The organism is Streptomyces sp. NPDC037083, assembly GCF_055606485.1.
In genome coordinates this window covers 227,443-277,057 of sequence record NZ_JBVJSQ010000016.1, presented here as the reverse complement: position 1 = coordinate 277,057, position 49,615 = coordinate 227,443, and the positions used below count along the sequence as shown (strand labels likewise).

Sequence of the window (49,615 nt, the reverse complement as noted above, 5' to 3'; positions counted from 1 at the left end):
GGGGGAAGAACTCGTACCAGGCCCCGTAAAGAGCCCTTTCCCGCTCCACCAGCAGGGGCAGCGGCTCCGAGGCGGTGACCAGGTCCCGCAGCGGATGCCGGTCGAGGACGTCCTCCACCTCCGGCGTCAGCGCGGCGGCCAGCCGGGAGACGGCCGGACGGGTCTCGTCGCGCAGGGCCTCGACCGTGGTCAGCACCACGGTGCGGGCCGGCCCCTCGGGCGCTCCGGCGGCCGCCCGTTCGAACAGGCGTGCGCCTTCTTCGAGGACCGCCTCGGTGTCCATGCCGGCGGGGATCTTGATCCGGGCGTGATGCCGCCAGGTGGCGACCGGATCGCCCCACGCCTCCACGGTGTACGTCCAGCGGCCCGTGGCGTCCGGCGTGACCTCCGCGCCCCAGCGGTCGGTGCCGGGGGCGAGTTCACGCATCGGGGTCCACGGCCCGGGCTTGCCGTCCGGATCCCGCAGGACCACGTTGGCCGCGACGGCGTCGTGCCCCTCGCGGAACACGGTCGCGGAGATCTCGAACGTCTCGCCGACGACCGCCTTGGCGGGCCGGCGTCCCTGCTGGACCAGGGGGCGGACGTCGAGGACGGGTATGCGCCCGACGGCCGTGGCGTGCCCGGCGCGGCCGCCCGGCGTCTCCTCGACGGTCCGGGTCGGGTCGGCGCTCTCGGCGCTCTTGGGCTTCTTGCCGGTCTTGCTGCTCTTGCTGCTCTTGCCGGTCTTTCCCTGCTTGCCGCTGACGGCGTTCCTGCCGTTCTCGGTACGGGGCGTCGGGGGTGATGACGGGTGGTGCCTGGCTGGCATGACCGCTCCTGTCCGCATCAACGGGGGTAGGCGGATGGATGTGGGGAGGTGGGTCCTGCGAGTGAGTACCGGAGGAGCCTTCCACCCTATTCGGGTGAGCAATCCGGCGCTTTGTTAACTACTCGGGTGCATGTCTTCACACAACACCGGCTCCGCCCGGGACGAACGGAGCCGGTTTTCGGACGTCCGTCACGTGAACGGTGGGACTTGCAGGAGCTTGTCCGGCGATCCGGGCCCGCGGCCGGACACCTTGCCGTTCGCCGCCCCCGCGACCAGCGCCTTCGCGACCTGCGCGGGCGTGGCCCGGGGATGGTCGGCGAGATACAGCGCGGCCGCGCCCGCCGCGTGCGGCGCCGCCGTCGACGTACCGGAGAGCGTCGCCCGGCCGGTGTCGCTCGCACGGGAGGCGGACGTGATCGACACTCCCGGCGCGAACAGGTCCAGGGCCGAACCGTAGTCGGAGAAGCCCGCCCTGGCGTCACCGCGGTCGGTGGCGCCGACCGTGACGGCCTCCCGCACGGCGGCCGGGGAGTGCAGGGCGGCGGGCCGTCCCCCGTTGCCCGCGGCGACGGTGTAGGTGACGCCGGACCGGATCGAGGCGCGCACGGCCGCGTCCAGCGCCGCGTTGTAGCCGCCGCCCAGGCTGAGATTGGCGACCGCCGGCCGGTGCGCGTGCCGGGTGACCCAGTCGATGCCCGCGACGGCCTGCGCCGTGGTTCCCGCGCCGGCGTCGTCGAGCACCCGCACGGCGACCACCTTGGCCTTCGGCGCCACGCCCAGGTGCGTGCCCGCCGCGATGCCGGCGATGTGCGTGCCGTGCCCGTTGCCGTCGGCGGCGACCCGGTCACCGCCGACGAAGTCCCATCCGTAGCTCGCCCGGCCGCCGAAGTCGTCGTGCGTGACCCGGACGCCGGTGTCGATCACGTACACCGTGACGCCGGCGCCCGCGGACCCCGGCGCCTCGTAGCCGGCGTCCAGCGGGCGGCTCGGCTGGTCGACCCGGTCCAGGCCCCAGGGCGGCGGAGTCCCGCCGACGGCGTCCAGCGTCACCCGGGTGTCCTGGACGACCGAGGCCACCCGCGGGTCCGCCGCCAGCCGCCGGGCCTGTCTCTCGTCGGCGCGCACCGCGAACCCGTTGAGGACCGTGCCGTAGACGTGGCTGATTCCCGCCCCGTACGCGCCGGCGAGGCGACGTCCGGTCGCCGACGACGCCGGGGTCCCCCGCTTCAGCGTCACGAGATAGCTTCCGCCGACGGAGCCGGGCAGACCGGCGCCGAGGACCTTCCCCTCCGGTACGGCGTGCGCGGGCAGGGTGACGGCCGACAGCACGACGGTCGTCGCGACCGCGGTCAGGCCCCCCGCCCGGCGCCGACGCCGTGGTCGCGTCCGTGCCATGGTTCGAGTTCCCCTCCTCGACTCGGCGCGCTCCGGCCCCGCCGGGCGCGCCACTGCGCAGCCTCTCGCGGTGCGCGAAGCGCCACAAGGTGGCCTCCGGGGGCGAAACAGGGTTTTCGGCCCGTTGTCGGGGGCACGCGGAAAGTCCTTCAGTCCGTCCGGCGCCTGAGGACGAGCCTCGGACGAGGCTCTTTCGGGGACGATGCCGGGGTCCGGGGGCGCGGCCCCCAGCGAGGCCGACGCCGACGCCGGTACCGTCTTCAAAGACGTGGACGCACACCGCCGTGCGTCCATCCAGCGAACGCGCCACGCCGAGGTGGAATGTGAAGGCGATCCGTCGATTCACCGTCCGACCCCTCCTCCCCGAACCTCTCCTGCCACTCAGCGACCTCGCCCGCAATCTGCGCTGGTCGTGGCACGCGGAGACCCGTGACCTCTTCCAGTCCGTCGACCCCGAGCGCTGGGCGCTCTCGGACGGCGACCCGGTGAGACTGCTCGGCGGCGTGCGCCCGGCACGCCTCGCCGAACTCGCCGAGGACCGCAGGTTCCTTCGCCGGCTCGCCGCCGCGGCCGACGACCTGCACGACTACATGACCGGTGCCCGCTGGTACCAGGCGCAGCCCGCCTCCGCCGGGCTGCCCGCCGCCGTGGCCTACTTCTCGCCCGAGTTCGGCGTCACCGCCGCGCTGCCCCAGTACTCGGGCGGCCTCGGCATCCTCGCCGGCGACCATCTGAAGGCGGCCAGCGACCTGGGCGTGCCGCTGGTCGGCGTAGGGCTGCTCTACCGGCACGGCTACTTCCGCCAGTCGCTCTCCCGGGACGGCTGGCAGCAGGAGCACTACCCCGTCCTCGACCCCAACGAGCTGCCGGTGACCCTCCTGAGGGAGGACGACGGCACCCCCGCGCAGATCTCCCTCGCCCTCCCGGCCGGCAAACAGCTGCACGCCCGTGTCTGGCTGGCCCAGGTCGGCCGGGTGCCGCTGCTCATGCTCGACTCGGACGTCGAGGAGAACGACCTCGGCGAGCGCGGGGTGACCGACCGCCTCTACGGCGGCGGCAGCGAACACCGGCTGCTCCAGGAGATGCTCCTCGGCATAGGAGGTGTCCGGGCGGTACGCACGTACTGCCGGCTGACCGGGCACCCGCAACCCGAGGTCTTCCACACCAACGAGGGCCACGCGGGCTTCCTGGGCCTGGAGCGGATCGCCGAACTCGCCGACGAGGGGCTGGACTTCGACGCCGCGCTCGAAGCGGTCCGGGCCGGAACCGTCTTCACCACCCACACCCCCGTCCCGGCCGGCATCGACCGCTTCGACCGTGAGCTGGTCGCCCGCCACTTCGGTCCCGACGCCGAACTCCCGCGCATGGACGTCGACCGCATCCTGCGCCTCGGCATGGAGACGTACCCCGGCGGCGAGCCGAACCTCTTCAACATGGCCGTGATGGGCCTGCGCCTGGCGCAGCGCGCGAACGGCGTGTCGCTGCTGCACGGACATGTCAGCCGCGAGATGTTCTCGGGTCTGTGGCCCGGCTTCGACCCCGACGAAGTGCCGATCACGTCCGTCACCAACGGCGTGCACGCCCCCACCTGGGTGGCGCCGGAGGTGCTGCGCCTCGGCGCCCGCCAGATCGGCGCCGAGCGCACCGAGGACGCGTTGAGCGTCGGCGGATCCGACCGCTGGGACGCCGTCGCCGACATCCCCGACCAGGACATCTGGGAGCTGCGCCGCGATCTGCGCGAGCAGCTGGTGGTGGAGGTCCGCGAGCGCCTGCGGGCGTCGTGGCGCCAACGCGGTGCGGGAACGGCCGAGTTGGGCTGGATCGACGGCGTCCTCGACCCGGACGTCCTCACCATCGGCTTCGCCCGCCGCGTCCCGTCGTACAAGCGTCTGACGCTGATGCTGCGGGACCGGGACCGGCTGATGGACCTGCTCCTGCATGCGGAGCGCCCGATCCAGATCGTCGTCGCGGGCAAGGCGCACCCGGCGGACGACGGCGGCAAGCGCCTGGTCCAGGAGCTGGTCCGGTTCGCCGACGATCCGCGCGTGCGCCACCGCGTCGTCTTCCTCCCCGACTACGGCATGGCGATGGCGCAGAAGCTGTACCCCGGCTGCGACATCTGGCTGAACAACCCGCTGCGCCCGCTGGAGGCCTGCGGCACCTCCGGCATGAAGGCGGCGCTCAACGGCTGTCTGAACCTCTCCGTCCTGGACGGCTGGTGGGACGAGTGGTTCCAGCCCGACTTCGGCTGGGCGATCCCCACCGCGGACGGCGCCGGAACCGACCCCGACCACCGCGACGACGTCGAGGCGGCCGCCCTCTACGACCTCCTGGAACAGCGCATCGCCCCCCGCTTCTACGAACGCGGCCAGGCGGGCCTGCCCGACCGCTGGATCGAGATGGTCCGTCAGACGCTCAGCCTGCTCGGCCCGAAGGTGCTGGCGGGACGCATGGTCCGCGAGTACGTGGAACGGCTCTACACGCCGGCCGCCCACGCCCACCGGACGATGGCCCCCGACACGGCGCGTGAGCTCGCCCGCTGGAAGCAGCGGGTGCGCTCGTCCTGGCACGCCGTGCGGGTGGACCACGTCGAGACGTCGGTGGCGACGACCACCGCCGAACTCGGCACGACCCTCGCGCTGAGGGTGCGCGTCGGCCTCGGCGAACTCGCCCCCGACGACGTCGAGGTACAGGCCGTCTCGGGCCGCGTCGACGAGGAGGACCGCATCACGGACGCGACGGCGGTCCCGCTCAAGCCGACGGGCGGCCCGGACCTGGAAGGCCGCTGGGTCTACGAGGGCCCGCTCGCCCTGGATCGCACGGGCCCCTTCGGGTACACCGTCCGCATCCTCCCGGCCCACCGGCTGCTGGCCTCCGGCGCGGAACTGGGGCTGGTGGAGGTGCCGTCCGAGGAGGCGGTCGAGGGCGCGGGCGTGGTGCTGCGCTAGCGAGGACCCCGGAAGGGGGCGCCGGATCGGGTGACTCGGCGCCCCTGCCCGGGCGTTCCCCGCAGCGGGGATCGTCACCTCAAGCGCCCGAGGACGGTCGCGCGTAATTCGCTGGGCGCACCGACGCGCCCGAGGCTATGCTCCCCGCGATGACCACACCTTCTGTTGACAGATCGGGGGACCCGTCCGCGCAAGGTGAGTGCTGATGGCCACTCACACCGCGAACGAGGATTCCCGGCTTTCCCTCTGGCTGCGCGTGCGCGAGTTCGCCGTGCCGGCCTCCGTGATCGAGACTGCGACCGCCCGCCGCCGTGCCGGGGACTGGGCGGGGGCGTGTGCCGCCGCAGGAATCGACGTCGACTTCGGTCTGCGGGTCTGGGCGCGCAGCCACGGCCGCGAGCTCACCGCCCAAGTCCGCTCGGACCTTCGCCACTTGGCTCCCGACCTGCTGCGCTGGCACCTGCCGAGGATCGCCCCCGACGGGCTGCTGCGGCCGGGACTGACCATCGCCCTGGCCCGGTACGAACGCGCGGGGCGCGACGGCGTGCGTCCGGTCCATCTCGTGCTGCGGACCCCGCCGGCCTGGGCCGACGCCGGACAGCGTGTCAGCCTCGCGCTGTGGGACGCGTCCGAGCCGACGGCGGCCGACCGCCGGCATCCCCATCCGCGCCCCGACCGACGGTTCCGCCTCGACCTGCACCGTCACCTGTGGGACGCGCGCAGGGCCGGTGAGCTGGGGATCAGGTGTGGCGCCGAGCTGCCGCGCCCCGGCCCCGCAGAGGACCCGTCCGGGCAGATCCCGTCCGGGCAGATCCCGTCCGGGCAGTTCCCGTCCGATCCGGGGGACGAGCTGCGCGCCCTCGGCTACGCGGTGGACCGGTGGGCGGCCGAGGCGCGGATCGTGCTGCGGGCCGAGGGGCGCGCCTCCGGTTCGGTCCTCGTCCGGTTGGCGGCCGGGCGACGGCTGCTCCTGGACGTGACCGGGGACGACGCGGGGGCGCTCCTCCTGCGTGCTGCGAAGGGCCGGGTCCCGTCACTGCCGGTGCTGCCCCACGCGGCGACCTGGGCGCCGCCCGACCTGGAGCTGCTCCGCTCCGGCGCGATCGGGGCCGAGCGGTTGCACCCGCTGGTCGCCTCGGCGCTCGTCCCGGAGTACGTCCCGTCCCCGCCTGCACGGGATCCGGACCGGGCGGGACGCGCCCGGCTCGTGGAGTGCCGGGGAGCGACGCACCGGATCGGCCTGGTCGACGGGGTGCTGGCCCCGCTGGACCACGACCCGGCCGAGATCCGGCGCGAGGAACTGCTGGCCGCCCTGACCGGCGTCCCGGTGCCCTGCCTCCAGGCGATCGACCGGGCGCACCGGCGTCCCGACTGCCTCGTCGGCGTGCGTGAACGCCTGGCCCACGGCGACGTCCGGGGCGCGCTGGCCGTCGTGGAGGAACTGCTCGGCCCCGACGCGGTGTTGCGTGACGGCGCGTTGCGGGACGAGCTGGAGGCGGCCGCGCGCCGCCGGGTCGTCTACGGACTGTTCAGGGCCGGCCTCGTCGGTCCCGGACCCGGCCAGGACCGCCGCCGCCCTCCGCGCATGCGCTCGCACCCGAGGCACGGCGCACGGCGCTGACCGCGACTTCGCGGCCACGGTCCCTCTCCCGCGAATCCCCGCACGGCTCGCGCCCGAACGCTCTCCCTGACTCCCATCCTGTCTCCCACCCTGTCTCCCTCCCGGGCCTCCCTCCCGGGCCTCCCTCCCGGGCCTCCCTCCCGGGCCTCCCTCCCGGGCTCTCCCGGACTTCCCCCAGCCGTCTTCGGGCGGCGGACCCAGAAAGGTGATCACTCATGCCCGCAGACACCGCCCTCGCACCTGCCGCCCCCGTCACGCCCGCAACCCCGGTGACGGCACCGGGCCCTTCGCCCACCCCCCAACTCGACGTGGCCGGAGAGCTGTTGGCCCTGCTCCGTGACGTCACCACCGAGCCGCGTCCGGACAGCCAGCTGGAGGCACTGACCCTGGCCGTGGCCGCCGACCTGCCCGTGCTGCTGTGGGGTGAGCCCGGAATCGGCAAGACAGCGGCGCTGACCCAGCTCGCCGCCTCCCTCGACCTTCCGCTGACCACGGTCATCGCCAGCGTGCACGAGCCGTCCGACTTCTCGGGCCTGCCCGTCGTCGGGGACGATCCCGCCGAGCAGGGCGTACCGATGGCCCCGCCGGACTGGGCGGTGCGGCTGGTGCGGGCGGGCCGGGGCCTGCTGTTCCTCGACGAGTTGTCCACCGCGCCGCCGGCCGTGCAGGCCGCGCTGCTCCGCCTGGTGCTGGAGCGACGGATCGGGGCGCTGACGCTGCCGCCCGGCGTGCGGATCGTGGCCGCCGCCAACCCGCGGTCCTCGGCGGCCGACGGCTGGGAGCTGAGCCCGCCGCTGGCCAACCGGTTCGTGCATCTGCAGTGGACCCACGAACACGAGGTCGTCGTACGCGGCCTGGGCGGGACCTGGCCCCGGGCGACGCTGCCCCGGCTTGACCCGGCGAAGCTGCCGGAGGCCGTGGAGTTCGCGCGGCGGGCGGTGTGCGGGCTGCTCGCCGCCCGGCCCAAGCTCGTGCATCAGCTGCCCAGCAGCGAGGCACGCCGGGGCGGAGCCTGGCCCTCCCCCCGGAGCTGGGAGACGACCCTGACCCTGATCGCTTTCGCTACGGCGGCCGGCTCGGCCCGCGACGTGCTGTCCCTGCTGGTCAGGGGCGCCGTCGGCGATGGCCCTGGGCTCGAGCTGCTGGCGAGCCTGGACCGGATGGACCTGCCCGACCCCGAGACGCTGCTGGCCGACCCGGCGGGCGCCGAACTGCCCGACCGGGGCGATCTGCGCCAGGCCGTCCTCGACGGCGTGGTGGCGGCGGTCCGCGCCCGCCCCGAGAGGGCCCGCTGGGACGCCGCATGGGCGCTCCTCGTGCGGGCGTTGGAGACCGGCGCTCCGGATCTGGTGGTGGTCCCCGCGACGACGCTCGCCGCACTGCGCCGGGAGGACTGGGACGTGCCGGAGACCATCGAGAGGCTCGCCGGAGTGGTGACCCTCTCCCGCCGGGCCGACCACGCGGCCGACCGTGCGAAGACCCGGACCGCGGCCGCCGCGAAGGCGGGCCGATGAGCACGGAGCAGCCCGGGGCCGCGGACCCGGCCGAGCCCGGAACCCCAGGCCCCCGGAGAACCTCCGACGGCCCGAGCAACCCCGCTGCCCCGAGAACCCCCGGCCATCCGAGAACCCCCGGCCATCCGAGAACCCCCGGCACCCCGAGAACCCCCGGCACCCCGAGAACCCCCGACGGCCCGAGAACCCCCGATGCCGCGCGGGGCCTCGGTCCCGGTGGGCCGAGGCCCCTGGACGTCGAGAAGCTCTTCGCCGCGCGGCTGCAGGCCGCCCGCGCCCGGCCCTACCTCGCGACGGCGCTGTTCGCCCTGCACCCCGTGGAGTCGCGGCGGGTGCCGACGATGGCCGTGGACCGGCACTGGCGGTGCTACGTCTCACCGGCGTTCGTGGACCGCATGCCCGTGGAGGATCTGGCCGGGGTATGGGTGCACGAGGTGTCGCACCTGCTGCGCGACCATCACGGGCGCAGTGACCGGGTCGCCCGGGAGCGCGGGCTGACCGGCCCCGGCGAACGGCTGCGGATGAACATCGCCGCGGACTGCGAGATCAACGACGACGCCTACGGTGACGGGTTGGCCCAGCCCGAGGACCTCGTCACGCCGCGGGCCCTGGGCCTGCCGGAGGGCGAGCTGATGGAGGAATACCTGGGCCGGTTCCGCCTCGGCCCGCACACGCAGAACCTCGCCTGGCTGGACTGCGGCAGCGGCGCCGACGGACGGGAACGGGAGTGGGATCTGGGCCCGGACGGCGCCCACGGCCTCAGCGAGCAGGAACGGGACGCGGTTCGCTTCCGTGTCGCGCAGGGCATCTCCGGCCGTCGGGGGAGCGCCCCCGCGGGGTGGAAGCGCTGGGCCGAGGAGGCGTTCCACCCGCCGCAGCCGTGGCGGGAGTTGCTGGGCGCGGCGATCCGATCGGCGGCGTCCGGTCCCGGCGTGGGCGAGGACTACTCCTACGGCCGCCCGTCGCGCCGCTCGGCGGGCGTCCCGGGCGCGGTCCTGCCGAGCCTGCGCCGCAGACCGCCCCGGGTGAGCGTGGTCGTCGACACGTCGGGGTCGGTCAGCGACGCCGAACTGGGCAGCGCCCTCCTCGAGGTGGCCGCGATCTCCCGGGCCGTGGGCGGCCGACGCGACATGGTCACCGTGGTGCCCTGCGACGCGGCGGCACACATCGCGCACCCCCTGTGCCGCGGTGAGGGCATCCCTCTCCTGGGCGGCGGGGGCACGGACCTGCGCGCGGGCTTCACCCGGGCCCTGCGCTCCCACCCCCGCCCCGACGTCGTCGTCGCCCTCACCGACGGCCAGACCCCCTGGCCGAGCACCCGTCCGCCGTGCCGCACGGTGGTGGGCCTCTTCCCCCGAAGCCCGACCGCCTACGACGAGGACGATCCCGCCTACATCCCGCAATCCCCGCCCGCCTGGGCCCGGGTGGTGGAGATCGGGTGATCGGGGGCCCGGGGGACGGGCCGTCCCCGGTCGGTCGGGCGCCATGGTCCCGGTCGCGTCCGATTCGGGCTGACATAGGCTGCCGCACGGCAATCGACTCGCAGAGAGGCCGGGGGGCGCGTGTCCGACAGATCGTCCGAAGAGCACAGGTCCGGTGCGGCGAAGGGGGACGGCGGGGGTGGGGCGTCTCCCGAGTCCGGCAGCTCCATATCCGATGCGGAGTGGGCGAAGTTCGTCCAGGACAGCGAAGCAGCCATACGCGCTTCCGCACCCAAGGAGCCGTCCGCGCGGGCCCGTATGGTGACCGAGCGGCTGCGGCAGCAGGAGGCGCGCGGTGAGCTGCCCCAGGGGTGGCGGACCGGTCCGGCCCGGCAGGGGATGCAGGAAAGGGCTGCTCGCAAGCGGCGGCTGTGGGCGGTGCTCGGTGTGCCCGTCGTGATCGCGCTGGCCGTCGTCGCGATGCGGCCGTCGTTGTTGCCCGGCGATCCGTTCGGTACCGGCGAGCCGGAGGCCGCGGCCTCCGCGTCACCGCTCCCCCCGGAGACCGCGGCCCCGACCGGCGCGCCCGAGGCGGTGGATCCCCGAACCCCCACGATCGAGCGGCCGTTCGCCGGGTCCCCCGCACTGCGATGGGCCGACGGCGCGGCCGGCGTCGTCCTGCCGGCGGCCGCTCCGGTCGGGTCGCTGTCCAAGGCCGAGGTGGAGCACGCGCTGCAGCAGGCCAGGCAGCTCCTGATCGACGCCAACCTCGACCCGGCGACCCTGCGGGGCGAACGCCCGGAGGCGGCGCTCTCGTCGATCGAGCCACGGCAGAAGGACCTGCTGAGCCTGTTGAACACCGCCCTGAGCAAGCCGGACGAGAAGCACGACCCGCTGTCGATGTTCAGCCGGTTCGATCCCGGCGAGCTGCGCCTTGCCGGCGATGTGGTCAAGACGCGGGGCCGGATGACGTTCAAGGCCGGTGAGCACGCCTCCGTCGTCGTGCACGCCGACTACACCTTCGTCTACCCGCTGGTGCGCGTCGGCGAGGACGTGCCGACCGAGGTCGCCCGCACCATCGTCCGCCGTGTGCTCGACCTCGAGGTCTCCGATCCGGACAAGTACGTCGTCACGCCGGGGAAGCTGACCGTCCTGCGGTACGACCGTGACATCGGCAACTCCGCCTGCGACGTCCACGACGGCTTTCTGCACCCGCGGTTCTCGACGGCCGAGCCCACGGGCGCGCCGCCGACCGGGCCGACCTCGGACCCGTACGACCGCAGTCGGGACCTCGCCGAGAACCGGGACGAAGGCTGCGGCGTGGTGTCCCGTACCTGATCTCGAGGCGGACGGGCGGGCGGCGGCGGTGCGTGTCGGCCGGGGCCGCCCGCCTCGCTACGAGTCCCCGCCGCCGCACAGCCCCCGCAACACCACCCCGCACCGCCGCGCGTACGCCTGCTGCAGGCCGCGGGTCGCCGGGCCGCCCGCTCTCGCGTACCACTTCGCGGCCCGGCTGAAGGCGGTCACCGTCAGCCACACCGTGCCGTCTCCCGTGCGGTCGACGACGAAGGACTCCTCGCCGCTTTCCGGGTGGCCCGGGAGCGTGCCGTAGGCCCAGCCCGCCCGCCTCGGTTCGTCGAGCGTCCAGACCACACGGCAGGGGGCCTTGATGACGCCGGCCAGGGTGACCGTGACGTCGGCGTCGGGGGCCGCCCGCTCCGCGGAGGCGTCGATGCCGACCCCCAGCGCGCGGTGCATCTCCCACGTCATGACCGCGTCGGCGGCACGGCGGAAGACGTCGTGGCCCTCGCCGAGGCGGGTGCGGACGTGAAGGGGGTGGAAGCCCGGAGGGCAGAAGCCGGGACGGTCGCGGGTCGCGCCGACCTCGTCGTACGTGAAGTCCTTCGAAGACATGGGAGCCAAGAGTAGGGCGGCACCCGGGGATGCCTTCCTCCCGGGTGCCGCCCTCACTCGTCCACCGCAGCGTCAGCTGACGTTGACGGCCGTCCAGGCGGCCGCGACCGCCTTGTACTCGGTGCTGGTGGAGCCGTACAGGGCCGAGGCCGCCGACAGGGTGCCGGTGCGGGCCGCCTTGTAGTTGGTCGTCGACGTGAAGTACGTCGTCAGCGCCTTGTACCAGATCTGCAGCGCCTTGGCGCGGCCGATGCCGGTGACCGCGGCGCCGTTGTAGGTCGGCGAGTTGTAGGTGACGCCGTTGATCGTCTTCGAACCGCTGCCCTCCGACAGGAGGTAGAAGAAGTGGTTCGCGACGCCGGACGAGTAGTGCACGTCCTTGCTGCCGACGCTGGAGGACCAGTAGTCCGACGAGCCGCCGTCCTTGCTGGGCTTGTCCATGTAGCGCAGCGGGCTGCCGTCGCCGTTGATGTCGATCTCCTCGCCGATGAGGTAGTCACCGACGTCGTTGGAGTTGGCCGCGTAGAACTCCACGCCCGTGCCGAAGATGTCCGAGGTGGCCTCGTTGAGGCCGCCGGACTCGCCGCTGTAGTTCAGGCCCGCCGTGTTCGAGGTGACGCCGTGGCTCATCTCGTGGCCGGCCACGTCCAGCGACGTCAGCGGGTGGGTGTTGCCGTCGCCGTCGCCGTAGGTCATGCAGAAGCAGCTGTCGTCCCAGAACGCGTTGACGTACGCGTTGCCGTAGTGGACGCGGGAGTAGGCGGCGACGCCGTTGTTCTTGATGCCGCTGCGGCCGAACGTGGACTTGTAGAAGTCCCAGGTGGTCTGCGCGCCGTAGGCGGCGTCGACGGCGGCGGTCTGGTCCGTGGTGGAGCTGGAGGCCGCGCCGGTGCCCCACACGTCGTCCGCGTCGGTGAACAGGGTGCCCGCGGAGGAGGACGTGCCGTGCGACTTGTTGTACGTCTTGTGGCCGCCGCGCGTGCCGTCCGTCAGGTTGTAGGTCGTGCCCGACTTGGTGGTGCCGAGGGTGACCGTGCCCGAGTAGAGGCTCTTGCCGGTGCCGGTCTCGATGCCCTGGTACTCGTAGAGCTTCTTGCCGGTGGCCGCGTCGGTGATGACGTGCAGCTCGCTGGGGGTGCCGTCGTCCTGGAGGCCGCCGACGACCGTCTCGAAGGCGAGGACCGGGGTGCCGTTGGCGGCCCAGATCACCTTGCGGGGGGCCTGGTCGGCCGAGGTGGACTCGGAGCCCACGGCCTTGGCGGCGGTCAGCGCCTGCTTCTCCGCCTTGGCGGTGGTGACCTTCGGGGTCAGCGTGGCCACCTTGATGGTGGCCGCGTTGGCCTTGGTGACGCCCTTGGACGCACCGGACGCGGACTCGTGGACGACCAGGTCGCCGCCGAGGACCGGCAGACCCGCGTAGGTGCGCTCGTAGCGGGTGTGGACGGTGCCGTCGGCGTCTCTCACGACGTCCTTGACGACGAGCTTCTCCTTCGCACCGAGGCCTATCGCCTGGGCGGTCTCGGGCGCGTCGGCCTGCTGCTGCTTGATGAGCGTCGTGCGGGCGGCGGCCGACAGCTGGACCGGTGCGGCCGGCGAGACCGACTTGCCGCTGGACTCCACCGGGGTCTGGGCGGCAGCGGTACCGGTCGTCAGACCGGTGGTGACCAGGGCTCCGGCCGCGACGGCGGTGGCGATGGCCAGGGTGGTGCGCTTGTGACGCGCGTAGAGGGAGGTCACACAAGCTCCTTGGATGTGGGGGGTCCGGGCGGCGTGGGGCGGCCGACCGAGACGGGTGTGAAGTTGTGCGGCGGGTGAAGGAAGAGTGACATCAAGGCGCGTACATGTCAGGACCCTCAAGTGATGTTGGCCAAAAATCGACTGTCCGGTGAACATTGCTGGAATGTAAACGGAGTTGACCTCGGTAAAGGGCCAACCGGAGGCGGGCAAGAGACAGGCAAAAAGGAGACGCCGCCCCGGAGGAGTCGAACCTCCGGGGCGGCGTCCCGTGCGTCACCTGTCGGGCCGGCGTGGGCGGCCCCTGCGGGGCCCGCGTCCTACGGGAAGGTGAGCTTCCAGCTGTTGATGTAGCCGGTGTCGATGGCCGCGTTGTCCTGGACCCTCAACTGCCACACACCGTTGGCGACTTCGGAGGAGGCGTTCACCGTGTACGTGGTGTTGATGTTGTCCGTGCTCCCGCCGGTGCCATAGGCCTTCAGCGTGTACGCCGTCCCGTCCGGGGCGACGAGCTGCACCTGCAGGTCGCCGATGTAGGTGTGGACGATGTTGACCGCCACCGCGAGGTTCGACGGCGCGTTGCCCGTCCGGCCGGAGACCGTGATGGGCGAGGTGACCGCCGCCCCGTTGTCCGGAATCGACACGTCGGCGGTGTTCTCGAAGGAGGTGCCGCCACCGCCGCCACCGCCGTCGGAGCGGGCGCCGACCGCGACGCCGGCCCAGGCGTCCTGCACCGCCTTGTACTCGGCGGACGTCGTGCCGTACAGCTCACCGGTCGCCGCCAGCGTGCCGGTGCGGGCCGCCGCGTAGTTGGTGGTCGTGGTGAACTTCGTGGTCAGCGCGCGGAACCAGATCTTCTCCGCCTTGTCGCGGCCTATGCCGGTGACCGGAAGACCGTCCGCGGTGGCGGAGTTGTAGGTGACTCCGTTGATGGTCTTGGTGCCGCTGCCCTCCGACAGGAGGTAGAAGAAGTGGTTCGCCGGGCCCGACGAGTAGTGGACGTCCACCGACCCGATCCCCGAGTACCAGCTGTCCTTCGACGAGCCGTCCTTGCTCGGCTTGTCCATGTAGCGCAGCGGGCTGCCGTCGCCGTTGATGTCGATCTCCTCGCCGATGAGGTAGTCACCGACGTCCGAGGAGTTCTGGGCGTAGAACTCGACCGAGGTGCCGAAGATGTCCGAGGTCGCCTCGTTGAGGCCGCCGGACTCGCCCGAGTAGTTCAGTCCGGCCGTGTTCGAGGTGACGCCGTGCGTCATCTCGTGGCCGGCCACGTCGATGGCCGTCAGCGGGTGGGTGTTGCCCGAGCCGTCGCCGTACGTCATGCAGAAGCAGCTGTCCGACCAGAACGCGTTGACGTAGTTGTTGCCGTAGTGGACCCGTGAGTACGCGCCGACGCCGTCGCCCTTGATGCCGCTGCGGCCGTGCACGTTCTTGTAGTAGTCCCAGGTGAGTGCCGCGCCGTAGTGCGCGTCGGCGCCCGCGGTCTCCGCGTTGGACGCGGCGCCGTTGCCCCAGACGTCGTCCGGGCCCGAGAAGAGGGTGCCGGTGCCGGAGGTGCCCCGGTTGAGGTTGTACGTCTTGTGGTTGCCGCGCGCGCCGTCGGTGAGGTTGTACGTCGAGCCCGACTGGGTGGTGCCCAGGGTGACCTGCCCGCTGTACATCGTGTTGCCGGTGCCGGTCTCGATGCCCTGGTACTCGTAGAGCTTCTTGCCGGTCGTCGCGTCGGTGACGACGTGCAGCTCGTTCGGCGTGCCGTCCTCCTGGAGGCCGCCCACGACCGTCTCGTACGCCAGGACCGGCGTGCCGTTCGCCGCCCAGATCACCTTGCGCGGGGCGCGGTCGGTGGCCGCCTTCCCGGCGCCGGCGACGGCGGCGAGTCCCAGCGCCTGCTTCTCCGCCTTGGCCGCGCTGACCGCCGGGGTGAGCGAGGCGACCTTGATGGCGGCCCGGGTGGCCTTGGTGACGCCCTCGGTGGCGCCGGACTTCGCGGTCTCGACGACCAGGTCGCCGCCGAGCACCGGAAGGCCGGCGTAGGTGCGCTCGTAGCGCGTGTGCAGGGTGCCGTCGGCGTCCTTGACGACGTCACGGACGACGAGCGCCTCCTTGGCGCCCAGGCCCAGCTTCTTGGCGGTCGCGGCCTTGCCGGCGTCCGCCTCGCGGATCAGCGCGGCGCGCTGGGCGGGGGTGAGGCGCAGCGACTCGGCGCCCGGGTTGGCCTGGCTCGCCGCCCGCGGCGCCTTCTCCGGGGCGGCGGTCGCCGCGCCGGACTGCACGGCGGCGGCGATGAGCGCGGAGACGCCGACGAGGGCGACGGCCGCGGCGCGACGGGGGGTGGTGTGGGGGGTGCGTCTGCGAGAGGGACTGCTGCTCAACACTGACTCCTTCTGCGCGGCCACGGATCACGCGGCCAGGGGGAGACCCGACGGCGGGTGGGCCGTACGGGCACGACAAAGGCGGTACGCAGAACAAAGGCGGAACGTGGAGCGGGGTGTTGCTGTGGGGTTGCTGTGAAGTAGCAGAGGGAAGAGTGGCAGTGGATTGCGCTGTCTGTCAGGAGCGCGTCAGAAAGTTGGCCAGAAACGGTCCGTTGTCCGGGAGTTCATGTTCGATATGCGGACCATTGGTTTTCCGGGACGGATCTCCCTCCGAGGGTGAACTCCCCAGTGAAAAATGGCCTGTTGACCCGGTCGGCCGGATGGGGTGACGGAGGGTCGTGACAGGGAGCCGCCGCCGCGGCCCGGACGCGGGCACGGCGTGAGCCGGTGTCAGGACAGGGAAGGGCGGGATCCCTCCCGGCCGTCGGACGGCTCGCCGTGCCAGGTCCGCCACAGTGCCGCGTACGGGCCGCCGCCCCTCACCAGGGCCTCGTGCGTGCCCAGTTCGGTGATCCGGCCGTCCTCCATGACCGCGACCCGGTCCGCGTCGTGGGCGGTGTGCAGACGGTGGGCGATCGCGATGACCGTACGGCCCCGCAGGACGGCGGCCAGCGCCCGCTCCGTGTGCCGGGCGGTCGTGGGGTCCAGCAGGGCTGTCGCCTCGTCCAGGATCAGCGTGTGCGGGTCGGCCAGCACCACCCGCGCCAGGGCGAGTTGCTGGGCCTGCGAGCCGTCCGTGCGGCGGCCGTCCCCGCCCAGCTCGGCGTCGAGGCCGCCGGGCAGCTCCCGGACCCAGCCGGCCGCGCCCACCGTCGCCAGCGCGGACCACAACTCCTCGTCGTTCGCCGCCGGTTCGGCGATCAGCAGGTTGTCGCGGACCGTGCCCAGGAAGACATGATGCTCCTGGGTGACCAGGACGACCTGCCGGCGCAGCGTCTCGGGCGCCAGGTCGGCGACCGGCGCCCCGCCCACCGTCACCGTGCCCGTGCTCGGCGCGTCCACCCCCGCGAGCAGCCTGCTCAGCGTGGTCTTGCCCGCGCCCGACGGCCCGACGACCGCGAGCCGCTCTCCGGGCCGCACCGTCAGATCGACCCCGCGCAGCACCTCGCCGCCGCGCTCGTAGGCGTACCGCACGTCCTTCACGTCGATCCGGTCGTCCACCGGAGTGGGCGCCCCGCCGTCCGCCTCGGCGCGCGGCGCCCGCGCCAGGCCCTCCACGCGGGCGAACGAGGCGCCGCTGCTCTGCAGTTGCTCGACGCGCACCAGGATCTGGTCCAGCGGCTCGGTGAACTGGCGCAGATACAGCGCGGCCGCGACCACCGCGCCCAGGCTCATGGCGCCCCGCGCGTGCAGCGCCCCGCCCAGCACCAGGACGCCCGCCACCGGCAGCGAGTACGACACCTCCACCGCCGGGAAGAACACCGTGCGCAGGTAGAGGGTGTGGAAGCGGGCGCGGCGGGAGATCTCCAGGGCGTCCCGACTCGCCGCCGTCCGCCGCTGACGGAGCCGGAACGCCTCGACCGTCCGCGCGCCGGACGCCGTCGCCGCGACGATCTCGGCGACCTCGGAGTCCGCCGCGCCCTGGGCCAGGTAGCCGGCCCGCGCCCGTCGCAGGTACCAGCGCAGCGCGAACCAGATCGGGGTCAGCCCGAGCACCCCGACCGCACCGAGCAGCGGGTCGATCACGAAGACCGCGCCGAGCGTGAACAGCGCCTGGACCGTGCAGACCAGCAACTCGGGCCCGGCGTCCCGCAGGGTCGTGCCCACGGCCGCCACGTCGGCGGTGCCGCGCGTGGTCAGATCGCCCGTGCCGGCCCGCTCCACCGCCGACGCGGGCAGCGCCAGCGCCCGCCCGACGAACTCCTCCCGGACCCGCGCGAGGGTGCGTTCGCCGAAGCGGTGCCCCGCGTACCGGGCCCAGCGGGCCAGCAGCAACTGCGCCACCGCGCAGACCAGGATGGCCGCCGCGAGCCGGTCCACGGCGCCGACGCCGTGCCCGGCCCGCACCTCGTCGATGATCCGGCCCAGCAGCCACGGCCCGGCGAGACCGGCCCCGGCGGCGAGCACGTTCAGCGCCAGCGCGCCCGCGAAGGCCCGGCCGTCGGCCCGCACCAGCCGCACCGCCGCCCGGCGCACGTCGGCCCGCCCGGCGACCGGCAGCCGCCCCGAGTCCCCGCCGCTCGCCGTCGTCACCGTCATCGCAGCGCCCCCTCGGCATCGATGCCGTCCGGCTCGGCGGCACCGCCCGCCCCGTCCGGCCGCGCCCTCACGGTCCCGCGTTCGTCGCCCGTGCCGTCCGGCCGGTCCGCCACGGACCCGGGCGCCTCATCGGCGCCGGCATCGGCATCGGCATCGTCACCGCCGTCGCCGGTGTCGTCGCCGTCGCGTGCCACCAGAGCCCGGTAGCCCGGTTCACGTTCCAGCAGGTCGCGGTGGCGGCCGGTCGCCGCCACCTTGCCGTCGACCAGGTAGTGCACGGTCTCCGCCTGGTCGAGCAGCAGCGGGGACGTGGTGGTCACGACCGTGGTCCGCCCGGCCCGCGCCGCGCGCAGCCGTCGCGCGACCGCCGCCTCCGTGTGCGCGTCGAGCGCCGACGTCGGCTCGACGGCCAGCAGCACCTCGGGATCGGCCAGCAGCGCCCGTACCAGCCGCACCCGCTGGCGCTGGCCCCCGGACAGGCTGCGGCCCTGCGCGGTCACGGGCGAGTCGAGCCCCTCCGGCAGGCCCTGCACGACGTCGTCGGCGGCGGCCGCCCGCACCGCCCGCGCGATGTCCGCCGGGCGGGGCTCCCGCCGTCCGCCGACGACCTCGCGCAGGGTGCCGGCGAACAGGTCGGCCTCGTTGTCGGCGACCAGGATCCCCGCCCTGACCTGGTCCAACGGCATGGCGTCCAGCCGCACCCCGCCCCAGGTGACGTCCGTGGGGCCGTACCGGCCGAGCCGGTCCACGAGGGCGGTCACGTCGGCGTGCCGCGCGCCGGTCAGCGCGGTCAGCCGGCCCGGCGCCACCCGTACGCCCGAGGCGGGATCGTGCAGGACCGACGGCTCCGCGGGCGCGTCGGCGGTCCCGGTGTCCGGTGCGGGCTCCAGCCGCAGCAGCCGTACGACGCGCCGGGCGGCCACCACGCCCCGGCTGAGCTGGTAGCCCATGTCGACGAGGAACGCCACCGGGCCGACCAGGACCGCCACATAGCCGTACACCGACACCAGCTCGCCCACGGTCAGCTCCCCCCGGGCGGCGAGCCGGGCCGCCAGCCAGGTCACCACGGCGAGGAACAGGGTCGGCAGGCCCACCCCGAGCGCCTGCATCCAGCTGGTGACCGAGCCGACCCGGTAGCCCTGCGCCCGCAGCCGCTGCGAGTCGCGGCCGAAGGCGTCCGCGAACAGGCCCTTTCCGCCCAGCCCGTTGAGGACGCGCAGGCCGCCCGCCAGGTCGCCGATCCGCGCGGTGAGCACCCCCTGCCGCTCCCGGTACTCGGCCTCCGTGCCCTGCAGCCGCGCCATCAGCGGCCCCACCAGCACGGCGACCACCGGCATCCCCAGCAGCACGACCGCCGCCAGCATCGGTGACACGGACAGCAGCAGTCCCGCCACGAACACGTACACGACGATCGAGCCCACGCCGGGCCCGATCACCGTCAGCGAGTTCGCGATGGTGTGCACGTCGCCGACGCCGATGGTGACGACCTCCCCGCTCCCCACCCGGCGCGACAGCGTGGCGCCGAGCCGTGCCGCGTGCCCGACGACGACCTTGGTGGTGCGGAAGTAGGCGTCCATCCGCACCCGGGTCATCGTGCGGTGCCGCATGATGCTCACCCACGCGTTGAGCGCGCCCACGACGAGCAGGACCGTCGTCCAGCCGGCCAGCGCCGCCGTGTCGCCGGGCTCCAGCCCGTCGTCCACGGCCTTGGACAGCAGATACGGCGCCATCGCCATCAGCACCATCCAGACGCTGGCCAGCACCGCACCGGCCAGCGCACGCCACGGCTGGCAGCGCACCAGCCAGGCCAGGTAGGCCCAGCCGCCGCGACGGTCGGGCGTGCCGGGATCCTCGTACGCGTCGATCACAGGTTCCCCCCGAGGGTCGGTGAGACGGTCAGGCCAGGCTGTCCCGCCAGGCCCGGTGCAGGTCCGCGAACCGGCCGGTGTCCGCGACGAGGTCGGCCGGACTGCCGTCCTCGACGATCCGGCCGTGCTCCATGACGAGCACCCGGTCCGCGATCTCCACGGTCGACAGCCGGTGCGCGATCACCACGGCCGTACGGCCCTTCAGCACCGTCGCCATCGCCGCCTGCACGGCCCGCTCGCCCGGCACGTCGAGCGAACTGGTCGCCTCGTCGAGGATCAGCACCGCCGGATCGGCGAGCAACGCCCGTGCGAACGCGACCAGTTGGCGCTGCCCGGCGGAGATGCGTCCGCCTCGCTTGCGTACGTCGGTGTCGTAGCCGTCGGGCAGGGAGCTGATGAACTCGTGCGCGCCGATCGCCTTCGCCGCGCGCTCGATCTCCTCCCGGGACGCGTCCGGCCGCCCGATGGCGATGTTCTCGGCGACCGTGCCGGAGAACAGGAACGCCTCCTGCGTCACCATCACCACCCCGCGGCGCAGCTCGGCCCCCGGCAACGCGCGCAGGTCCACCCCGTCCAGCAGCACCCGGCCCGCGGAGGGGTCGTAGAAACGGGCGAGCAGCTTGGCCAGCGTGGACTTGCCCGCGCCGGTGGAGCCCACCACGGCGACCGTCTGCCCGGCGGGAAGGACGAGGTCGAAGCGGGGCAGGACCTCGCCGCCGGTGCGGTAGCCGAAGGCGACGCCGTCGAAGACGACCTCGCGGCCGGGCAGTTCGCCCTGTGTCGCGGGGAGTTCCCTCGGGACCGACGGCTCCGGCACGGACGGCGTCTGCGCGAGCAGTCCCGCGATCTTCTCCAGCGAGGCGGCGGCCGACTGGTAGGAGTTGAGGAACATGCCGAGCCGGTCTATCGGGTCGTACAGCCGCCGCAGGTACAGCACCGCCGCCGCCAGCACGCCCAGTGCCAGCGAGCCGTCCGCGACCCGCGTGGCGCCCCACAGCACGATCAGCGCGACCGCCGTGTTGGCGACCAGCCGCGACCCGACGACATAGCGCGCCATCTCCAGCAGGGCGTCGCCGTTGCGCCGCTCGTGCCGCCGGTTCAGGACCCCGAAACCGGCCTCGTTGACGGCCTCACGACGGAAGGCACGCACCGGCCGGATGCCGTTCATCGTCTCCACGAACTTCACGATCACGGCCGCGATCGCGGTGGACCGGGCCGTGAACACCCGGCCCGCGCGCCGCCGGTAGAGCCGGACCAGGAGGTACAGCGGCACGAAGGACGCGACCGCGACGGCGCCCAGGCCCAGGTCCAGCCAGAGCAGCATCGCGGAGATGAACAGGAAGGACAGCACGACCGACACGAGTTCCTGCAGACCCTCGTTGAGGAGCTCGCGCAGGGCCTCCACGTCGCTGGTGGAGCGGGAGATGAGCCGGCCCGAGGTGTAGCGCTCGTGGAAGTCGAGGCTCAGCGCCTGCGCGTGCCGGAAGATGCGGCCGCGCAGGTCCAGCAGCACGTCCTGGCTGACGCGGGCGGAAGTGATCAGGAACATGTACTGCAGCCCGCCGGAGGCCAGCGCGCACAGCAGGTAGCCGACGCCCACGGCGACCAGGGGTCCGTGGTCGCCGGCCCGCAGCGCCGGCACGGCGCGGTCGATGGCGTACGCCACCAGCAGCGGGCCCGCCTGCACGGCCGCCTGCTGGAGCAGCAGCAGGAGCGTGGTGAGCGCGACGCGTCCTCGCATGGGGGCCAGCAGGGAGCGCAGCAGGGCGCCGGTGGCTCCGGGCGGGGTGGGCAGGACGTCCTTGTCGAAGGGGTCCCCGGCGGCCTCGGGGCGCGGTCGTCCCGGTCGGTCGGTCGTGGGGGAGGAGGTCGTGGGGGCGGTCATCGGTCGTCCTCCTGGCGGCCGGTTCCTGACATGAGGTGGGCGTACTCGGGGTTGTCGCGCAGCAGTTGCTGGTGGGTGCCCACGGCGGTGATCCGGCCGCCGGACAGCAGGGCCACCCGGTCGGCGAGCAGCACGGTGGAGGGGCGGTGGGCCACGATCAGCGCGGTGGTGTCGGCGAGGACCTGCCGCAGCGCGGCCTCCACGGCGGCCTCGGTGTGCACGTCCAGCGCGGAGAGCGGGTCGTCGAGGACGAGGAACCGGGGCCGTCCGACCACGGCTCTGGCCAGCGCGAGCCGTTGCCGCTGGCCGCCGGAGAGACTGAGCCCCTGCTCGCCGACCTGGGTGTCGACGCCCTGCGGCAGCGCGTGCGCGAACGCGGCCTGCGCCACCTCCAGCGCCCGCTCCAGCTCGACGGCGCCCGCACGGTCGTCCGCGCCCATGAGGACGTTCTCGCCGACGCTCGCGGAGAACAGCGTGGGCTCCTCGAAGGCGACGGCGACCCGCGCGCGGAGTTCCTCGCGGGGCATGGCGGTGACGTCCTCGCCGTCGAGGGTGATCCGCCCCGCCGTCACCTCGTGCAGCCGGGGGACGAGGGCCGTCAGGGTGGTCTTGCCGCTGCCGGTCGCCCCGACCAGCGCCATGGACTCGCCGGTGCGGATGTGCAGGTCGACGCCGTCGAGGATGGGACGGGAGGCGGGGTCGGCGTCGGGGTAGCGGAAGACGACGCCGTGGAACCGCAGCCCGTCGTCGGCCGTCGGGTCCGCCCGCACGACGGTGTCCTGCTCGGGTTCCTCGTCCATCACCTCGAAGTACCGTTCGGTCGCCGTCGCCGCCTCCTGGCTCATCGCCAGCAGGAACCCGATCGAGTCCACGGGCCAGCGCAGCGCGAGCGCCGTGGACAGGAAGGCGACCAGGGTGCCCGCGGACAGTTCGCCGTCCGCCACCTGCACCGCGCCCAGGACCAGGGCGGCCCCGATCGCCAGTTCGGGCAGCGTCACGATGACGGCCCAGATCGTGGCCAGCAGCCGTGCCTTGCTCAGTTCGGTGCCGCGCAGGGTCGACGACAGCTCCCGGAAGGCCCGTGCCTGGGTGCGGTGCCGGCCGAAGCCCTTGATGATCCTGATCCCGAGGACGCTCTCCTCGACCACCGTCGTCAGGTCGCCGACCTGGTCCTGCGCGCGCCGCGCCACGACCGCGTACCGGTTCTCGAAGTACACGCACATCAGGACGACGGGTACGGCCGGCCCGAGGATGACCAGCCCGAGCGTCCAGTCCTGCAGCAGCATGATGGCCACGCCGACGACGATCGTCACCGAGTTGACCAGCAGGAACGTCAGGGGAAAGGCGAGGAACATCCGGACCAGTCCCAGATCGGCCGTCGCCCGGGACAGCAGTTGCCCCGACGCCCACCGGTCGTGGAAAGCCACCGGCAGCCGCTGCAGCCGCCCGTACAGCTCCGCCCGCATCTCCGCCTCGACGTGCGCCAGCGGACGCGCCACGAGCCAGCGCCGCAGACCGAACAGGATCGCCTCCGCGAACCCGAGCAGCAGCAGACAGAGCGCGCCCAGCCAGACGCCGGCCGTGTCCCGGCCGGCCACCGGGCCGTCGACCATCCACTTCAGCACGAGCGGGATCACCAGTCCCGTACAGGAGGCGAGCACGGCGACGAAGGCGGCCGTGAACAGCCGCAGTCGCACGGGACGGACGTACGGCCACAGGCGCAGCAGGGAGCGTACGGCGGAGCGGTCGGGGGTGGTTGCACGTGTCTCGGCCATCACCGCGAGCCTACGGACCGGCACTGACGACGCCCACCGAGTTTTGGCCCGACCGGGCTCGGCCGCTGGTCCTACGACCTGTGCGTTCGAGGGGTCGTACCGTCGCATCCCCCGATCGGCTGATGCGCGTCGCCATCCGCGAACCGACCCGCCGCGGGGCACGCGCCAAGATCCTGGTCCCGACCACGTACGGCACGGACTCCGACACCCTCCCGGCGATCGGGGCGGGCTACCTGCTCAAGGTCGCCCCGGGCACCTCTCCGCCCGCGAACACGAGGCCCTGACCCTGGTCGCCGTGCGGAGACCGCCGACCCCCCCCGGCCCGCCCGAAGCCGCCCTCCCCGGCCGGCTTCACGGGTGCTGCCTCCGTGACGCCCTCACCCCACCACCCGCAGCAACAGCACCGCCCGCCCCGGCACCGTCACCGCGACCCCCGCGGGAAGGGGCACCCCCGGCGCGTCCTGCTGCTCCTCGCGCGAGGTGTCGACGACCACCTCGTACCGCTCCGCCCACGGCGGCCCCGGCAGGACGAAGTCGACCGGCCGGTCCCCGGCGTGCAGGACGGCGAGAAAGCTGTCGTCGGTGATCGGCGCGCCCCGCTCGTCCCGGCCGGGGATGTCCCGTCCGGAGAGGTACATCCCGAGGGTCGCCGCGGGCGCGTACCAGTCCCCCTCGGTCATCTCCGTGCCCTGCCGCGTGAACCAGGCCAGGTCCCGCAGTCCGTCCGCCGAGTGGGCCCGGCCGGAGAAGAAGGCGCGACGGCGGAGCACCGGATGGCGGTGGCGCAGGGCGATCAGCCGGGAGGTGAGGTCGAACAGGCCCCGCCATCCCGGGTCGTCCAGCAGCCCCCAGTCCACCCAGCTGATCTCGTTGTCCTGGCAGTAGGCGTTGTTGTTGCCCCGCTGGGTGCGGCCGAGTTCGTCGCCCGCGACCAGCATCGGCACGCCCGTCGACAGCAGCAGCGTCGTCAGCAGGTTGCGCAGCTGGCGTCGCCGCAGCGTCAGCACCCGCTCGTCGGCCGTGTCGCCCTCGGCGCCGCCGTTCCAGGAGCGGTTGTCGTTCGAGCCGTCCCGGTTGCCCTCTCCGTTGGCCTCGTTGTGCTTGCGCTCGTAGGACACCAGGTCACGCAGGGTGAAACCGTCGTGGGCCGTCACGAAGTTCACCGACGCGTAGGGGCGCCGGCCGCCCCAGGCGTACAGGTCGCTCGACCCCGACAGCCGGTAGCCCATCTCCCGCACGTCCGGCAGCGCGTGCCGCCAGAAGTCGCGCACGGTGTCGCGGTAGCGGTCGTTCCACTCCGTCCACAGCGGCGGGAAGGCCCCCACCTGATAGCCGCCCGATCCCACGTCCCAGGGCTCCGCGATCAGCTTCACCCGGCGCAGCACCGGGTCCTGCGCGATCACCGCGAGGAACGGGGACAGCATGTCGACGTCGTGCATGGAGCGGGCCAGCGCCGCCGCCAGGTCGAAGCGGAAACCGTCGACGCCCATCTCCGTCACCCAGTAGCGCAGCGAGTCCGTGATCAGCCGCAGCACGTGCGGCTGGACGACGTGCAGGGTGTTCCCGCAGCCCGTGTAGTCGGCGTAGCGCCGGGCGTCGGACTGCAGGCGGTAGTAGCCGCGGTTGTCGATGCCCTTCAGCGACAGGGTCGGTCCCAGCTCGCCGGCCTCCGCCGTGTGGTTGTAGACGACGTCGAGGATCACCTCGATCCCGGCCGCGTGCAGCGCGCGCACCATCCGCTTGAACTCGCCGACCTGCTGGCCGGTCGTCCCCGAGGCGGCGTACGCGGCGTGCGGGGCGAAGTATCCGATCGAGTTGTAGCCCCAGTAGTTCTTCAGGCCGCGGCGCAGCAGATGGTCCTCGTGCGCGAACTGGTGGACGGGCAGCAGTTCCACCGCCGTCACCCCCAGCCGCACCAGGTGGTCCACGGCCGCCGGGTGCGCCAGCCCGGCGTACGTGCCGCGCAGTTCCTCGGGGATGTCCGGGTGCAGCCGGGTGAAGCCGCGCACATGCAGTTCGTAGATCACCGAGTCCGCCCACGGGGTCTTCGGGCGGCGGTCGTCGGCCCAGTCGTCGTCATCGTGGACGACGACCCCCTTCGGGACGTGGGGCGCGGAGTCCCGTTCGTCGCGCACGGTGTCGGCGACCTGCTGCTGGGGCCAGTCGCGGACGTGTCCGTACACCTCCGGGGGCAGTGCGAAGTCACCGTCGACCGCCCGGGCGTAGGGGTCCAGGAGCAGCTTCGCCGGGTTCCAGCGGCCCCCGGTCCACGGGTCCCAGCGGCCGTGCACCCGGTAGCCGTACCGCTGGCCCGGCATGATCCCGGGCACGAAGCCGTGCCAGATCTCGTGGGTGAGCTCGGTGAGGCGGGCGCGGGTCTCCCGGCCGGCCTCGTCGAACAGGCACAGCTCGACCGCCTCCGCCCCGCCCGCCCACAGCGCGAAGTTGGTGCCCGCGACCCCGTCCGGGCCGACCCTGAACCGGGCGCCCAGCGGTGTGGACGCACCCGGCCACACGGGCGGGCCCGGCACCTTGCGCGGCGCACCGTTCACGACGGCGGCCGGGGTGGCGCGCTCGGCCGCCACCGCCTCCTGCTCGGCTGCGCTGGACACCCTTCAGCCTCCCGCGGCTCGTGGAACGACGTGGGAGAAGAGCGCGCGGTGTCCCGGCCGCGGCTCCCCGTCGCGTCATCCTCACCCCATTCTGCCCAGAGCGGCCCTCGCACTCACGTTTCCCCGGAGCGTGCCCGGTCGTTGGGCACGCCGTGAGGCACGTACATGGGCGCGCACGGCGCGCGGGGGTCGCACTGGCCGCCGTACTGACATGGGCAGGACTACTGGCCGGGGCCGCCGGCTGCACCGGAGGCGACAGCCGGAGCGGACTCGAGCGGATGCTCGGCAAACCGCCGGCTCCCGAGGACGTCATCCGCGTCACCCCGCAGGACGGCGCCAAGGGCGTGCGTCCCGGGGAGGGGCTGCGGGTGCGGGTGCCCGACGGGCGGCTGGAGTCGGTGAAGGTCGTCCGGTCGCAGGACGCCCAGGACACGGAGGTGAAGGGCAGGGTCGCCGCGGACGGCCTGAGCTGGCGGCCGGACGACGACCGGCTCGGGCTCGCCGCCCGTTACACCGTGGACGTCGTGGCCCTGGACGGCGACGGCAACCGCTCGGCCCGCCACACCACGTTCACGACGTACGTCCCCGAGGAGCGCTTCATCGGCTACGTCACCCCCGAGGACCGCTCCACCGTCGGCACCGGCATGATCGTCTCCCTGGAGTTCAACCGGGCGATCGCCGACCGCGCGGCCGTCGAACGGGCCGTCCGCGTCACGGCGCAGCCCGCGGTGGAGATCCGGCCGCACTGGTTCGGCGACGCCCGGCTCGACTTCCGCCCCGAGGAGTACTGGAAGCCCGGCACCAGGGTCACGGTCGCGCTCGGGCTGCGGGACGTCGAGGGGGCCCCCGGGGTGTACGGGCTGCAGGAGAAGTCGTTCTCGTTCACCGTCGGCCGCAGCCAGGTGTCCCTGGTGGACGCGGCGAAGCACACCATGCAGGTGCGGCGGGACGGCGAGCTGCTGGCCACCGTGCCGATCACGGCCGGGTCGCCGAAGAACACCACGTACAACGGCAGGATGGTGGTGACCGAGATGCTGGAGCTGACCCGGATGAACGGCGCCACGGTCGGCTTCAAGAAGGCCAACGGCAAGGGCGAGTACGACATCCCGGACGTGCCGCACGCCATGCGCCTGACCAGCTCCGGCACCTTCCTGCACGGCAACTACTGGGCGGACGACGTCTTCGGCAGGGCCAACGTCAGTCACGGCTGCGTCGGCCTGCGGGACGTCAAGGGCGGCGCCTCGGACACGCCCGCGGGATGGTTCTTCGACCGCAGCCTCGTCGGGGACGTCATCGAGGTCGTCCACAGCAAGGACAAGCAGGTCGCCCCCGACAACGGCCTCGGCGGCTGGAACATGACCTGGGAGGAGTGGACGGCCGTGGAGTGACCCGCGCAGCGGCCCCCGGAACGACCGCGCGAACGGCCCGCGGAGAATCCCGCGCGAATACCTCGCCCACCCGGCACAACCTTCCCCGCGTTCCCATGGTCCAAGTTGGGACTGAACGGTGACATTTTCGGCCCGTCCAGGCCGTTGACCTTGTGGTTAATATGCGGCGAACGCGGGGGACGCGTCGCTGTGCGGGCCCGGGGAGGGCCCGGGGGAGTGGGGAGAACGACTTTGAACGTGCGACCGATACCGGGGGCGTCGGTTGGGGGGCGCTCACGCGGCCGCAACAAGCGGCTGGCGGTGATCCTCGGCGGCGTGCTGCTCGCCGTCACCGCGTGCGGCGGCGGTGACTCGGACTCCGGGGCCGACGCGAAGAACGCCGGCGGCGACGGTGCTTCCGCCACCGCCGAGAGCAAGCAGTCGGAGGCGGTGGTCACCATCGCGCCGAAGACCGGAGCCAAGGACGTCGACACCAGCGGCGCCCTGAAGGTCACCGCGGCCAAGGGCAAGCTGACCGAGGTCACGGTCAAGGACACCAAGGGCAGGAAGATCGAGGGCGCGATCTCGGCCGACGGCGCCGGCTGGACGCCCGCCACCCACCTGGCCGCGTCCACCGCGTACCAGGTGCACGCGGTCGCCAAGGACTCCGCGGGCCGCACGGCCGCCGAGGACTCCTCCTTCACCACGCTGAGCCCGACGAACACCTTCATCGGCAACTTCACGCCCGAGGACGGCTCCACCGTCGGCGTCGGCATGCCGTTCTCGGTCAACTTCACGCGCGGCATCACCAAGCCGGACGACGTCGAGAAGGCCATCAAGATCAAGACCGTGCCGGCCGTCGAGGTCGAGGGCCACTGGTTCGGCAACGACCGCCTCGACTTCCGTCCGGAGAAGTACTGGAAGGCCGGCACCAAGGTGACGGTCGAGATGAACCTGGACGGCGTCGAGGGCCGCAAGGGCGTCTACGGCAAGCAGTCCAAGACCGTCTCCTTCACCATCGGCCGCGACCAGGTGTCCGTCGTGGACGCCAAGAAGCACACGATGAAGGTCACGCAGGAGGGCAAGGTCGTCAAGACCATCCCGGTCACCACCGGCAAGTCCGGCTACGCGACCTGGAACGGCCAGATGGTCATGAGCGAGAAGTTCACCGTGACCAGGATGAACGGCGACACGGTCGGCTACGACGGCGAGTACGACATCAAGGACGTCCCGCACGCCATACGCCTGACCAACTCCGGCACCTTCGTGCACGGCAACTACTGGGGCGGCGACGCCTTCGGCAACTACAACGCCAGCCACGGCTGCATCGGCCTGCGGGACGTGCGCGGCGGCTACGACAGCTCCGTCGCGGCCGCGTGGTTCTTCAACCACTCGATCGTCGGCGACGTGGTGGTCGTGAAGAACTCCACCGACCCGACGGTCGACCCGGCCAACGGCCTCAACGGCTGGAACATCCCCTGGGCGGAGTGGAAGAAGTAGGGCAGGGGGCATCGCAGAGGCGACGCTCTCCCCGGCGGACCCGGTGCTGTGACATACGGCACCGGGTCCGCCGTCGTTAGTGGTGGTTAACCTGCTGGCATGACCGTGAATCTCGAAGTCGCCGAAGGCGTCGGCACGCTCCGCCTCGAGCGTCCGCCCATGAACGCACTGAACGTCGCCACCCAGGACCGTCTCAAGGAGCTCGCCGAGGAGGCCGCCCGGCGGGACGACGTCCGCGCGGTCGTCGTGTACGGCGGCGAGAAGGTGTTCGCGGCCGGCGCGGACATCAAGGAGATGCAGGCGATGGACCACGCCGCGATGGTGCTGCGCGCCCGCGCCCTGCAGGACTCCTTCACCGCGGTGGCCCGTATCCCCAAGCCGGTCGTGGCGGCCGTCACCGGATATGCGCTGGGCGGCGGCTGCGAGCTCGCGCTCTGCGCGGACTTCCGCATCGCCGGGGACGACGCCAAGCTGGGCCAGCCGGAGATCCAGCTCGGGCTGATCCCCGGCGCCGGCGGCACCCAGCGGCTCTCCCGGCTGATCGGCCCCTCCAAGGCGAAGGACCTGATCTTCACGGGTCGCATGGTGAGGGCCGACGAGGCGCTCGCCCTGGGGCTGGTGGACCGCGTCGTCCCGGCCGCCGACGTGTACACCGAGGCGCACGCCTGGGCCGCCAGGCTGGCGCAGGGCCCCGCCATCGCGCTGCGCGCCGCGAAGGAGTCGATCGACACCGGTCTGGAGACGGACATCGAGACGGGCCTGGCGGTCGAACGCAACTGGTTCGCGGGCCTCTTCGCGACGGCCGACCGTGAGATCGGCATGCGCAGCTTCGTCGAGGACGGCCCGGGCAAGGCCAAGTTCCTGTGAGTGAAGTCTCCTTTCAAGTCGCCGATATCACTTGCAATTGACGGAGCGTCTCATCCGGGTCCCTCGATGGGGCGGTTTATGGGAACCTTAAGGCACCCTTAAGCCTGCCTTGTCGAGGGATTCCGTACCTTGCGCACGGAGGGATCGACGCCGCAGGTCGCCAGGGGTGCATCGACTGCTTCACTGCCCCTGGCATATGCCGTGCGCCTCGCCCGGAGCCGTGCCGCCCGGGGGGCGTATTCCGACGGAACGGCCCCCAAGGGGTCGGCGGGCGGCCATGATGGGGGGCATGGCGGGGCTGGAGGGCATCGAACAGCCGCGGGGACAGAGCCGTGCGATTGCGGCGCGCTGGACGCCTGCGGCCGAGGACGAACGGGCGCTCAAGGCGCTGGAGTTGTTCGGAAACCCCACGGAGGGCGAGGTGTCGCTGCCGTCCCGCCCCGAGTCCGCCGCCACGGCCCGCCGGCTGGCCCAGGTCGTCGTCCTGCGCCAGTGGGGGCTGACCCCCAAGATGACGGAGGACACGGTCCTGCTCGTCTCCGAACTCGTCGGCAACGCCGTACGGCACACCGGAGCCCGCGTCTTCGGTCTGCGGATGCGACGGCGGCGCGGCTGGCTCCGCGTCGAGGTCCGCGACCCCTCCCGGGGGCTGCCCTGTCTGATGCCGGTGCAGGAGCTCGACGTCAGCGGCCGGGGCCTGTTCCTCGTCGACAAGCTGTCCGACCGGTGGGGGGTCGACCTGCTGCCGCGAGGGAAGACGACGTGGTTCGAGATGCGGGTCGCCGACCGTTAGACCGTCCACGAGGGGCCGGGTGAGGCACCGGGGCGGCCCGCTGCGTCAATGGCCCGAATTGCGGCATATCACCCTTTAAATGGGGTGGGTGACCACATCCGACCGTCGTACCGCGTTGCGGGCGGGCGCCGGGCTCGTCGCCGGGGGTGCGTTCGCGGCCGCGTGCTCGCCCTCCGGGACCACCTCAGGCGCCGTCGCCGCCCGCCACGCCCCCACCACCGCGGCCGCCACCACCGCGGCTCCCGACTCCGCGCCCCCGGCCTCCGGGGCCGCCGTCCGCCCCCGTGCCGCCCCCGCCCCCCGCGCCTTCCCCCGGCAGCCCGTCCAGATCGCCCACGGGCCCCGTGACCGCCCCCGCGTCGCGCTCACCTTCCACGGCCAGGGCGAACCCTCCGTCGCCCGCGCCCTGCTCGGCGAAGCCGAACGGCACGGCGCCCGGGTCACCGTCCTGGCCGTCGGGGCCTGGCTCGACGAACACCCCGACCTCGCCCGCAGGATCCTCGACGGCGGCCACGACCTCGGCAACCACACCCAGCGCCACCTCGACGTCAACGCCATGTCCGAGGCCGACGCGACGGCCGAGATCACCGCGTGCGCCGAGCGGCTGCGCAGGCTCACCGGGTCCATCGGCACCTGGTTCCGCCCCTCCCGCGCCGCTCGCGCCTCCCCGCTCGTCGAGCGGCTGGCCCGCCGCGCCGGCTATCCGCACGTCCTCTCCTACGACGTCGACTCCCTCGACTTCACCTCGCCCGGCGCCCCCGCCGTCGCCCGCAACGTCCTCGGCGAGATCCGCAACGGGTCCGTCGTGAGCCTGCACTTCGGGTACGCGGACACCGTCGCCGCCCTGCCCGCCGTACTGGACGAACTCGCCCGCCGCCGACTGCGGGCGGTCACTGCCACGGAGCTGATCGGCTGATGCACCGAAACCTCGTCACACGCGCGCTGCTCACCGGCGCGGCGCTCGCCGTCCTCGCCGCCTGCGGAGCCGAGACCGAGGGCGGCTCCGCCCGGGACGGCTCGGACGGCGCCACCCGGGCGGCCGTCCCGGCGCCGGCCAAGAAGGCCGCGAAACCGGTCGTCGACGGGCTGCCCGGCATGCCGCCCGTGCTGGACCCGAAGGACGTCTACGCCGCCGACCGCCCCAACCGGCTCTCCCCGGTGGTCGCGGACTTCCCCTCCCGGGTCTACGTCCCCAACACCGAGTCCGACACCGTCTCCGTCATCGACCCGAAGACGTACCAGGTGATCGACACCCTGCACGTCGGACGGCAGCCCCAGCACGTCGTCCCCTCCTGGGACCTGAAGACGCTGTGGGTCAACAACAACCGGGGACACACGCTCACCCCCGTCGACCCCAGGACCGGCAAGGCGGGCAAGCCCGTCGAGGTGCACGACCCGTACAACCTCTACTTCACGCCCAACGGCAGATACGCCGTGGTCATGGCCTCCCTCGACCGTGAGCTCGTCTTCCGCGACCCGCACACCATGAAGCGCGTCAAGACCGAACCGGTCACCTGCTACGGCGTCAACCACGCCGACTTCTCCCTCGACGGGAGGTACTTCATCGTGTCCTGCGAGTTCAGCGGCGAGCTGCTGAAGGTCGACACCGAGAAGATGAAGGTCGTCGGACAGCAGAAGCTGCCGTTCAAGGGCGCGATGCCGCAGGACGTCAAGGTCTCGCCCGACGGGAAGCGGTTCTACGTCGCCGACATGATGGCCGACGGCATGTGGGTCGTCGACGGCGACACGTTCGGCAGGCCGGAGTTCCTCCACACCGGCAAGGGCTGCCACGGGCTGTACGTCAGCCGCGACTCGCGCGAGATGTACGTGTCCAACCGCGGCGAGGGCACCGTCTCCGTCTTCGACTTCCACGAGAACGCGCTCACGAAGAAGTGGCGCCTTCCGCAGGGCGGCAGCCCCGACATGGGCGGCGTCTCGGCCGACGGCAAGGTCCTGTGGCTGTCCGGACGGTACAACTCCGAGGTGTACGCGATCGACACCCGGACCGGACGCCAGCTCGCCCGGATCAAGGTCGGCAGGGGACCGCACGGCCTCGCCGTCTACCCGCAGCCCGGCCGCTACTCGCTCGGCCACACGGGGATCTTCCGCTGACGCGGGCGCGGGCCGGGTCCCGTGCCGCCGCCCCGGGACCGGCCGCTGCTTGAGTCTCCACCCGCTGGAGGGCCCACACTCGTCCCCATGACCCACGACGGCACCGGACTCCTCGCCATCGGAGAACTGGCCCGCGCCACCGGACTGACCGTGCGCACCATCCGCTACTGGTCCGACGAGGGCGTCCTGACCCCCGTGACCCGCTCGGCCGGCGGCTACCGCCTCTACGACGCGGAGTCCGCGGCCCGGCTGGAGCTGATCCGCACCCTGCGCGAGCTGGGTCTCGGCCTGGCCGACGTGCGCCGGGTGCTGGCCGGGGAGCGCACGGTCGCGGAGGTCGCGGCGGCCCATGTGAGCGCGCTGGACGCGCAGATCCGGTCGCTGAGGACGACCCGTGCGGTGCTGTCGTCCGTGGCGCGACGCGGTTCGAGTGCGGAGGAGATGTCCCTGATGAACAAGCTGGCACGGCTGTCGGCGGCCGAGCGCAAGCGGATCGTAGACGACTTCATGGCGGAGATCTTCGACGGCCTCGACGCCGCCGACCCCGACATCCGCACCCGGCTGCGGTTCGCGGCGGCCGACCTGCCGGACGACCCCACCCCGGAGCAGGTCGACGCCTGGGTGGAGCTGGCCGAGCTGATCCAGGATCCCGAGTTCCGGGCGCTGATGCGGAAGATGGTGGAGTTCAACGCGGCGGACCGGGGGCCGGAGGTGCCGGCGGGCACCTCACTGTGGTTCATGAGCCGTCTGGTGCAGCTCGGCGGCGAGGCGCTGCGGCAGGGCCTCGCCCCCGACGACCCGGCGGCCGAGCGGTTCCTGCGTGACCTGCTCGGCAACGCCGACCGCTCCGCCGTCCTGGACCGGCTGACCGCCGCGTCGAACGAACGCGTCGCCCGCTACCGGGTGTTGTGGTCCCTCGTGAGCGGTCACGGATGCCCGCGGAGCTACGACGAGGAGTTCTCCTGGGTGGTCGCCGCACTGCGCGCCCACCGGGGCCGTTAATCTGACCTCCGTCAGTAGGACGGCAAGACAGCACGTATGACCGCAAGGCATGAACAAGAGGGGCGGATCGGTGGCCGACATCGAAGAAGCGCGCAAGCAGTTCCAGCGGATCGACACGGACGGTGACGGATTCATCACCGCGGCCGAGTTCAAGACCGCACTGGCCCAGGGGGGCGACTGGAACGTCACGGAGTCGGTGGCCGAGGTCGTCATCAAGAGCCGCGACCTGAACGGCGACAAGGTCCTGTCGTTCGACGAGTTCTGGGCGTACCTCAGCAAGTGAGCTGAGCCGAGCCGAGAGGGGGCGCCGCCGGTGCGGCGCCCCCTTCGTCGTGCCGGCCGCTCGACGACGGGGTGGCCGCATGGCGGAATAGTCTTCCCCGGCCCGGGGTTGACGCCGTCCAGACGCATGCATGTGCATCGATTATGGATCGCTCTGGAAGGCAGGGTCTGTCATGAAGATCGGCATCATCGGCGCGGGCAACATCGGCGGCAACCTCACCCGGCGCCTGGCCGCCCTCGGCCATGACGTCTCCGTCGCGAACTCCCGCGGCCCGCAGACGCTCACCGGGCTCGCCGAGGAGACGGGGGCGACCCCCGTCCCCGTCGAGGAGGCGGCGCGCGGCGCGGAGATCGTGGTGATCACGATCCCGCTGAAGGCGGTCCCGGACCTGCCGTCCGGCATCCTGGACGGCGCGGCCGACGGCGTGACCGTCGTCGACACCAACAACTACTATCCGCAGCAGCGCGACGGCCGGATCGCGGGCATCGAGGACGAGGGCCTCACCGAGAGCCGCTGGGTCGAACGCCAGATCGGCCACTCCGTCGTCAAGGCCTTCAACGGCACCTACGCCCAGGACATCCTGGACCGCCCGCTGCCCGCCGGCGACCCTGCCCGCATGGCGCTCCCGGTGGCCGGCGACGACGAGGCGGCGAAGGCGAAGGTCCGGGCCCTGATCGACGAACTCGGCTTCGACACCGTCGACGCGGGCGGCATCGACGACTCCTGGCGCCAGCAGCCCGACACCCCCGTCTACGGCCTGCAGGCCGGCGTCGAGGCGGTCGCCAAGGCCCTGACCGAAGCGAGCCCGGAACGCCCGGCGGCCTTCCGGGGCTAGTGCCGTCGTCAGTCCGCCCTCCGGTTCACACGATCGCGAGGGGCACGTGCGGCCCGTCCGGCAGCTCGACCGTGATCGAGTCCCCGGGCCGCACCACGCCCCCGCACAGCACGACGCTCATGATCCCGGACCTGAACGCCGGCCGGCCGTCCGGGCCGGTCCCGACGACCTGCTTCATCAGCCCCTTCTGGAACGCGTCGATCTGCGCGCAGGGGTTGCGCAGCCCCGTCACCTCCACCACGGCCTGCGCGCCCAGCCGCAGCCGTGCCCCGACGGGCAGCCCGAGGAGGTCGACCCCCCGCGTGGTCACGTTCTCCCCGAGCTGCCCGGCGGCCACCTCGAACCCGGCCGTGCGCACCTCCTCGAAGAGCTCCTCGTGAATGAGGTGCACCTGCCGCAGATTCGGCTGTGAGGGATCCTTCCTCATCCGGAACCGGTGCTTCACCGTGACTCCGGCGTGCACGTCCCCCTCCACCCCGAGCCCGGCGACCAGCGTGACGCTCTCGCGGTTGGGCTTGGTGAAGGAGTACGTGCCGTTACTGCTGACGGCAGTGACCGAACCGTTCATCCCTGAAGGCTCCCCTCTGTCCGCGCCCCCGGCGGGCCGGGGCCGAAGTCCGGCGCCGGGAACGTGCCGGGGACATCGTCGGACGCTCGCCCACAAGCTATCCGGCGGCGCCCCGCCGCCCGAAGGCGGCTCCGGGGGAGCGGCCTCGGCCCGCGGACTGCGGACGGTCTTCCCCGCGGCCGACGGCGAGCCGTTCCAGCAGATCGTGCCCGCCGACGAGATCACGCTTCCCTCTACCGCAAGGGGGAGTTCGGCCCGGTGGTGCACCGGCCGGCCCCCGCCGGGGCAGGACGGTCCGGCCGGTGCTGCGACCGGTGAACCCTCCCGGTCACGGCACTAGCACTCGATGATGTTCACGGCCAGCCCGCCCCGGGCCGTCTCCTTGTACTTGACGCTCATGTCCGCGCCGGTGTCCTTCATCGTCTTGATGACCTTGTCCAGGGACACCTTGTGCGAGCCGTCGCCGCGCATCGCCATCCGGGCCGCCGTGACGGCCTTCACCGCGGCCATGCCGTTGCGCTCGATGCAGGGGATCTGCACCAGGCCGCCCACGGGGTCGCAGGTGAGGCCGAGGTTGTGCTCCATGCCGATCTCGGCGGCGTTCTCGACCTGCTCGGGAGAGCCGCCGAGGACCTCGGCGAGCGCGCCCGCCGCCATCGAACAGGCCGAGCCGACCTCGCCCTGGCAGCCGACCTCCGCGCCGGAGATGGAGGCGTTCTCCTTGAACAGCATGCCGATCGCGCCGGCCGCGAGGAGGAAGCGGACCACGCCGTCCTCGTCCGCGCCGGGCACGAAGTTCACGTAGTAGTGCAGGACCGCCGGGATGATGCCGGCCGCGCCGTTCGTGGGGGCCGTCACGACCCGGCCGCCGGCCGCGTTCTCCTCGTTGACCGCCATCGCGTACAGCGTGATCCACTCCATGGAGTGGGCCAGCGCGTCCCCCTCCGCCCGGAGTTGACGGGCCGTCATGGCGGCGCGGCGGCGCACGCGCAGGCCGCCCGGCAGGATGCCCTCCCGGGACATGCCCCGCGACACACAGGACTGCATCACGCGCCAGATCTCCAGCAGCCCGGCCCGGATCTCCTCCTCGGTGCGCCAGGCGCGCTCGTTCTCCAGCATCAGCGAGGAGATCGACAGGCCGGTCTCCTGCGTCAGGCGCAGCAGTTCGTCACCCGTGCGGAAGGGGTACTTCAGCACCGTGTCGTCCAGCTTGATGCGGTCCGCGCCGACCGCGTCCTCGTCGACGACGAAACCGCCGCCGACCGAGTAGTAGGTCTTGGACAGGAGTTCCGCGCCCGAGGCGTCATGGGCCCACACCGTCATGCCGTTGGCGTGGTAGGGCAGGGCCTTGCGGCGGTGCAGGACCAGGTCGTCGTCGAAGGAGAACGGGATCTCGTGCGAGCCCAGCAGCCGCAGCCGGCCGGAGTCCTTGATCTGCTCGACCCGGTCGTCCGCGCCTTCCACGTCGACCGTGCGGGGCGAGGAGCCCTCCAGGCCGAGCAGGACCGCCTTGGGGGTGCCGTGGCCGTGGCCGGTCGCGCCGAGCGAGCCGTACAGCTCGCAGCGGACCGACGCCACGGCGTCCAGCAGGCCCTCGTTGCGCAGGCGCCGCGCGAACATGCGCGCCGCGCGCATCGGGCCGACCGTGTGGGAGCTGGACGGGCCGATGCCGATCGAGAACAGGTCGAAGACCGAGATGGCCACGGGAACTCCTCGGGACGGGGGTGGCGGGGCGCCCGGCACCGGGTGCCGGGCGCCCCACCGGGGGACTTACTTGTTCAGGACGGGATACAGCGGGTGCTTGTCGGCCAGGGCCGTGACCCGGGCCTTCAGCGCCGACCGGTCGGCCTCCGGGAAGGGCGAGGGCGCCGTCAGCGTCTGCGCGATCACGTCCGCGACCTCGGCGAAGTCCTCGGCCGTGAAGCCGCGGGTCGCCAGGGCGGGCGTGCCGATCCGCAGACCCGAGGTGACCATCGGGGGCCGCGGGTCGTTCGGGACCGCGTTGCGGTTGACCGTGATGCCGACCTCGTGGAGCCGGTCCTCGGCCTGCTGCCCGTCCAGCTCCGACTCACGCAGGTCGACCAGGATCAGGTGGACGTCCGTGCCGCCGGACAGGACGTTCACACCGGCCGCGCGCGTGTCGTCGGCCGTCAGACGCTCGGCGAGGATGCGCGCACCGTCCACTGTACGGCGCTGGCGCTCCTTGAAGTCCTCCGAGGCCGCGACCTTGAAGGAGACCGCCTTCGCCGCGATCACGTGCTCCAGGGGACCGCCCTGGAAGCCCGGGAAGACGGACGAGTTCAGCTTCTTCGCGAACTCCTTCTTCGCGAGGATGACGCCGCCGCGGGGGCCGCCCAGCGTCTTGTGGGTGGTCGAGGTGACGACGTCGGCGTACTCCACCGGGTTCGGGTGCAGGCCCGCCGCGACGAGACCGGCGAAGTGCGCCATGTCCACCCACAGGTACGCCTCGACCTCGTCGGCGATCCGGCGGAACTCGGCGAAGTCCAGCTGCCTCGGGTACGCCGACCAGCCCGCGATGATCACCTTCGGGCGGTGCTCCTTGGCGAGCTTCTCCACCTCGGCCATGTCGACCAGGCCGGTCGCCTCGTCCACGTGGTAGGCGACGACGTCGAACTGCTTGCCGGAGAAGTTCAGCCGCATCCCGTGGGTCAGGTGGCCGCCGTGCGCCAGGTCCAGGCCCAGGATCGTGTCGCCGGGCTGGGCCAGCGCGAACAGGGCGGCCTGGTTGGCGGAGGCGCCCGAGTGCGGCTGGACGTTGGCGTACTCGGCGCCGAACAGCTCCTTGATCCGGTCGATCGCGATCTGCTCGGCGACGTCGACGTGCTCGCAGCCGCCGTAGTAGCGGCGGCCCGGGTAGCCCTCGGCGTACTTGTTGGTCAGCACCGAGCCCTGCGCCTCCATGACCGCGAGCGGAGCGAAGTTCTCCGAGGCGATCATCTCGAGCGTGGACTGCTGACGGTTCAGCTCGGCGTCGACCGCGGCGGCGATCTCCGGATCGAGCTCGTGCAGGGGCGTGTTCAGGACGGACATGCGTCTACGACTCCTCAGCCGGCGGTGTAGGCGGTGTACTCGTCTGCGGACAGCAGGTCGTCCGGCTCGTCCGTGACGCGTACCTTGAACAGCCACCCGCCCTCGAAGGGGGCGGAGTTCACCAGCGCCGGGTCGTCGACGACGTCCTGGTTGACCTCGGCGATCTCACCGGAGACCGGCGCGTACAGCTCGCTGACCGACTTCGTCGACTCCAGTTCGCCGCAGGACTCGCCCGCGGTCACCGCGTCGCCGACCTCCGGGAGCTGGACGAAGACCACGTCGCCGAGCGCGTTGGCCGCGTGCTCCGTGATGCCGACCGTCGAGACGCCGTCCTCGGCGACCGACAGCCACTCGTGCTCCTTGCTGTAGCGCAGCTGCTGGGGGTTGCTCATGGCCTGAATTCTCCTGTACGCGGGGGAGTGCTGATGAATGGGGGGCTGCTCAGGGCGTGCGTGAGCAGCGGAAATGTGCTCAGTGTCACGCGTGGGACGCGGGACCGCGCCCAGTGTCTACTTCTCGCGCCGGTAGAACGGCAGCGCCACGACCTCGTACGGCTCGTGGGCGCCGCGGATGTCCACACCCACGCCCGCCGTCCCCGGCGCCGCGTGGGCCGCGTCGACGTACGCCATCGCGATCGGCCTGCCCAGGGTGGGCGAGGGCGCACCGGAGGTGACCTCGCCGATCACCTCTGCGCCGGCGACGACCGCGTACCCGGCGCGCGGGACACGACGCCCCTCGGCGACCAGGCCGACGAGGACGCGCGGGGGCTTCTCCTGCGCCAGCGAGGCCGCCGCGGCGAGCGCCTCGCGCCCCACGAAGTCGCCCTCCTTCTGGAACTTCACCACCCGGCCGAGCCCGGCGTCGAAGGGGGTCAGGGAGGTGCTGAGCTCGTGCCCGTACAGCGGCATGCCCGCCTCCAGGCGCAGCGTGTCCCGGCAGGACAGCCCGCAGGGGACCAGTCCGGCGCCCTCGCCGGCCTTCGTCAGCGCCTGCCACAGCTCCACGGCGTGCTCCGGCTTCACGAACAGCTCGAAGCCGTCCTCGCCGGTGTAGCCGGTACGGGCGATGAGCGCAGGGACGCCGGCCACGGTGCCGGGCAGGCCGGCGTAGTACTTCAGGCCGTCGAGGTCGGCGTCGGTCACCGACCGCAGGATTCCCGGCGCCTGAGGTCCCTGCACGGCGATCAGCGCGTAGGCGTCACGGTCGTCGCGGACCTCCGCGTCGAAGCCCTCGGACCGCTCCACGAGCGCGTCGAGCACGACCTGCGCGTTGGAGGCGTTGGCGACGACCATGTACTCGGTCTCGGCGAGCCGGTAGACGATCAGGTCGTCCAGGATGCCGCCGTCGGCCCGGCAGATCATGGTGTAGCGGGCGCGGCCCACGCCGACGGCCGCGAGGTCGCCGACGAGCGCGAAGTTCAGCAGGGCGGCCGCCTGCGGGCCGGTGACGGTGATCTCGCCCATGTGCGAGAGGTCGAAGAGCCCGGCCTTCGTGCGGACGGCGTTGTGCTCGTCGCGCTCGGAGCCGTAGCGCAGGGGCATGTCCCAGCCGGCGAAGTCGGTCATCGTCGCGCCGAGCGAACGATGCAGGGCGTCGAGCGCGGTGCGGCGCACGTCAGAGGGTTCGGTACTGCTCATCGGTCGGTCGTCTCCCAAAGGCATGACAGGCGAGGTCGTTCCTCCCCATCTGTCATCGGAACCTGAGAGGTTCGCCATGATCGCGGAAGATCGTGACTTGCACCTTGGGTGGAGCCACCCGAGGGCGACCCGCTTTTCAGATGTGCCTCGCCCGCGCGGTAACGGGGCCTGAGAGATTCAAGGGAGGGACTTGCTCCTTCGGCGCCCCAGCGAAGTTGCTGCTGAGGACTCTCCCGCGCGGATTCAAACGGCCGGTATGCAGTTGGCGCGGCCATCATTGCACGGCTCGCCCCGATCGCGGCAGGCCGCATCTGTAACCGGCTTGTGTCGGTACGCGCATGAAAACGCGAGACACCGCGCATTACCTTCTCTTTACGCTCGATGGGGATGAGCACCACCTGACCCCAGGGGAGGACGATCACGGTGAACAGGACGACCACGGCGAGGACCACGGCACTGGCGACCGGCTCGGGGATCGCGCTGCCCACGCAGCCTGCCGCCCGGGCCCGGGAGGCGTGCGGCCCGCGGCCCGCGCCCGTCGTCCGCGACCTGCGCGACCGGGCCGGCCGCAGCCCGCACGGCCTGCTCTTCGGCCCCCGTGACCTGGTCGTGGTGACCGGTCTGCCCGGCAGCGGCAAGTCCACGCTCATGAAGCGGGCCGTCAAGGGCGTCCGCGTCGACTCCCAGGACACCCGCGACCGCTGGGACGCCCGCATGCCCGGCTTCCTGCCCTACGCGCTCTACCGTCCCCTCGTGCGCCTCTCCCACTACGCCGGACTGCGCCGCGCCCTGCGCGGCGGCGAGGGAGTCGTCGTGCACGACTGCGGTACGCAGACCTGGGTCCGCGACTGGCTGGCCCGCGAGGCCCGCCGCCGCGGCGGCACGCTCCACCTGCTTCTCCTCGACGTCGGCACGGACACCGCGCTGGAGGGCCAGCGCGAGCGCGGCCGGGGCGTCTCGCGCTACGCCTTCCTGCGCCACCGCCGCGCCGCCGCCCGTCTGCTGCGCTCGGTGGAGAAGGGCCGGCTGCCCGAAGGATGCGGCTCGGCGGTCCTGATCGACCGGTCCGCGGCCGACGTCCTGCGACGAATCGGCTTCACGGGCTGAGACGACCCGCGCGGCACCCGCTAGCCTTTCAGCCACAGCACAGTGAGCGGTTCTCGGCAGGCGGTAGGCAGATGGACTTCCCCCCGGCGGACTTCCCGACGGACTTCCCGGCGCAGACGCACCCCCATCCGCACGGCGGATGGCCCGGCAACGAGCTGGAGGAGGTGCTCTCCGTCTCCCTCGGCGTGCCGGAAGCCGGCGGCCGGATCGTGGAGGTGCTCGGCCGCAGCTTCGTCTGGGTGCCGCTCCCCAGCGGCGGCGGCCCCCACAGCGGCCCCCTCGACCTGCCCACGCTGGAGCTCGACGGCCAGGTGTACGTGCCGGTCTTCAGCTCCGAGGAACAGTTCCGCCAGGTCGTCGGCTCGCACATGTCGTACACGATCGCGCCGGCCGTGGAGTTCGCCCGCGGCCTCCCCCCGCAGGTCGGCATCCTGGTCAACCCCGACGGCGTGGTCGGCGTTCCGCTGCCGCCGCCGGCCGTGGCCGAGCTGTGCCGGGCGGGCCGCACCCCGCTGGACGGCCCCGCGAGCGGCGGCCGGGTCCGCCTCTACGAGCCCGACTGGCAGGACGACCCGATCGACTTCCTGGCCGCCGCCTCCGCGGAGTTCGAGGCGGTCGGCGTGGTCCGCACCGCCCGACGCTGCCTGGCCGCGATCGAGACGGCGGACCCGGTGATGTTCGTGGGCGTCGAACTCTCCCAGTGGGAGGGCGACCTGCGCGCCCTGCCGCTGGAGGCCCTGGGCAGGGCCCTGGGCAGGACGTCGTCCCCCTGGCCGGTCAACCTGGTGCTGCTGGACGTGGCCCAGGACCCGGTGGGGGAGTGGATGAGGGAGAGGGTCCGCCCCTTCTTCACGAGCGCCTACTAGCGACTCCGCCGGGGGCGGCGGGTCCAGGGGTGCGCGAGGGTGTCCGTTCCCGGTCCCGCCGCGGGGCGCACCGGGTGGGGCGCGCCCCGCGCCCGCCAACGCACCACGACCTCGGACGCCTTGGGCGCTTAAGCTGGACCCCGAAGCGGGGCAACAAAAAAGAAGGGGCGGTACAGGTGAGCGCCAGCGGCATCGCGACCGGTCAGGTCGAGCACATGCTGCGCCAGGTCACGCCCGGGCGCTATGACGCCTACGAGGCGCTCCTGCGCGCGCTCGCGGCCCCCTCGTCCGGCCAGGTCTGGATGCTGCTGTGGCACGGCCAGGCCGGCTCCCCGGACGCGCAGTACGGAAACATGGAGGTCGACGGTCACGGGTACGCCCCCTGCGTGACCTCCGCCCAGGAGCTCAGCGCCAGCGGCTGGAACAGGTCGTACGAGGTGATCGACGGGCTGGACGTGGCCCGCACGCTCTACCCCGACCGCTACGGCCTCTGGCTGAACCCGCACGCCCCCGGCGGCGGGGTCGGCATCCCCTGGCTGGATCTGCGCCGGATCGCCACGGGGCTGGAGCGTCAGCCCGCCGGTCCGCTGCGGCTGTCCGAGCCCGGCATCGAGATCCCGCAGTTCTACGCCCTGCTCGCGCAGAACGCCCACCGCACGCCGGTGGTCCGGGCGCTGCGCCGGGCCTGGGTGCAGCCGTCGCTGGGCGCGCCCTACCTGGCCATCGGGCTGGACGTGTACGAGTCCTCCCCGCCGGCCGTGGACGCCGTCCGGGCGATGATGCAGCAGTCCATCGGCGCGGTGCCGGACGGGCTGCCGGTGTCGACGGTCGCCATGACCGACGAGTACGACCCCGTCGTGATGTGGATGCGCGCCAACGCGCGGCCGTTCTACGACCGCGAGGCGCACGCCTCGGCCCCGGCCCAGTCCCCCGCGGCGGGCTACGGCTATCCGCCCACCGGACGCTACTGACCCCGTTCGCCTTCTGCCCGGAGGCAGGAGTCGGACTTCTTCGCGCGTAGATAACGGCGATTGACGCCGTTTTAGTTACTTATGTCCGAATATGCCCCTGTCCGGGGGGCGTTACCCATCGTCCGGATAACGGAACTCATCTACCCGCATCACGTTTACGCATCCTTTCACTGCCAAGTCTGGCAACAGATCGCCAAAGCGTTGAAGACTCCCGCTCCAGGGGACTTATCCCCTGCGTATTACGGACTGATCACGCCGCTACAGCGGCAAGTGCGGGCCGGCTACCGCCGGTTGAGAGGGGTCCCTGCCAGATGACGGCACCATTGCACGAGCCGACCGCGGAAGCGGCTCCGAGTGCGGCCGAGGAAGCGGCGGTCGCGTCCAGCGACGCCAAGGCCGTTCAGGGGCGTTCCCTGGGCCGGATCGCCTGGGAGCGCCTCAAGCGGGACAAGCTCGCCCTCACGGGCGGAATCGTGGTGCTCTTCCTCGTGGTGATCGCGCTGCTCGCGCCGGTCATCACGGGTCTTCTCGGGCAGGACCCGAACGAGTACCACGAGAGCCTCATCGACCCGCTCTTCGGCACGCCCACGGGCTCCCTGGGCGGCATGAGCGGCGACCACCTGCTCGGCGTCGAGCCGGTCAACGGCCGCGACATCTTCGCCCGCATCCTCTACGGCGCCCGCATCTCCCTGCTGGTGGGTTTCCTGTCCGCAGTGGTGGCCGTGATCCTCGGAACGGTGCTCGGCATCCTCGCCGGATTCTTCGGCGGCTGGGTCGACTCCGTCATCAGCCGGGTGATGGACGGTCTGCTCGCCTTCCCGCAGTTGCTCTTCATCATCGCCCTGGTCTCCGTCATGCCGGGCAACATGCTGGGCCTGTCCGGTTCCAGCGTGCGCGTCTTCGTGATGATCCTCGTCATCGGTTTCTTCGGCTGGCCCTACATCGGCCGCGTGGTGCGCGGTCAGACGCTCTCGCTGCGCGAACGCGAGTACGTCGAGGCCGCTCGATCCCTGGGCGCGGGTCGGCTGTACATCCTGTTCAAGGAACTGCTGCCCAACCTGGTCGCCCCGATCGTCGTGTACACGACGATGATGATCCCGACCAACATCCTCACCGAGGCGGCGCTCAGCTTCCTGGGCGTCGGCGTGAAGCCGCCCACGGCCTCCTGGGGACAGATGCTCTCGAGTGCGATCGACTACTACGAGTCGGACCCCATGTACATGGTGGTCCCCGGTCTGGCGATCTTCATCACCGTGCTGGCCTTCAACCTCTTCGGCGACGGCGTCCGGGACGCGCTGGACCCGAAGGCTTCCCGCTGAACGGCCGAACCGCCGAACAGCGAAACCGCCGAACCGCGACACCCACAACCGTCCCGTGGCCTTCACACGGGGTCTCTCATCTATCCGGAGGATCCGAGATCGTGACTACCCAACGCACCTCAGGGCGGCGGAAGCAGGCATTTGCCGCTGCCGCCGCGGTCGCCGCGCTGCTGACCACGGCGGCGTGCGGCGGTGGCGGAGACGACGACAAGGGCTCGAGCACCGGCGCCGCCGGCTTCGACGCCGCGAACAACAAGGTCGCCCAGGCCTCCGCCGCCAAGAAGGGCGGCACGCTGAAGTTCGGTGCCGCGCAGGACGCCGACTCGTGGGACACCACGCGCGGCTACTACGGCATGATGTGGAACTTCGCCCGCTACTACAGCCGCCAGCTCGTGACCAACAAGGCCGAGCCGGGCGCCGCGGGCGCCGAGATCACTCCGGACCTCGCCACCGAGACCGCGAAGGTCACGGACGACGGCAAGACCTACACGTACACCCTGCGTGACGGCATCACCTGGGAGGACGGCAAGCCGATCACGTCCAAGGACGTGAAGTACGGCATCGAGCGCGTGTGGGCGCAGGACGTGCTGTCCGGCGGTCCGACGTACCTCAAGGACGTGCTGGACCCCAAGGGCGAGTACAAGGGCCCGTACAAGGACACCTCCGCGGACAAGCTGGGTCTGAAGGCGATCGACACGCCCGACGACAAGACCATCGTCTTCCACCTCCCGCAGGCCAACTCGGACTTCGAGGAGATGCTGGCCCTGGTCTCGGCCTCGCCGGTCCGCCAGGACAAGGACACCAAGTCCAAGTACGGCCTCAAGCCGTTCTCCTCGGGTCCGTACAAGTTCGAGTCCTACAGCCCGGGCAAGGACCTCAAGCTGGTCCGCAACACGTCCTGGAAGCAGGCCTCGGACCCGATCCGCAAGGCCTACCCGGACCAGATCACCATCCAGTTCTTCTCGGACGCCAACCAGCTCGACCAGCGTCTGCTCAGCGGTGACCTGGACCTGGACCTGAACCAGACCGGCATGTCGCCGCAGGGCCGCACCACCGCCCTGAAGCAGCACAAGGCCAACCTGGACAACCCGGTCTCCGGCTACGTCCGTTACGCGGTCTTCCCGCAGAGCGTGAAGCCGTTCGACAACGTCGAGTGCCGCAAGGCCGTCATCCTCGGCGCCGACCACGTGTCGCTGCAGACCGCGCGCGGCGGCCCGGTGGCCGGCGGTGACATCGGCACCAACATGCTGCCGCCGTCCGTCCCGGGCGCCGAAGGCCAGAAGTACGACCCGTACAAGCTCGCCGGCGCCAACAAGAGCGGCAACGCGGACGAGGCCAAGAAGGCCCTGAAGGCCTGCGGTCAGCCGAACGGCTTCAAGACCACCATCGCGGTCCGCAACAACAAGCCGGTCGAGGTGGCCACCGCCCAGTCCCTCCAGGCGTCGCTGAAGAAGATCGGCATCACCGCCGAGATCGACCAGTACGACGGCTCGCAGACCGCCGGCATCATCGGCAGCCCCTCGAATGTGAAGAAGAAGGGCTACGGCATCATCATCATGGGCTGGGGTCCGGACTTCCCGTCCGTCCAGGGCTTCGGTCTGCCGCTGTGGAGCAGCAAGTACATCGCGGAGAGCGGTAACAACAACTACGCGCTCATCAACGACAAGACGATCGACGGCCTGTTCTCCTCGTACGTCACCACCCTGGACGACGCCGGCAAGACCAAGATCGCCACGGAGATCAACCACAAGGTGATGGAGGGCGCGTACTACCTGCCCTTCGTCTTCGAGCGGTTCATCAACTGGCGCTCGGACAACCTGGCGAACGTCTACACCACCGACGGTTACAGCGGTCAGTACGACTTCGTCAACCTCGGTCTGAAGAACCCGAAGAAGTAGTCCCGGCACACCCGCCGAACGGCACGAAAGGCAGGTGAAGGCCGGCGCGGCGTGATCGCGGGTCATCTGGGGACACCTCCCACGTCCACAAGACAGTGGGGGAGACCACAGGTGGCCCGCGGTCCGCGGCGGGCCGAGAGCTGTGCTCGCTTACCTCATCAGGCGGTTGTTCGCCGCCGCAGTGATGCTCGTGGTCATCGTCATGGTGGTCTTCGGCATCTTCTTCCTCATCCCCAAGTGGGCCGGCGTCGACATCGCCTTGAGCTTCGTGGGCAAGCAGGCCGACCCGGCCGCGGTCGAGGGCGTGCGCGAGAAGCTGGGTCTGGGCGACCCGATCTACGCCCAGGTCTGGGAGTTCTTCAAGGGGATCTTCGCCGGACGCACCTACACGGGCGGCGGCGACAGCATCCAGTGCTCCGCTCCCTGCTTCGGCTACTCCTTCCGCAGCGAGCAGGCTGTCTGGCCGGTGCTGACCGACCGCTTCCCGGTGACCCTGGCCCTCGCGCTCGGCGCCGCCGTGCTGTGGCTGATCTTCGGCGTCTCGGCGGGTGTGCTCTCCGCGCTCAAGCGGGGCAGCCTGTGGGACCGCGGCGCGATGGTGATCGCGCTCTCGGGCGTCTCCCTCCCCATCTACTTCACCGGCATGGTCGCCCTGTCGATCTTCGTGTACGGACTGGACCTGTTCGACGGCCAGTTCGTGCCCCTGGAGGACAGCTTCAGCGGCTGGTTCGGCGGCATGATCCTGCCGTGGGTCACCCTGGCGTTCCTCTACGCGGCGATGTACGCGCGCATCACCCGGGCCACCATGCTGGAGATCCTCGGCGAGGACTACATCCGCACCGCCCGCGCCAAGGGCCTCAAGGAGCAGACCGTCATCGGCAAGCACGCCATGCGCTCCACGATGACGCCGCTGCTCACCATGCTCGGCATGGACCTGGGCGCCCTCATCGGAGGTGCGATCCTGACCGAGACGGCGTTCAACCTGCCCGGCCTCGGCCAGGCCGTGCTCAACGCCATCAAGAACCAGGACCTGCCCATCATTCTGGGCGTCACCCTGATCACTTCTCTCGCGGTGCTCGTCGCCAACCTCGTGGTGGACATCCTGTACGCCGTGATCGACCCCCGAGTGAGGCTCGCATGACCGAACTGAGCAAGAGCGGAGCGGCCGTGGGCGAGCCCACCCCCGCCTCGCCCGCGCCGAGCGCCTTCCTCGAAGTGCGCGACCTCAAGGTGCACTTCCCCACCGACGACGGTCTGGTCAAGTCGGTCGACGGGCTCAGCTTCCAGCTGGAGAAGGGCAAGACCCTCGGCATCGTGGGCGAGTCCGGCTCCGGCAAGTCGGTGACCTCGCTCGGCATCATGGGTCTGCACACCGCCGGCCAGTACGGCAAGCGCAAGGCCCAGATCTCCGGCGAGATCTGGCTGGACGGCACCGAGCTGCTGTCCGCCGACCCGGACCACGTGCGCAAGCTGCGCGGCCGCGAGATGGCGATGATCTTCCAGGATCCGCTGTCGGCGCTGCACCCGTACTACACGATCGGTCAGCAGATCGTGGAGGCGTACCGGATCCACCACGACGTCGACAAGAAGACCGCCAAGCGCCGTGCGGTCGAGATGCTCGACCGGGTGGGCATCCCGCAGCCGGACAAACGGGTGGACAGCTACCCGCACGAGTTCTCCGGCGGTATGCGCCAGCGCGCGATGATCGCGATGTCGCTGGTCAACAACCCCGAGCTGTTGATCGCGGACGAGCCGACGACCGCCCTGGACGTGACCGTCCAGGCGCAGATCCTCGACCTCATCCGCGACCTGCAGAAGGAGTTCGGCTCCGCGGTCATCGTCATCACCCACGACCTGGGCGTCGTCGCCGAACTCGCCGACGACATCCTGGTGATGTACGGCGGCCGCTGTGTCGAGCGGGGCCCGGCGGACAAGGTGTTCTACGAGCCCCGGCACCCCTACACCTGGGGTCTGCTCGGTTCGATGCCGCGTCTGGACCGCGAGCAGCAGGAGCGGCTGATCCCGGTCAAGGGCTCCCCGCCCTCGCTGATCAACATCCCGTCCGGCTGCGCCTTCAACCCGCGCTGCCCGTACGCGGACCTCCCGAAGGACAACGTCACCCGCACCGTCCGGCCCGAGCTGGCGGAGGTCGGCAGCCGCCACTGGGCCGCCTGCCACCTGGGCAAGGAACAGCGGGAGCGTATCTGGACCGAAGAGATTGCGCCGAAGCTGTGAGTGACCACGAGAAAGCGGTGAAGATTCCCGCGCAGGCCGACGGCCCGACGGAGCAGGGCGCGACCCTCACCAAGGGCACCGCTCCCGGCGAGGTCCTGCTGAAGGTCACCGGCCTGCAGAAGCACTTCCCGATCAAGAAGGGCCTGCTCCAGCGGCAGGTCGGGGCGGTGCACGCGGTCGACGGCATCGACTTCGAGGTCCGCTCCGGCGAGACCCTCGGCGTCGTGGGCGAGTCCGGCTGCGGCAAGTCCACGATGGGCCGGCTGATCACCCGGCTGCTCGAACCGACCGGCGGCAAGGTCGAGTTCGAGGGCAAGGACATCACGCACCTCGGCGTCAACGGCATGCGTCCGCTGCGCCGCGACGTCCAGATGATCTTCCAGGACCCGTACTCGTCGCTGAACCCCCGGCACACCATCGGCACGATCGTCGGCGCTCCCTTCAAGCTCCAGGGCGTCACGCCCGAGGGCGGCATCAAGAAGGAAGTGCAGCGGCTGCTGTCGGTCGTGGGGCTCAACCCCGAGCACTACAACCGCTACCCGCACGAGTTCTCCGGCGGTCAGCGTCAGCGCATCGGCATCGCCCGCGCGCTCGCGCTCAACCCGAAGCTGGTCGTGGCGGACGAGCCGGTCTCGGCCCTGGACGTGTCGATCCAGGCCCAGGTCGTGAACCTGCTCGACGACCTCCAGCAGGAGCTCGGCCTCACGTACGTGATCATCGCGCACGACCTCTCGGTGGTCCGGCACGTCTCGGACCGCATCGCGGTGATGTACCTCGGCAAGATCGTCGAGCTCGCCGACCGGGACCTGCTCTACAAGTCGCCGATGCACCCGTACACCAAGGCGCTCATGTCGGCGGTGCCGATCCCGGACCCGCGGCGCAAGAACGCCAAGAGCGAGCGGATCCTGCTCAAGGGCGACGTGCCCTCGCCGATCTCCCCGCCGAGCGGCTGCCGCTTCCACACCCGGTGCTGGAAGGCGACGCAGATCTGCAAGACCACCGAGCCCAAGCTCGTCGAGCTGCGGACCGGGCAGCAGGTCGCGTGCCACCACCCGGAGAACTTCCAGGACCAGGCCCCGCAGGACACCGTCCTGCTGACCGTCGCGAAGGAGGCGGCGGAGCTGGTGGCCGACGA

The 49,615-nt window shown here is 71.9% G+C and carries 37 protein-coding genes, 1 pseudogene and 2 riboswitches (1 of these 40 cut by a window edge); of the genes and pseudogenes, 23 read left to right on the top strand and 15 right to left on the bottom strand.

What is annotated here, in order from left to right:
• Together ACZ7DE_RS35240 and ACZ7DE_RS35235 are read right to left on the bottom strand one after the other, a co-directional pair.
• The coding region (locus ACZ7DE_RS35240) for a maltotransferase domain-containing protein (RefSeq protein ID WP_470768446.1) at positions 1-808 on the bottom strand (808 nt) is incomplete at its 3' end.
• 189 nt (positions 809-997) lie between these two features.
• On the bottom strand, positions 998-2,203 hold the full coding sequence (locus ACZ7DE_RS35235) for a S8 family peptidase (protein ID WP_470768444.1): 1,206 nt from the start codon (positions 2,201-2,203) through the stop codon (positions 998-1,000).
• Positions 2,204-2,526: 323 nt separating this feature from the next.
• Between ACZ7DE_RS35235 and ACZ7DE_RS35230 the strand changes: the two genes are divergently transcribed.
• The 5 genes from ACZ7DE_RS35230 to ACZ7DE_RS35210 all read left to right on the top strand — a co-directional run bounded on the left by ACZ7DE_RS35230 (position 2,527) and on the right by ACZ7DE_RS35210 (position 11,045).
• Positions 2,527-5,151: a glycosyltransferase family 1 protein gene (locus ACZ7DE_RS35230; RefSeq protein WP_470768442.1), complete on the top strand. Its 2,625-nt coding sequence runs from the start codon at positions 2,527-2,529 to the stop codon at positions 5,149-5,151.
• A gap of 205 nt (positions 5,152-5,356) precedes the next feature.
• A complete protein-coding gene (locus ACZ7DE_RS35225) occupies positions 5,357-6,772 on the top strand; it encodes a hypothetical protein (protein WP_470768440.1) in 1,416 nt (471 codons plus the stop codon).
• Between the two features lie 215 nt (positions 6,773-6,987).
• The gene (locus tag ACZ7DE_RS35220) at positions 6,988-8,286 is read left to right on the top strand and encodes an AAA family ATPase (protein ID WP_470768438.1); all 1,299 of its coding nucleotides are present in this window, start codon (positions 6,988-6,990) and stop codon (positions 8,284-8,286) included.
• Positions 8,283-9,728, top strand: a complete 1,446-nt coding sequence (locus tag ACZ7DE_RS35215; RefSeq protein ID WP_470768436.1) for a vWA domain-containing protein — start codon at positions 8,283-8,285, stop codon at positions 9,726-9,728. The genes ACZ7DE_RS35220 and ACZ7DE_RS35215 overlap by 4 nt, the downstream gene beginning before the upstream one ends.
• A gap of 120 nt (positions 9,729-9,848) precedes the next feature.
• Positions 9,849-11,045: a hypothetical protein gene (locus ACZ7DE_RS35210; protein ID WP_470768434.1), complete on the top strand. Its 1,197-nt coding sequence runs from the start codon at positions 9,849-9,851 to the stop codon at positions 11,043-11,045.
• Between the two features lie 57 nt (positions 11,046-11,102).
• Here the strand turns inward: ACZ7DE_RS35210 and ACZ7DE_RS35205 are convergent, their stop codons facing one another.
• From ACZ7DE_RS35205 to ACZ7DE_RS35175, 7 genes are all read right to left on the bottom strand, one after another.
• Positions 11,103-11,621 carry a DUF1990 domain-containing protein gene (locus tag ACZ7DE_RS35205; protein ID WP_470768432.1) on the bottom strand — a complete coding sequence of 173 codons (519 nt, stop codon included), beginning with the start codon at positions 11,619-11,621 and terminating at the stop codon, positions 11,103-11,105.
• A gap of 72 nt (positions 11,622-11,693) precedes the next feature.
• Positions 11,694-13,358: a M4 family metallopeptidase gene (locus tag ACZ7DE_RS35200; protein ID WP_470768430.1), complete on the bottom strand. Its 1,665-nt coding sequence runs from the start codon at positions 13,356-13,358 to the stop codon at positions 11,694-11,696.
• A 317-nt stretch (positions 13,359-13,675) separates the two neighbouring features.
• A complete protein-coding gene (locus ACZ7DE_RS35195) occupies positions 13,676-15,730 on the bottom strand; it encodes a M4 family metallopeptidase (protein ID WP_470768428.1) in 2,055 nt (684 codons plus the stop codon).
• A 390-nt stretch (positions 15,731-16,120) separates the two neighbouring features.
• Positions 16,121-17,929 (bottom strand): ABC transporter ATP-binding protein, encoded by a 1,809-nt coding sequence (locus tag ACZ7DE_RS35190; RefSeq protein WP_470768426.1) that lies wholly within the window; start codon positions 17,927-17,929, stop codon positions 16,121-16,123.
• Positions 17,926-19,797, bottom strand: a complete 1,872-nt coding sequence (locus tag ACZ7DE_RS35185) for an ABC transporter transmembrane domain-containing protein (RefSeq protein WP_470768424.1) — start codon at positions 19,795-19,797, stop codon at positions 17,926-17,928. The genes ACZ7DE_RS35190 and ACZ7DE_RS35185 overlap by 4 nt, the downstream gene beginning before the upstream one ends.
• A gap of 28 nt (positions 19,798-19,825) precedes the next feature.
• Positions 19,826-21,682, bottom strand: a complete 1,857-nt coding sequence (locus ACZ7DE_RS35180; protein ID WP_470768422.1) for an ABC transporter ATP-binding protein — start codon at positions 21,680-21,682, stop codon at positions 19,826-19,828.
• The gene (locus tag ACZ7DE_RS35175) at positions 21,679-23,457 is read right to left on the bottom strand and encodes an ABC transporter ATP-binding protein (RefSeq protein WP_470768420.1); all 1,779 of its coding nucleotides are present in this window, start codon (positions 23,455-23,457) and stop codon (positions 21,679-21,681) included. Before ACZ7DE_RS35175 ends, ACZ7DE_RS35180 begins: the two co-directional genes overlap by 4 nt.
• Positions 23,458-23,588: 131 nt before the next feature.
• Between ACZ7DE_RS35175 and ACZ7DE_RS35170 the strand changes: the two are divergent.
• A pseudogene (locus ACZ7DE_RS35170) lies at positions 23,589-23,708 on the top strand (DNA-binding response regulator); the annotation flags it as partial.
• 126 nt (positions 23,709-23,834) lie between these two features.
• Here the strand turns inward: ACZ7DE_RS35170 and glgX are convergent.
• On the bottom strand, positions 23,835-26,069 hold the full coding sequence (gene glgX / locus ACZ7DE_RS35165; RefSeq protein WP_470768418.1) for a glycogen debranching protein GlgX: 2,235 nt from the start codon (positions 26,067-26,069) through the stop codon (positions 23,835-23,837).
• 152 nt (positions 26,070-26,221) lie between these two features.
• Between glgX and ACZ7DE_RS35160 the strand changes: the two genes are divergently transcribed.
• The 9 genes from ACZ7DE_RS35160 to ACZ7DE_RS35120 all read left to right on the top strand — a co-directional run bounded on the left by ACZ7DE_RS35160 (position 26,222) and on the right by ACZ7DE_RS35120 (position 34,828).
• On the top strand, positions 26,222-27,457 hold the full coding sequence (locus tag ACZ7DE_RS35160) for a L,D-transpeptidase (protein WP_470768416.1): 1,236 nt from the start codon (positions 26,222-26,224) through the stop codon (positions 27,455-27,457).
• 231 nt (positions 27,458-27,688) lie between these two features.
• Entirely contained in the window at positions 27,689-28,936 is a 1,248-nt protein-coding gene (locus tag ACZ7DE_RS35155) for a L,D-transpeptidase (protein ID WP_470768414.1), read from the top strand.
• A 99-nt stretch (positions 28,937-29,035) separates the two neighbouring features.
• Positions 29,036-29,803: an enoyl-CoA hydratase/isomerase family protein gene (locus tag ACZ7DE_RS35150; protein ID WP_470768412.1), complete on the top strand. Its 768-nt coding sequence runs from the start codon at positions 29,036-29,038 to the stop codon at positions 29,801-29,803.
• 289 nt (positions 29,804-30,092) lie between these two features.
• Positions 30,093-30,596 carry an ATP-binding protein gene (locus ACZ7DE_RS35145; RefSeq protein WP_470768410.1) on the top strand — a complete coding sequence of 168 codons (504 nt, stop codon included), beginning with the start codon at positions 30,093-30,095 and terminating at the stop codon, positions 30,594-30,596.
• An 88-nt stretch (positions 30,597-30,684) separates the two neighbouring features.
• A complete protein-coding gene (locus ACZ7DE_RS35140; protein WP_470768408.1) occupies positions 30,685-31,512 on the top strand; it encodes a polysaccharide deacetylase family protein in 828 nt (275 codons plus the stop codon).
• Positions 31,512-32,708, top strand: coding sequence for a YncE family protein (locus tag ACZ7DE_RS35135; protein WP_470768406.1), 1,197 nt, complete (start codon positions 31,512-31,514; stop codon positions 32,706-32,708). Before ACZ7DE_RS35140 ends, ACZ7DE_RS35135 begins: the two co-directional genes overlap by 1 nt.
• A gap of 87 nt (positions 32,709-32,795) precedes the next feature.
• Positions 32,796-33,710 carry a helix-turn-helix domain-containing protein gene (locus tag ACZ7DE_RS35130; protein WP_470768404.1) on the top strand — a complete coding sequence of 305 codons (915 nt, stop codon included), beginning with the start codon at positions 32,796-32,798 and terminating at the stop codon, positions 33,708-33,710.
• A gap of 70 nt (positions 33,711-33,780) precedes the next feature.
• Entirely contained in the window at positions 33,781-33,993 is a 213-nt protein-coding gene (locus ACZ7DE_RS35125) for an EF-hand domain-containing protein (RefSeq protein WP_470768467.1), read from the top strand.
• Positions 33,994-34,165: 172 nt separating this feature from the next.
• Entirely contained in the window at positions 34,166-34,828 is a 663-nt protein-coding gene (locus tag ACZ7DE_RS35120) for an NADPH-dependent F420 reductase (RefSeq protein WP_470768402.1), read from the top strand.
• Positions 34,829-34,853: 25 nt separating this feature from the next.
• Here ACZ7DE_RS35120 and ACZ7DE_RS35115 read toward each other — a convergent pair whose 3' ends face one another.
• The 5 genes from ACZ7DE_RS35115 to gcvT form a co-directional block, all read right to left on the bottom strand.
• Positions 34,854-35,396: an MOSC domain-containing protein gene (locus ACZ7DE_RS35115; protein WP_470768400.1), complete on the bottom strand. Its 543-nt coding sequence runs from the start codon at positions 35,394-35,396 to the stop codon at positions 34,854-34,856.
• A 336-nt stretch (positions 35,397-35,732) separates the two neighbouring features.
• A complete protein-coding gene (locus tag ACZ7DE_RS35110) occupies positions 35,733-37,100 on the bottom strand; it encodes an L-serine ammonia-lyase (protein WP_470768398.1) in 1,368 nt (455 codons plus the stop codon).
• A 66-nt stretch (positions 37,101-37,166) separates the two neighbouring features.
• Positions 37,167-38,447 carry a serine hydroxymethyltransferase gene (glyA, locus tag ACZ7DE_RS35105; protein ID WP_470768396.1) on the bottom strand — a complete coding sequence of 427 codons (1,281 nt, stop codon included), beginning with the start codon at positions 38,445-38,447 and terminating at the stop codon, positions 37,167-37,169.
• A 14-nt stretch (positions 38,448-38,461) separates the two neighbouring features.
• Positions 38,462-38,839 carry a glycine cleavage system protein GcvH gene (gene gcvH / locus ACZ7DE_RS35100; protein ID WP_470768394.1) on the bottom strand — a complete coding sequence of 126 codons (378 nt, stop codon included), beginning with the start codon at positions 38,837-38,839 and terminating at the stop codon, positions 38,462-38,464.
• 117 nt (positions 38,840-38,956) lie between these two features.
• Positions 38,957-40,084, bottom strand: a complete 1,128-nt coding sequence (gcvT, locus tag ACZ7DE_RS35095; RefSeq protein WP_470768392.1) for a glycine cleavage system aminomethyltransferase GcvT — start codon at positions 40,082-40,084, stop codon at positions 38,957-38,959.
• A gap of 39 nt (positions 40,085-40,123) precedes the next feature.
• Positions 40,124-40,230, bottom strand: a riboswitch (glycine riboswitch).
• Positions 40,231-40,330, bottom strand: a riboswitch (glycine riboswitch).
• 177 nt (positions 40,331-40,507) lie between these two features.
• Between gcvT and ACZ7DE_RS35090 the strand changes: the two genes are divergently transcribed.
• The 8 genes from ACZ7DE_RS35090 to ACZ7DE_RS35055 all read left to right on the top strand — a co-directional run.
• Positions 40,508-41,191, top strand: a complete 684-nt coding sequence (locus tag ACZ7DE_RS35090; RefSeq protein WP_470768390.1) for an AAA family ATPase — start codon at positions 40,508-40,510, stop codon at positions 41,189-41,191.
• Between the two features lie 71 nt (positions 41,192-41,262).
• Entirely contained in the window at positions 41,263-42,057 is a 795-nt protein-coding gene (locus tag ACZ7DE_RS35085) for an enhanced serine sensitivity protein SseB (protein ID WP_470768388.1), read from the top strand.
• A 176-nt stretch (positions 42,058-42,233) separates the two neighbouring features.
• Positions 42,234-43,028 carry an enhanced serine sensitivity protein SseB C-terminal domain-containing protein gene (locus ACZ7DE_RS35080; protein WP_470768386.1) on the top strand — a complete coding sequence of 265 codons (795 nt, stop codon included), beginning with the start codon at positions 42,234-42,236 and terminating at the stop codon, positions 43,026-43,028.
• A gap of 311 nt (positions 43,029-43,339) precedes the next feature.
• Positions 43,340-44,347 carry an ABC transporter permease gene (locus ACZ7DE_RS35075; RefSeq protein ID WP_470768384.1) on the top strand — a complete coding sequence of 336 codons (1,008 nt, stop codon included), beginning with the start codon at positions 43,340-43,342 and terminating at the stop codon, positions 44,345-44,347.
• A gap of 101 nt (positions 44,348-44,448) precedes the next feature.
• On the top strand, positions 44,449-46,245 hold the full coding sequence (locus tag ACZ7DE_RS35070) for an ABC transporter substrate-binding protein (RefSeq protein ID WP_470768382.1): 1,797 nt from the start codon (positions 44,449-44,451) through the stop codon (positions 46,243-46,245).
• Positions 46,246-46,387: 142 nt separating this feature from the next.
• Positions 46,388-47,386, top strand: a complete 999-nt coding sequence (locus ACZ7DE_RS35065) for an ABC transporter permease (RefSeq protein WP_470768380.1) — start codon at positions 46,388-46,390, stop codon at positions 47,384-47,386.
• Positions 47,383-48,480 carry an ABC transporter ATP-binding protein gene (locus ACZ7DE_RS35060; RefSeq protein ID WP_470768378.1) on the top strand — a complete coding sequence of 366 codons (1,098 nt, stop codon included), beginning with the start codon at positions 47,383-47,385 and terminating at the stop codon, positions 48,478-48,480. The genes ACZ7DE_RS35065 and ACZ7DE_RS35060 overlap by 4 nt, the downstream gene beginning before the upstream one ends.
• Positions 48,477-49,615, top strand: the 5' portion of a protein-coding gene (locus ACZ7DE_RS35055; RefSeq protein WP_470768376.1) for an ABC transporter ATP-binding protein. Its footprint extends 187 nt past the window's final position; 1,139 of the gene's 1,326 nt are visible here — the first part of the coding sequence; the start codon lies at positions 48,477-48,479; its stop codon lies beyond the right edge, outside the window. Before ACZ7DE_RS35060 ends, ACZ7DE_RS35055 begins: the two co-directional genes overlap by 4 nt.

Excerpts from the sequence above, each read along its gene's own strand:
- ACZ7DE_RS35225 (WP_470768440.1), top strand. The coding sequence starts at position 5,357 with ATGGCCACTCACACCGCGAACGAGGATTCCCGGCTTTCCCTCTGGCTG.
- ACZ7DE_RS35235 (WP_470768444.1), bottom strand. The coding sequence starts at position 2,203 with ATGGCACGGACGCGACCACGGCGTCGGCGCCGGGCGGGGGGCCTGACC.
- ACZ7DE_RS35135 (WP_470768406.1), top strand. The coding sequence starts at position 31,512 with ATGCACCGAAACCTCGTCACACGCGCGCTGCTCACCGGCGCGGCGCTC.
- glyA (WP_470768396.1), bottom strand. The coding sequence starts at position 38,447 with ATGTCCGTCCTGAACACGCCCCTGCACGAGCTCGATCCGGAGATCGCC.
- ACZ7DE_RS35190 (WP_470768426.1), bottom strand. The coding sequence starts at position 17,929 with ATGACGGTGACGACGGCGAGCGGCGGGGACTCGGGGCGGCTGCCGGTC.
- ACZ7DE_RS35175 (WP_470768420.1), bottom strand. The coding sequence starts at position 23,457 with ATGGCCGAGACACGTGCAACCACCCCCGACCGCTCCGCCGTACGCTCC.
- gcvH (WP_470768394.1), bottom strand. The coding sequence starts at position 38,839 with ATGAGCAACCCCCAGCAGCTGCGCTACAGCAAGGAGCACGAGTGGCTG.
- ACZ7DE_RS35075 (WP_470768384.1), top strand. The coding sequence starts at position 43,340 with ATGACGGCACCATTGCACGAGCCGACCGCGGAAGCGGCTCCGAGTGCG.
- gcvT (WP_470768392.1), bottom strand. The coding sequence starts at position 40,084 with ATGAGCAGTACCGAACCCTCTGACGTGCGCCGCACCGCGCTCGACGCC.
- ACZ7DE_RS35085 (WP_470768388.1), top strand. The coding sequence starts at position 41,263 with ATGGACTTCCCCCCGGCGGACTTCCCGACGGACTTCCCGGCGCAGACG.
- ACZ7DE_RS35150 (WP_470768412.1), top strand. The coding sequence starts at position 29,036 with ATGACCGTGAATCTCGAAGTCGCCGAAGGCGTCGGCACGCTCCGCCTC.
- ACZ7DE_RS35060 (WP_470768378.1), top strand. The coding sequence starts at position 47,383 with ATGACCGAACTGAGCAAGAGCGGAGCGGCCGTGGGCGAGCCCACCCCC.
- ACZ7DE_RS35145 (WP_470768410.1), top strand. The coding sequence starts at position 30,093 with ATGGCGGGGCTGGAGGGCATCGAACAGCCGCGGGGACAGAGCCGTGCG.
- ACZ7DE_RS35115 (WP_470768400.1), bottom strand. The coding sequence starts at position 35,396 with ATGAACGGTTCGGTCACTGCCGTCAGCAGTAACGGCACGTACTCCTTC.
- ACZ7DE_RS35120 (WP_470768402.1), top strand. The coding sequence starts at position 34,166 with ATGAAGATCGGCATCATCGGCGCGGGCAACATCGGCGGCAACCTCACC.
- ACZ7DE_RS35180 (WP_470768422.1), bottom strand. The coding sequence starts at position 21,682 with ATGACCGCCCCCACGACCTCCTCCCCCACGACCGACCGACCGGGACGA.
- ACZ7DE_RS35215 (WP_470768436.1), top strand. The coding sequence starts at position 8,283 with ATGAGCACGGAGCAGCCCGGGGCCGCGGACCCGGCCGAGCCCGGAACC.
- ACZ7DE_RS35130 (WP_470768404.1), top strand. The coding sequence starts at position 32,796 with ATGACCCACGACGGCACCGGACTCCTCGCCATCGGAGAACTGGCCCGC.
- ACZ7DE_RS35205 (WP_470768432.1), bottom strand. The coding sequence starts at position 11,621 with ATGTCTTCGAAGGACTTCACGTACGACGAGGTCGGCGCGACCCGCGAC.
- ACZ7DE_RS35220 (WP_470768438.1), top strand. The coding sequence starts at position 6,988 with ATGCCCGCAGACACCGCCCTCGCACCTGCCGCCCCCGTCACGCCCGCA.